This is a genomic window from Actinoplanes sp. ATCC 53533 (assembly GCF_003947245.1).
Genome location: NZ_QHHV01000048.1, coordinates 1 through 57,125, shown reverse-complemented (window position 1 = coordinate 57,125; position 57,125 = coordinate 1). Strand labels below are relative to the sequence as shown.

Annotated in this window: 48 protein-coding genes and 1 pseudogene (1 of these 49 running past the window's edge); 26 read left to right on the top strand and 23 right to left on the bottom strand. The window is 71.4% G+C overall.

Annotated features, from left to right (window positions below):
* Window positions 1-1,290 carry the 5' portion of an aldehyde dehydrogenase family protein gene (locus DMB66_RS17530; RefSeq protein WP_125805159.1) on the bottom strand. Its footprint begins 138 nt before the window's first position, so only the first 1,290 of its 1,428 coding nucleotides appear in the window; it begins with the start codon at window positions 1,288-1,290; its stop codon lies beyond the left edge, outside the window.
* A 51-nt stretch (window positions 1,291-1,341) separates the two neighbouring features.
* A complete protein-coding gene (deoC, locus tag DMB66_RS17525; RefSeq protein ID WP_125805158.1) occupies window positions 1,342-2,292 on the bottom strand; it encodes a deoxyribose-phosphate aldolase in 951 nt (316 codons plus the stop codon).
* A gap of 62 nt (window positions 2,293-2,354) precedes the next feature.
* On the opposite strand from deoC, the gene upp reads away from it, so the two are divergent.
* The 5 genes from upp to DMB66_RS17500 all read left to right on the top strand — a co-directional run bounded on the left by upp (window position 2,355) and on the right by DMB66_RS17500 (window position 7,493).
* Window positions 2,355-2,987, top strand: coding sequence for a uracil phosphoribosyltransferase (gene upp, locus DMB66_RS17520; protein WP_125805157.1), 633 nt, complete (start codon window positions 2,355-2,357; stop codon window positions 2,985-2,987).
* Window positions 2,988-3,220: 233 nt separating this feature from the next.
* Window positions 3,221-4,327 (top strand): DegT/DnrJ/EryC1/StrS aminotransferase family protein, encoded by a 1,107-nt coding sequence (locus tag DMB66_RS17515; protein WP_125805156.1) that lies wholly within the window; start codon window positions 3,221-3,223, stop codon window positions 4,325-4,327.
* Entirely contained in the window at window positions 4,324-5,334 is a 1,011-nt protein-coding gene (locus tag DMB66_RS17510) for a Gfo/Idh/MocA family protein (protein WP_125805155.1), read from the top strand. Before DMB66_RS17515 ends, DMB66_RS17510 begins: the two co-directional genes overlap by 4 nt.
* Window positions 5,335-5,538: 204 nt before the next feature.
* The gene (locus DMB66_RS17505; RefSeq protein WP_233624634.1) at window positions 5,539-6,912 is read left to right on the top strand and encodes a glycosyltransferase; all 1,374 of its coding nucleotides are present in this window, start codon (window positions 5,539-5,541) and stop codon (window positions 6,910-6,912) included.
* Window positions 6,909-7,493, top strand: a complete 585-nt coding sequence (locus DMB66_RS17500) for a hypothetical protein (RefSeq protein WP_125805154.1) — start codon at window positions 6,909-6,911, stop codon at window positions 7,491-7,493. Before DMB66_RS17505 ends, DMB66_RS17500 begins: the two co-directional genes overlap by 4 nt.
* A gap of 46 nt (window positions 7,494-7,539) precedes the next feature.
* Here the strand turns inward: DMB66_RS17500 and wecB are convergent, their stop codons facing one another.
* The 6 genes from wecB to DMB66_RS17475 all read right to left on the bottom strand — a co-directional run bounded on the left by wecB (window position 7,540) and on the right by DMB66_RS17475 (window position 13,592).
* Complete coding sequence (gene wecB, locus DMB66_RS17495) at window positions 7,540-8,631, bottom strand: non-hydrolyzing UDP-N-acetylglucosamine 2-epimerase (protein WP_125805153.1); 1,092 nt, start codon at window positions 8,629-8,631, stop codon at window positions 7,540-7,542.
* 43 nt (window positions 8,632-8,674) lie between these two features.
* On the bottom strand, window positions 8,675-9,463 hold the full coding sequence (locus tag DMB66_RS17490; RefSeq protein WP_125805152.1) for a hypothetical protein: 789 nt from the start codon (window positions 9,461-9,463) through the stop codon (window positions 8,675-8,677).
* 51 nt (window positions 9,464-9,514) lie between these two features.
* Window positions 9,515-10,159, bottom strand: a complete 645-nt coding sequence (locus tag DMB66_RS17485) for a bifunctional 2-polyprenyl-6-hydroxyphenol methylase/3-demethylubiquinol 3-O-methyltransferase UbiG (protein ID WP_125805151.1) — start codon at window positions 10,157-10,159, stop codon at window positions 9,515-9,517.
* A 111-nt stretch (window positions 10,160-10,270) separates the two neighbouring features.
* Entirely contained in the window at window positions 10,271-10,783 is a 513-nt protein-coding gene (locus DMB66_RS62595) for a hypothetical protein (RefSeq protein ID WP_199752443.1), read from the bottom strand.
* Window positions 10,780-11,976, bottom strand: a complete 1,197-nt coding sequence (locus DMB66_RS17480; RefSeq protein WP_233624631.1) for a glycosyltransferase — start codon at window positions 11,974-11,976, stop codon at window positions 10,780-10,782. The genes DMB66_RS62595 and DMB66_RS17480 overlap by 4 nt, the downstream gene beginning before the upstream one ends.
* Window positions 11,973-13,592, bottom strand: coding sequence for a glycosyltransferase family 4 protein (locus tag DMB66_RS17475; RefSeq protein WP_233624629.1), 1,620 nt, complete (start codon window positions 13,590-13,592; stop codon window positions 11,973-11,975). Before DMB66_RS17475 ends, DMB66_RS17480 begins: the two co-directional genes overlap by 4 nt.
* A 228-nt stretch (window positions 13,593-13,820) precedes the next feature.
* Between DMB66_RS17475 and DMB66_RS17470 the strand changes: the two genes are divergently transcribed.
* From DMB66_RS17470 to DMB66_RS17460, 3 genes are all read left to right on the top strand, one after another.
* Window positions 13,821-15,686: a glycosyltransferase family 4 protein gene (locus tag DMB66_RS17470; protein WP_125805150.1), complete on the top strand. Its 1,866-nt coding sequence runs from the start codon at window positions 13,821-13,823 to the stop codon at window positions 15,684-15,686.
* A 185-nt stretch (window positions 15,687-15,871) separates the two neighbouring features.
* The gene (locus DMB66_RS17465; RefSeq protein ID WP_125805149.1) at window positions 15,872-17,446 is read left to right on the top strand and encodes a glycosyltransferase; all 1,575 of its coding nucleotides are present in this window, start codon (window positions 15,872-15,874) and stop codon (window positions 17,444-17,446) included.
* 27 nt (window positions 17,447-17,473) lie between these two features.
* Window positions 17,474-18,757: a nucleotide sugar dehydrogenase gene (locus tag DMB66_RS17460; protein ID WP_125805148.1), complete on the top strand. Its 1,284-nt coding sequence runs from the start codon at window positions 17,474-17,476 to the stop codon at window positions 18,755-18,757.
* A gap of 52 nt (window positions 18,758-18,809) precedes the next feature.
* On the opposite strand, the gene DMB66_RS17455 is transcribed toward DMB66_RS17460, so the two are convergent.
* A complete protein-coding gene (locus tag DMB66_RS17455; RefSeq protein WP_125805147.1) occupies window positions 18,810-19,355 on the bottom strand; it encodes an acyltransferase in 546 nt (181 codons plus the stop codon).
* A 119-nt stretch (window positions 19,356-19,474) separates the two neighbouring features.
* Between DMB66_RS17455 and DMB66_RS17450 the strand changes: the two genes are divergently transcribed.
* Genes DMB66_RS17450 through DMB66_RS17440 form a run of 3 tightly spaced genes read left to right on the top strand, consistent with a single transcriptional unit; the run spans window position 19,475 to window position 25,686 of the window.
* Window positions 19,475-21,592, top strand: coding sequence for a bifunctional glycosyltransferase family 2 protein/CDP-glycerol:glycerophosphate glycerophosphotransferase (locus DMB66_RS17450; RefSeq protein ID WP_125805166.1), 2,118 nt, complete (start codon window positions 19,475-19,477; stop codon window positions 21,590-21,592).
* Entirely contained in the window at window positions 21,585-24,980 is a 3,396-nt protein-coding gene (locus tag DMB66_RS17445; protein ID WP_125805146.1) for a CDP-glycerol glycerophosphotransferase family protein, read from the top strand. Before DMB66_RS17450 ends, DMB66_RS17445 begins: the two co-directional genes overlap by 8 nt.
* Before the next feature lie 22 nt (window positions 24,981-25,002).
* Window positions 25,003-25,686 carry a GPP34 family phosphoprotein gene (locus DMB66_RS17440; RefSeq protein ID WP_125805145.1) on the top strand — a complete coding sequence of 228 codons (684 nt, stop codon included), beginning with the start codon at window positions 25,003-25,005 and terminating at the stop codon, window positions 25,684-25,686.
* A gap of 52 nt (window positions 25,687-25,738) precedes the next feature.
* On the opposite strand, the gene DMB66_RS17435 is transcribed toward DMB66_RS17440, so the two are convergent.
* Both DMB66_RS17435 and DMB66_RS17430 read right to left on the bottom strand, forming a co-directional pair.
* Complete coding sequence (locus DMB66_RS17435; protein WP_125805144.1) at window positions 25,739-27,388, bottom strand: phospho-sugar mutase; 1,650 nt, start codon at window positions 27,386-27,388, stop codon at window positions 25,739-25,741.
* Between the two features lie 27 nt (window positions 27,389-27,415).
* Window positions 27,416-29,386 (bottom strand): serine/threonine-protein kinase, encoded by a 1,971-nt coding sequence (locus DMB66_RS17430; protein ID WP_125805143.1) that lies wholly within the window; start codon window positions 29,384-29,386, stop codon window positions 27,416-27,418.
* A 250-nt stretch (window positions 29,387-29,636) separates the two neighbouring features.
* Between DMB66_RS17430 and DMB66_RS17425 the strand changes: the two genes are divergently transcribed.
* Together DMB66_RS17425 and DMB66_RS17420 are read left to right on the top strand one after the other, a co-directional pair.
* Window positions 29,637-31,208: a methylmalonyl-CoA mutase gene (locus DMB66_RS17425; protein WP_125805142.1), complete on the top strand. Its 1,572-nt coding sequence runs from the start codon at window positions 29,637-29,639 to the stop codon at window positions 31,206-31,208.
* A gap of 219 nt (window positions 31,209-31,427) precedes the next feature.
* Window positions 31,428-32,708, top strand: a complete 1,281-nt coding sequence (locus DMB66_RS17420) for an amidohydrolase (RefSeq protein WP_370318619.1) — start codon at window positions 31,428-31,430, stop codon at window positions 32,706-32,708.
* A 394-nt stretch (window positions 32,709-33,102) separates the two neighbouring features.
* On the opposite strand, the pseudogene DMB66_RS17415 reads toward DMB66_RS17420, so the two are convergent.
* Window positions 33,103-34,104, bottom strand: a pseudogene (locus tag DMB66_RS17415) (DUF4349 domain-containing protein); the annotation flags it as partial.
* A 109-nt stretch (window positions 34,105-34,213) separates the two neighbouring features.
* Between DMB66_RS17415 and DMB66_RS17410 the strand changes: the two are divergent.
* The 4 genes from DMB66_RS17410 to DMB66_RS17395 all read left to right on the top strand — a co-directional run bounded on the left by DMB66_RS17410 (window position 34,214) and on the right by DMB66_RS17395 (window position 37,604).
* Entirely contained in the window at window positions 34,214-34,849 is a 636-nt protein-coding gene (locus DMB66_RS17410) for an MBL fold metallo-hydrolase (protein ID WP_125805141.1), read from the top strand.
* Window position 34,850: 1 nt separating this feature from the next.
* Window positions 34,851-35,810, top strand: coding sequence for a hypothetical protein (locus DMB66_RS17405; RefSeq protein ID WP_233624627.1), 960 nt, complete (start codon window positions 34,851-34,853; stop codon window positions 35,808-35,810).
* A gap of 42 nt (window positions 35,811-35,852) precedes the next feature.
* On the top strand, window positions 35,853-36,587 hold the full coding sequence (locus DMB66_RS17400) for a hypothetical protein (RefSeq protein ID WP_125805139.1): 735 nt from the start codon (window positions 35,853-35,855) through the stop codon (window positions 36,585-36,587).
* Window positions 36,588-36,650: 63 nt separating this feature from the next.
* Complete coding sequence (locus DMB66_RS17395) at window positions 36,651-37,604, top strand: GNAT family N-acetyltransferase (RefSeq protein WP_125805138.1); 954 nt, start codon at window positions 36,651-36,653, stop codon at window positions 37,602-37,604.
* 3 nt (window positions 37,605-37,607) lie between these two features.
* Here the strand turns inward: DMB66_RS17395 and DMB66_RS17390 are convergent, their stop codons facing one another.
* Window positions 37,608-38,069, bottom strand: coding sequence for a gamma-glutamylcyclotransferase (locus tag DMB66_RS17390; RefSeq protein WP_125805137.1), 462 nt, complete (start codon window positions 38,067-38,069; stop codon window positions 37,608-37,610).
* Between the two features lie 107 nt (window positions 38,070-38,176).
* Here DMB66_RS17390 and DMB66_RS17385 point away from each other — a divergent pair, with 107 nt between their 5' ends.
* On the top strand, window positions 38,177-39,622 hold the full coding sequence (locus DMB66_RS17385; RefSeq protein WP_125805136.1) for an NAD(P)H-quinone dehydrogenase: 1,446 nt from the start codon (window positions 38,177-38,179) through the stop codon (window positions 39,620-39,622).
* Here DMB66_RS17385 and DMB66_RS17380 read toward each other — a convergent pair.
* Complete coding sequence (locus DMB66_RS17380; RefSeq protein ID WP_125805135.1) at window positions 39,616-40,266, bottom strand: hypothetical protein; 651 nt, start codon at window positions 40,264-40,266, stop codon at window positions 39,616-39,618. The two genes, DMB66_RS17385 and DMB66_RS17380, sit on opposite strands and share 7 nt — an antisense overlap.
* 32 nt (window positions 40,267-40,298) lie before the next feature.
* A complete protein-coding gene (locus DMB66_RS17375) occupies window positions 40,299-41,060 on the bottom strand; it encodes a DedA family protein (RefSeq protein WP_125805134.1) in 762 nt (253 codons plus the stop codon).
* Window positions 41,061-41,489: 429 nt separating this feature from the next.
* Between DMB66_RS17375 and DMB66_RS17370 the strand changes: the two genes are divergently transcribed.
* From DMB66_RS17370 to DMB66_RS17360, 3 genes are read left to right on the top strand one after another with little or no spacing between them, the layout of a single operon-like run.
* Window positions 41,490-43,073 carry a circularly permuted type 2 ATP-grasp protein gene (locus DMB66_RS17370; protein ID WP_125805133.1) on the top strand — a complete coding sequence of 528 codons (1,584 nt, stop codon included), beginning with the start codon at window positions 41,490-41,492 and terminating at the stop codon, window positions 43,071-43,073.
* Window positions 43,067-44,008: an alpha-E domain-containing protein gene (locus DMB66_RS17365; protein ID WP_125805132.1), complete on the top strand. Its 942-nt coding sequence runs from the start codon at window positions 43,067-43,069 to the stop codon at window positions 44,006-44,008. The genes DMB66_RS17370 and DMB66_RS17365 overlap by 7 nt, the downstream gene beginning before the upstream one ends.
* Window positions 44,005-44,877, top strand: coding sequence for a transglutaminase family protein (locus tag DMB66_RS17360; RefSeq protein WP_125805131.1), 873 nt, complete (start codon window positions 44,005-44,007; stop codon window positions 44,875-44,877). The genes DMB66_RS17365 and DMB66_RS17360 overlap by 4 nt, the downstream gene beginning before the upstream one ends.
* Window positions 44,878-44,990: 113 nt before the next feature.
* Here the strand turns inward: DMB66_RS17360 and DMB66_RS17355 are convergent, their stop codons facing one another.
* Complete coding sequence (locus DMB66_RS17355; RefSeq protein ID WP_125805130.1) at window positions 44,991-45,434, bottom strand: DoxX family membrane protein; 444 nt, start codon at window positions 45,432-45,434, stop codon at window positions 44,991-44,993.
* A 77-nt stretch (window positions 45,435-45,511) separates the two neighbouring features.
* On the opposite strand from DMB66_RS17355, the gene DMB66_RS17350 reads away from it, so the two are divergent.
* Window positions 45,512-46,102: a TetR/AcrR family transcriptional regulator gene (locus tag DMB66_RS17350; protein WP_125805129.1), complete on the top strand. Its 591-nt coding sequence runs from the start codon at window positions 45,512-45,514 to the stop codon at window positions 46,100-46,102.
* A gap of 148 nt (window positions 46,103-46,250) precedes the next feature.
* On the opposite strand, the gene DMB66_RS17345 is transcribed toward DMB66_RS17350, so the two are convergent.
* Entirely contained in the window at window positions 46,251-47,996 is a 1,746-nt protein-coding gene (locus DMB66_RS17345; protein WP_125805128.1) for a biotin carboxylase N-terminal domain-containing protein, read from the bottom strand.
* 66 nt (window positions 47,997-48,062) lie between these two features.
* Between DMB66_RS17345 and DMB66_RS17340 the strand changes: the two genes are divergently transcribed.
* From DMB66_RS17340 to DMB66_RS17330, 3 genes are all read left to right on the top strand, one after another.
* Window positions 48,063-48,737: a PadR family transcriptional regulator gene (locus DMB66_RS17340; RefSeq protein WP_233624625.1), complete on the top strand. Its 675-nt coding sequence runs from the start codon at window positions 48,063-48,065 to the stop codon at window positions 48,735-48,737.
* 85 nt (window positions 48,738-48,822) lie between these two features.
* On the top strand, window positions 48,823-49,773 hold the full coding sequence (locus DMB66_RS17335; protein ID WP_125805127.1) for an ATP-binding cassette domain-containing protein: 951 nt from the start codon (window positions 48,823-48,825) through the stop codon (window positions 49,771-49,773).
* Between the two features lie 3 nt (window positions 49,774-49,776).
* The gene (locus DMB66_RS17330) at window positions 49,777-50,532 is read left to right on the top strand and encodes an ABC transporter permease (protein ID WP_125805126.1); all 756 of its coding nucleotides are present in this window, start codon (window positions 49,777-49,779) and stop codon (window positions 50,530-50,532) included.
* A 29-nt stretch (window positions 50,533-50,561) separates the two neighbouring features.
* Here the strand turns inward: DMB66_RS17330 and DMB66_RS17325 are convergent, their stop codons facing one another.
* From DMB66_RS17325 to DMB66_RS17300, 6 genes are all read right to left on the bottom strand, one after another.
* Window positions 50,562-51,257, bottom strand: a complete 696-nt coding sequence (locus tag DMB66_RS17325) for an O-methyltransferase (protein WP_125805125.1) — start codon at window positions 51,255-51,257, stop codon at window positions 50,562-50,564.
* On the bottom strand, window positions 51,254-51,874 hold the full coding sequence (locus DMB66_RS17320; RefSeq protein ID WP_125805124.1) for a nucleoside triphosphate pyrophosphatase: 621 nt from the start codon (window positions 51,872-51,874) through the stop codon (window positions 51,254-51,256). Before DMB66_RS17320 ends, DMB66_RS17325 begins: the two co-directional genes overlap by 4 nt.
* An 11-nt stretch (window positions 51,875-51,885) precedes the next feature.
* Window positions 51,886-53,037, bottom strand: a complete 1,152-nt coding sequence (gene mycP / locus DMB66_RS17315) for a type VII secretion-associated serine protease mycosin (RefSeq protein ID WP_125805123.1) — start codon at window positions 53,035-53,037, stop codon at window positions 51,886-51,888.
* On the bottom strand, window positions 53,034-54,470 hold the full coding sequence (locus tag DMB66_RS17310; RefSeq protein WP_125805122.1) for a hypothetical protein: 1,437 nt from the start codon (window positions 54,468-54,470) through the stop codon (window positions 53,034-53,036). The genes mycP and DMB66_RS17310 overlap by 4 nt, the downstream gene beginning before the upstream one ends.
* On the bottom strand, window positions 54,470-54,886 hold the full coding sequence (locus tag DMB66_RS17305; protein ID WP_125805121.1) for a hypothetical protein: 417 nt from the start codon (window positions 54,884-54,886) through the stop codon (window positions 54,470-54,472). Before DMB66_RS17305 ends, DMB66_RS17310 begins: the two co-directional genes overlap by 1 nt.
* A gap of 119 nt (window positions 54,887-55,005) precedes the next feature.
* On the bottom strand, window positions 55,006-55,203 hold the full coding sequence (locus DMB66_RS17300; protein ID WP_125805120.1) for an acyl-CoA carboxylase epsilon subunit: 198 nt from the start codon (window positions 55,201-55,203) through the stop codon (window positions 55,006-55,008).
* A gap of 101 nt (window positions 55,204-55,304) precedes the next feature.
* On the opposite strand from DMB66_RS17300, the gene DMB66_RS63770 reads away from it, so the two are divergent.
* On the top strand, window positions 55,305-57,125 hold a 1,821-nt coding region (locus tag DMB66_RS63770; RefSeq protein ID WP_233624623.1), incomplete at its 3' end, for a serine/threonine-protein kinase.

Here is a 57,125-nt window from a genome sequence, read left to right as displayed (position 1 = left end):
CATGGCCAGGATCAGCGAGCCCTTCTCGGTCCAGATGCCGGCCGAGAGACCGTACGGCGTGTTGTTGGCCTTCTCGATCGCCTCGTCGGGCGTGCGGAAGGTCAGCACCGACAGCACCGGGCCGAAGATCTCCTCGCGGGCGATCCGGTGTGCCTGGGTGACGCCGGTGAAGATGGTCGGCGCGAACCAGTAGCCCTGCGACGGCAGCTCGCACGCCGGCGACCAGCGCTCGGCACCTTCCTCGGCGCCGATCTCGGACAGCTCGCGGATGCGGGCCAGCTGCGCCGCCGAGTTGATCGCCCCGACGTCGGTGTTCTTGTCCAGCGGGTCGCCCACCCGCAGCGTCGCCATCCGCCGCTTCAGCGCCGCGAGCACGGTGTCGTACGCCGACTCCTGCACCAGCAGCCGCGAGCCGGCACAGCAGACGTGCCCCTGGTTGAAGAAGATGCCGTTGACGATGCCCTCGACGGCCTGGTCGATGGGCGCGTCGTCGAAGACGATGTTCGCCGCCTTGCCGCCCAGCTCCAGCGTCAGCCGCTTGCGGCTGCCGGCGACGGACCGGGCGATCTGCCGGCCGACCTCGGTGGAGCCGGTGAAGGCCACCTTGTTGACGTCCGGATGCTCGACCAGGGCCCGGCCGGTCTCCCCGGCGCCGGTGATGATGTTGACGACGCCCGGCGGCAGCTCGGCCTGCTGGCAGATGTCGGCGAAGAAGAGCGCGGACAGCGGCGTGGTCTCGGCCGGCTTGAGCACGACCGTGTTGCCCGCGGCCAGCGCCGGCGCGATCTTCCAGGCCAGCATCAGCAGCGGGAAGTTCCACGGGATCACCTGCGCGGCGACGCCCAGCGGCCGCGGATCCGGGCCGAAGCCCGCGTATTTGAGCTTGTCGGCCCAGCCCGCGTAGTAGAAGAAGTGCGCGGCGACCAGGGGCACGTCGACGTCGCGGGATTCCTTGATCGGCTTGCCGTTGTCCAGGGACTCCAGCACGGCCAGCTCGCGGGCGCGCTCCTGGACGATCCGGGCGATCCGGAAGAGATACTTGGCGCGCTCGGCGCCCGGCAGCGCCGACCAGGGCCCGAAGGCCCGGCGGGCGGCCGCGACGGCGCGGTCGACGTCTTCGACGCCGGCCGAGGCGACCTCCGCGAGCACTTCCTCCGAGGCTGGGTTAACGGTCTTGAAGACGCTGCCGGAGGACGAGGCGGGCCCGAAGGCGCCGTCGATGAACAGGCCGTAGGAGGGTGCGATGTCGACGATCGAGCGGGACTCGGGCGCCGGAGCGTATGCGAACATTCTGCCGGTTTCTCCTAGCGGTGCGGCGGTGCCGCCCTCGGTAAGCACTGCTCAGTCCAGCGTGAAGTAGTCCGGGCCGGCGTAGTGCCCGGTCGTGAGCTTGGTCCGCTGCATCAGCAGGTCGTTGAGCAGCGAGGAGGCGCCGAACCGGAACCAGTCCGGGTCGAGCCAGTCCGTGCCGACCGTCTCGTTGATCAGCACCAGATATTTGATCGCGTCCTTGGTGGTGCGGATGCCGCCGGCGGGCTTGACGCCGACCTGGCGCCCGGTCTGCGCCCGGAAGTCCCGGACCGCCTCCAGCATCACCAGCGTCACCGGCAGCGTCGCGGCGACGGGCACCTTGCCGGTGGAGGTCTTGATGAAGTCGGCGCCGGCGTGCATCGCCAGCCAGGAGGCACGGCGCACGTTGTCGTACGTCCCCAGCTCGCCGGTCTCCAGGATCACCTTGAGGTGCGCCGACCCGCAGGCCTGCTTGACCGCGACGATCTCGTCGTACACGAAGTCGTAGCGCCCGGACAGGAACGCGCCCCGGCTGATCACCATGTCGATCTCGTCGGCGCCGCCGGCGACGGCGTCGCGGGTGTCGGCGAGCTTGACCTCCAGCGGGGCCTGCCCGGACGGGAAGGCGGTGGCCACGCTGGCCAGGTGGACGCCGGAGCCGGCCAGCACCTCGGCCGCGACCGGGACCATCGCCGGATACACACAGATGGCGGCCACGCTCGGGCAGGACGGGTCGGCGGGGTCGGGCCGCAGGGCCTTGGCCGACAGCGCCCGGACCTTGCCCGGGGTGTCCGCGCCCTCGAGCGTGGTCAGGTCGACCATCCGGATGGCCAGGTCGATCGCCGCCGCCTTCGCGGTGGTCTTCACCGAGCGGGTGCCGAGCGCAGCCGCCCTCGCCTCGACGCCGACCTTGTCCACCCCGGGCAATCCGTGCAGGAAAGATCGGAGGTTGAAGGCGGAACCGGACACGTCGGGCAGCTTCGACGTCGCTGTCGCAGTCATGAGAGCGATTCTACGCAGCCCGCCGACAATTGATCTTGGAGAACCCCGGTAGGTTGATCGGTGTGGACGTACTCGTCGTTGATCACCCGCTGGCCCAGTCCCGACTCACCGTCATGCGTGACGCGCAGAGCGACTCCGGGGCCTTCCGTGCCGCCCTGCACGAACTGACCACCATGGTCGTGTACGAAGCCGCCCGCACCTTCGCCGTCGAGCAGTTCCCGATCAGCACCCCGGTGGCGCCGACCCTGGGCACCCGGCTGGCCAACCCGCCGCTGATCGTGCCGGTGCTGCGGGCCGGCCTGGGCATGGCCGACGCCGCCCTGGCCCTGCTGCCCGAGTCGTCGATGGGCTTCGTCGGCCTGGCCCGCGACGAGGCCACCTACGAGCCGCGGGCTTACATGGAGTCGCTGCCCGGCGACCTGTCCGGCCTGCCCGTCCTGGTCCTGGACCCGATGCTGGCCACCGGCGGCTCCCTGGTGCACTGCTGCCGGCTGCTGGTCGAGCGGGGCTGCACCGACGTCATCGTGTGCTGCGTGCTGGCCGCGCCCGAGGGTGTCGAGCGGCTGCGCACCTCGGGGCTCCCGCTGCGCCTGATCACGGCAAGTATCGACGAGGGACTGAACGAGAAGATGTACATCGTTCCGGGCTTGGGCGACGCCGGTGACCGGCAGTTCGGCGGCATGCCTCGGTTCTGAGCGGTGCTTACACAGAGTGATCGGCCTGGGCCGCAGTTATCCCTGTTGAAGCATCTCGTCTACCTCGCGTTCACGTCTGCGTCTGCGCAGGGTAATTAGCTCGGGCGAAGCATGATGTACTGTGGCCACCGCCGCGGACTCATGGCGGCAGACGGCCTTGTCACGCTAGCTTCACAGTCAGTGACTAGAGGCTCCCGCATCTGTAGCTATGCGTACCCCAGGAGGACCCTTCCATGTCGGCAAACCAGGCCGCCATCCCACCCGCTCGCCCGGTGATCGGCGAGGCCGAGATCGATGCTGCCGTGCGCGTCCTGCGCAGCGGCATGGTCGTGCAGGGCCCCGAGGTCGCGGCATTCGAGCGCGAGTTCGGCGAACTGGTCGCCGGCCGGCACTGCGTCGCCGTCAACTCCGGTACGTCGGCATTGCAGCTCTCGCTGATGGCGCTCGGTTACGGCCCCGGTGATGAGGTCATCGTCCCGTCCTTCTCGTTCGCCGCGAGCGCCAACGCCGTCCGGCTGGTCGGCGCCACCCCGGTGTTCGTGGACATCGAGCCCGGCAGCTTCTGCGTCGACCCGGACGCGATCGCCGCGGCGATCACGCCGCGCACCGTCGCGATCATGCCGGTCCACCTGTACGGCCACCCGGCCGCGATGGATCGGATCATGCCCATCGCCGAGGCACACGGCCTGGCCGTGGTCGAGGACGCCGCCCAGGCACACGCCGCGGCCCTGAACGGCACGCCGGTCGGCGCTTTCGGCGCGGTCGGCTGTTTCAGCTTCTACCCGACCAAGAACATGCACTCGCTTGAGGGCGGCATGATCACCACGGCCGACGCCGAGCTCGCGCGCAAGCTGCGGCTGCTGCGTAACCAGGGCATGGAGGCGCGCTACCAGAACGAGATCGTCGGCGCGAACATGCGGATGACCGACGTCGCCGCCGCCATCGGCCGGGTGCAGCTGACCCAGCTCGCCGGCTGGACCGACAAGCGTCGCGCCAACGCCGCCTACCTGGACGAGCGGCTGACCGGTGTGGTCACCCCGCCGGTCGCCGCGGGCGCGAAGCACGTCTACCACCAGTACACGATCCGGTTCACCGGAGACCGGGACGCGTTCCAGGCCGGGCTCAAGGACCTCGGCATCGGCAACGCCGTCTACTACCCGACCCCGATCCACAAGTTGAGGCCGTACCTGGGCGAGGACGGGCAGCCGGGTCCCTGGAAGCTGCCGGAGACCGACCGGGCCGCCGAGGAGGTTGTGTCGCTGCCGATCTTCCCGGGGCTGACCACCGACGAGCTCGACCGGATCGCCGAAGCGGTCAACACCGTGGCGGTGCGGGCATGAGCGCCGGCAACGGACTGCGGGCCGGCCTGATCGGCCTTGGCGCGATGGGCCGCAACCACGCCCGCGTGCTCAACCTGCTGGACGGCGTCGAGCTGGTCGGCGTGCTGGACCCGGCGCCCGGCGCGGTCGCGCCGGCGGGCGTGCCGGTGGTCACCGACATCGAGCAGTTCATCGCCCTGAGGCTGGACTACGCGGTGGTGGCCTGCCCGACCGGTCTGCACGAGGAGATCGGCCTGCGACTGGCCGAGGCCGGCGTCTGCGCCCTGATCGAGAAGCCGCTGGCACCGTCGCTGGAGGCGTCGAAGCGGCTGGTCGAGGCCTTCGAGAGCCGCGGCCTGGTCGGCGCGGTCGGCCACATCGAGCGCTACAACCCGGCGCTGCAGAGCCTGCGGTCGCGCCTGGAGGCCGGCGAGCTCGGCGACATGTACCAGGTCGTCACCCGCCGTCAGGGCCCGTTCCCGGGCCGGATCGCCGACGTCGGCGTGGTCATGGACCTCGCCACCCACGACATTGACTTGACCGCCTGGGTGACCGGTCGCAGTTACCAGGACGTCGCCGCGCGCACCGTCTCGCGCAGCGGCCGCCCGCACGAGGACATGGTCTCCGTGGTCGCCTCGATGCAGGACGGTCTGATGGCCAACCACCTGGTCAACTGGCTGAGCCCGATGAAGGAACGGTCCACCGTCATCACCGGCGCGAAGGGCTGCTTCATCGCCGACACGCTGACCGCCGACCTGACCTTCTTCGCCAACGGCGCGATCGGCACCGAGTGGGAGGCGCTGCGCGCGTTCCGCGGTGTGTCCGAAGGCGACATGGTCCGGTTCGCGATCCCGAAGCGCGAGCCGCTGCTCGTCGAGCACGAGCGGTTCCGCGACGCGGTCGAGGGCAAGGAGAGCGACATCGTCACCCTGCGCCAGGGCATGCGTACGGTTGAAGTGGCCGCCGCCGTCCTGGAGTCGGCGAAGTCCGGCAACACGGTGCACGTGCCGGGCCCGCAGGCCGGCTGACCCGCTGGATCTCACGTCGTCCGGGGTGCGGTTTCGCATCCCGGACGAAACAGTCGGCGGCGGGTGATTCCGGGACGGCCGCCGGCTCCGCCCGGGTCGGCTGCCCGACAGGTTCGGGCGTGGCGCTGCCCTGTACGGTCGCTGTGGCGACCGACGACCAGCCCGTTATCGAGGGGAAGCAGTGGACCACCAGGAGCGCAACGTATGACCGCCAGCCCACGGAAGCCGCGCCTGCTGTACCTGGCCTTCTACTTTCCTCCTTCCCGGGCCAGCGGGGTCTACCGGGCGCGGGCGACGGCGAATCACTTCGCCCGCGACGGCTGGGACGTCACCGTTTTCGCCGCGCCGCTGGGTTTCCTGTACGACGTGATCGGCTCGACGGACGAGAAGCTGCTCGAAACCGTCGACCCGCGGATCACCGTGGTCCGGCCCGAGCTCGACACCTTCCGGTGGGAGCACGAGCTGCAGAACATGAGCTGGTTCCGCGGCATGATGCCGACGACGGCCAAGCGGTTCTTCGACTGGCGCGAGGCCAAGCAGTTCCCCGAGCAGTACGTCTCCTGGGCGCGATCGTCGGTTGCCAAGGCACTCAAGCTGCACCGGAGCGAGAAGTTCGACGCGGTGGTGGCCACCGGCAACCCGTTCGCCGCCTTCGCCGCCGCCTGGGCGATCGGCAAGCTGGCCCGCATCCCCTACGTGATCGACTACCGCGACTCCTGGACTCTCGACCTGTTCAAGGACGAGCCCGCGTTTCCGCCGGAGCATCCGACCTGGAAGTGGGAACGCCGGGTCCTCGGCAAGGCCGCGTCGGTCGTGTTCGTGAACAACGCGCTGCGCGACTGGCACGCCGAGCGGTATCCCGAGGCGGCGGACCGGATGATTGTCGTTCCGAACGGGTGGGACCCGGACCTGCTCGACGTGCCGACGGATCCCGTGGAACCGGTCACGCCGCAGCGCCCGCTCAACTTCAGCTACCTCGGCACGCTCACCACCCACCAGCCGATGGAGGAGATGGCGGAGGCCTTCCGGATCGCCCGGGAGCATCCGCTGCTCGCCGGCGCGGAGCTCAATCTCTTCGGGCACCTCGGCTTCTTCAAGCTCAGCCATATGCCGCTGCTGCCGCGGCTCGGCCTGAACGCGGCCGGGCAGGTCGATCCCGACAATGATGCCGGCCTGCGGCTGCGGGGCCCGGTGCCGAAGACCGAGGTCTCGTCGGTCTATGCCGACAGCGACGTCCTGGTGTTCCTGGCGGCCGGTGGCCGCTATGTCACTTCCGGCAAGATTTTCGAGTACATGGCGACCGGCCGCCCGATCGTCTCCGTGCACGCCCCGGACATCGCGGCCCGCGAGGTCCTCGAGGGTTACCCGTTGTGGTTCCACGCCGACAGCCTCGATCCGGAGAAGCTGGCGCAGACCTTCATCGACGCCGGTGAAGCGGCCCGCCGGGCGGATCCGCAGCTGCGCGAGGCCGCTCGCCGGCACGCCGCCACCTTCGAACGCGATACTCTGCTGGCACCGCTGGAAAACCGTCTGCGCTCTCTCGTCCGCTCGTCGACCGTCCAGGAGTTGCCGTCGTGAGCACCCCAGCCGAACCGGTGACCAAGCCGCGCGTCGTTGTCATCGCCATGAGCTACAAGCCGGCCTGGCGGGTGCGGTCCTACGTGCGAGACCTGGCGGAGGCCGGCGTGCAGGTCGACCTGCTCGTCCCCGAGAGCAAGAGCACGCAGGACGTCGAGCTCGACCCCCGGATCCGGGTGCACCGCGTCTTCGACGTCGAGGCGAGCGAGATCCGGATCCGGCGGATCGAGCACCGCCTGCTCTTCAACGTCCCGGCCAAGGCGTTCGGCAAGGCCAGGGCGTTGACCGTCGGCCGGCCGGCGTTGAAGAAGGTGGACGCGGGCCTGGCGCTGACCCGGCGCGCCCAGTCGCGGATCTCCAAGGGAATCCACCGGAAGATGTTCTGGCCGGCGTTCAAGGCGATCCGCCCGGTGATTCTCTCGCGCCGGGCCGAAGGAACCGCCATGGAGCTCGACCTGGCCGGAGCGGACCGCATTGTGGCAGCCGACCAGGCCGCCATGCCGCTGGCCTGGCGGCTGTCGCGCCGCTACCCGGGAGTGCGCACGACGATCGCTCTCGACCGAAAGCCGTACGTCAGCTAGACCTGGTCACACCCGGCGGGGCCCCCGAGAGGGGGCCCCTGTTCCGTCAGCGGGCGGCGAAGCGCTCGGCCAGGACCTCGACGACCCGCTTCGCGGCCGCGCCATCGCCGTACGGGGTGCCGCGCTCGAACTGCGGTGCGCCCCGGGTGGCCAGCTTCGCCCACTCGTCGCCGAGCTCGCCCGGGTCGGTCACCAGGTGGTTCCAGCCGTCCACCAGCGTTTCGACCCACTCCGTCTCGGTCCGCAGCGTCGTGCACGGGCGGCCCAGCAGGAAGGCCTCCTTCTGCAGGCCACCCGAGTCGGTGACCACGCCGGCCGAGCCGAGCACCCCGGCCACCATCGAGGCGTACGGGAGCGGCTGCCCGACGTGCACGGCGCCACGCTGCAGCTTCAGCCCCTGGGCCTCGGCCCGGGCCACGAGGCGCGGGTGTGCCAGCAGCGCCACCGGGGTGGGCAGGTCGGCGAGGGCGTCCACGAGCTGGGCCAGCCGCTTCGGGTCGTCGGTGTTCTCCGCGCGGTGCAGCGTGGCGAGCAGGTACGGCTGTTCCGGGTCGATGCCGTCGGGCAACGCCGGAGCGGCGTGACGCCCGGCCAGCACGTCGTCGCGGACCCGCAGGCAGACGTCGACCATGACGTCGCCGACCAGCTCGGTGCGGTCGCCCAGGCCCTCGGCCCGCAGGTGCCGGACGGCTTCCTCGGTCGGTGCCAGCAGCAGGTCGGCCGCGTGGTCGGTGAGCACCCGGTTGTGCTCCTCCGGCATCCGGCGGTTGAACGAGCGCAGGCCGGCTTCGAGGTGCGCCACCGGGATGTGCATCTTGACCGCGGCCACGGCGCCGGCCAGCGTCGAGTTCGTGTCGCCGTAGACCAGGACCCAGTCCGGCTTCTCCAGCTCCAGCACCGGGTCCATCGCGCTCAGCACGGCGCCGGTCTGCACGCCGTGGCTGCCCGAGCCCACACCCAGGTGGACGTCCGGGTCCGGGATGCCGAGGCCGGTGAAGAAGACGTCCGAGAGGTTGACGTCGTAGTGCTGTCCGGTATGGACGATCACGTGCTGGTGATCGGTGCCGGCGAAAGCGTGTGCGATGGGGGCCAGCTTTACCAGCTGTGGCCGGGCACCGACAATGCTCATTACCTTCATCGCAGTTTTCTCCGTGAGCTCAGGGGTCAGGGGACCGGTGCGGTCAGGACTGCTGATCGGCGGGCCCGCCGGTGGCACCACGCTTGCGCCAGATGCGGACCAGGCCGACCGGCACGCTGACGATGGCCTTGCCGGGGCGGCGGGCGCCCTGCACGACCGTGGCGCCGACCCGGAAGGTCGTGGAGGCCTGCAGCTTGGCGACGTCGTTGCGCGCCTTCGTCAGCCGGCTCTCCGCCTGGGTGACCTTCGCGTCCCGGGCGGCGACTTCCTTCTCCAGCTCCCGGATGCGCTTGTCCTGCTCGAGCACCCGGTCGGCGGTCTCGGCCAGCTTGCGGCGCAGGGGGCGCTCGAGCAGCTCGCTGAAGACCTTCTCGCCGGTCAGCCGGAGCAGCGCGCGGAGGTCGGGCGAGGCACCGTCGATCACGATCGGCTCATCCGACAGATGAGTGCGCAGGGGAGCGATCCGGTCGACCCGTGCGGCCACGACGGCGCAGTGCGCCCGGTCTCCCACCGCGTGGTCGAGCGGAATCACCTGGAGCACCTGGCATCCCGCGGTGATCAGTTCGTCCAGCACCCGCTGGTACGGCAGGTCCGGCACCGGCCAGCCGAGCAGCAGCAGCGCCCGGCCGCCGACGGGCAGCTCCTGCAGCGCCGGTGCGACCGCCGCCGCGTCGAGGTGGGCCGCGGGGTTGGGCCCGACGAAGGCGACCACTACGGTGCCGGCGTCCATCTTCTCGCCCGGCGCGTAGGGCCGGTAGGTGGCCTCCTCCGGAGCGCGCAGCTGCTCCTGGAGTGTCTTTCCGCTCCCGCTCACTTCGACGATGGTCGTCACGTCTTCGAAGAGTGGTAGCAGTTCTCGTATGAGCATTATGTCCGCCGATCCTCAGCCGATGCGGGTAAAGGTGTAGAACCCGATGGGGCTCCGCCGGAAGCGGTACGGCTCCCAGCCGTCGAAACGCATACCGCAGGCGTCCAGCAACGGGAGGTACGTGTCGCGGCCCCGGCAGATCTGGTAGCTGCCGAAGACATGGTCGTTGTCCTGTCCCCAGTCGCCGATGATGAGCTTGCCGCCGAGCCGGACCAGCGAGGCCAGATTGCGGGTCGCCCGCTCCCACTCAGCGTCATCCATGATGTGGAAGAGCACGTCGACGGTGAGGACGGCGTCGTAGAGCCACGGCGTCCGCCACTCGGCCAGGCCGCTCTGGCGGTAGCGGGGGCCACCGCCGAGCTCCTGACAGAGCGTGATCGCTGCCTCGCTGCGGTCGATGCCGTCGACCTGGTGGCCGAACTTGGCGAGTTCCCGGCTGAAGTAGCCCTTACCGCAGCCCGCATCGAGCAGGTAGAGCGGCGCGACCGGGTTGTTCTGCAGGCCGATGCGGTCCATCAGCATGCTCAGCCGCCGGAGGTAGAACATGGAGTTGGTGGCCTCGTCGTACGAGACGTGGCCACCAGACTTCAGGTCGGTCTCGCGTATATGGCGGTCGTTCCAGAACTTCGAGACTTCCGCGTCGGTTAGCCGCAGCGTCATAGCATGATCCACTTTCGCAGTGGGAGGGGTGGTGATCCTGGGCAGACTAGTACCTAGTGTGGCCCGCGGTCAGCATCTCGGAACGATCAACGCCGAATCTCCCGGTCGAGCTCAGGAGATGTGGTCGGCGCTCCAGACCAGGCCGATGCGGGTGTCCGCGCGGAGGTTGTCCAGCACCTCCACCGCTTCCGGCATGGACCTGGAGTCCGTGACCACGATCCACTCGTACGGGCGTGGGCTGCGCGTGATGTGCTGGGCGATCAGCTGGCTGCGGACGTCCCGGCGCAGTCGTTTGTGGATCGGCAGGAACACGCGCCGGTGGAATCGGTCGGCGACCTTCTTCTCATAGGTGCGGACCGCCGACTTTCCCCGGCGGCCGAGCGCCTTCTTCAGGACGAATCGGGGGCCGCGGTAGACCACCAGGCGCTCGATCCGCCAGGGCAGCTGGGCCCGGTGCAGCACCGATGAGTCGATCACCGTCACGCCGGAAGCGATCTCGGCAGTCCACGGATGGGCCGTCGCGACCACCACGGTGGCCGTGCCACCGTTCGCGACCACCTTGGCGGATTCCTCCACCACCGCACGCCTGCGGCCCGCACCCAGCGCCAGGAACAGAACATTCACTCGAACCACACCCGGTGATGCATCTTGGCCACGGCGGGATATCCGTAGCGTTCGTCGAGCACCCGCTGGGCCTTGCCCAGATCGAGCCCCTGCGGGAACCGGTCGCGCAGCCGCCTGTAGCCCTCGACCAGGGACGCGTCGTCCTCCTGGACGGCGACCAACTCGCCGGCCGCCTCCTCGATCCCGGCGAGCGTCTCCTCCGGGCCGCCGCACCGGGTGACCAGCACCGGCATGCCGGCGGCCACCGCCTCGACCACCGTCACGCCGAAGCTCTCCCATCGGCTGGCATGCACCAGCAGGTCATGCTCACGCATCAGCTGCAAGGCGACCTCGGGGCCGACCGAGCCGGCGAAGGTGACCACGTCCTGGACGCCGAGCGCCTCGGCCCGCTCGCGCAACTCACCGCCCAGCTCACCGTCGCCGACGATGGTGAGGGTCAGCGCCGGGTCCTCGGCGTGGCACTTCGCGAACGCCTCCAGCAGCCAGTTGACTCCCTTGCGGGGAATCAGGCCACCGAGGAACAGCCAGCGGCGCAGCGCGGTCACCGGCTCCGGCCGGGGCTGGGTGAAGGAGATCGGGTTGGCCACCAGGCTGACCTTCTCGGCGTGCCGGGGCAGCGCCTTCAGCAGCACGTCCCGGGTGCCGTCGCCGACCACGAACAGGCCCTCACAGCGATCCAGCACCTTGTCGTACATCTCGCGGGCTTCCGGCTCGTCGAGGAGCTGCTCCAGGAAGCTGGCGTGCTCGGTGACGAACAGCTTGGTCTCCGGCCGCAGGTGTTCGAGCACCGCCCAGCCGCTCGGTAGCGCCTCGTGCACATGGACCACGGCCGCGTCGATGGGCGCGCCGGCGAAGGTGGCGTGCAGGGTGTCCGCGTGCCGTTTCGCGACGAATGCGAAGTCGCCGCCGACGGGCATCGGCACCGGCAGAAAGTTGAGCGTCGCGCCGCCGACTGTCGACGAGGCCCGCTTCATGCGGGGCAGCAGCGCCAGATGCGCCCGGTTGATCGCCGCGTCCTCGGCGTCGGAAACCCGCGCCGACCAGCGGTCGCAGTGCATGATCGTCATCGAGTCGCAGCCGGGCGCGGTCGCCTCCACCATGGTCTGCACGAAAGCGCCACGGAACGGAAACATCTGGGTCGGATACCAGGGTGTGACGACGGTGACGTGCCGGTCGCCCGGGGGCACAGTCATCGGGCGACCTGAGGCAGCGACTCGGCGGGGGCCACCGTGGCCGCCGCGGCCGGCTCGGTGACCGCTGCGGTGGCCGGCACGAGCCCGGAGTAGACGCTGTCCAGCACGGCGGCCTGGGCCTCCCAGGTCCAGCTCAGCAGCAGGCCGTCCTTGTCGTACGCGGCGCGGTATTTGTCCGGATCGGCCAGCACCTCACGGACCACGCGGACGAAGTCGTCGAGATCCTGCGCCTTGAAGACCTCACCCTGACCGGTGGAGCGCACCATCTCGGCCATGGTCCGGATGTCGCTGGTGATCAGCGGCAGCCGGGCGTGCGAATACTCGAAGAACTTGTTGCTCAACGCGATCTCATGGTTGGGCAGGTGGTGCAGGGGGCTGACCGCCGCGTCCGCGGGGCGCAGGTAGTCGGACACCTGCCAGTGCGGGACGTACGGCAGCGCGTGCACCCGGTCGGCCACGCCCAGCGACTCCGCCCGCTCCATGGTCCTGTCGACCACCGGGTTCTTGCCGTTCGGGTGCATCGAGACCATCGCCAGGTGCACCTCGGGCAGGTGCGGCAGCGCGTCGATGATGATGTCGACGCCCCGCACCGGGGTGATGCCGCCGACGTAGGCGAGCAGGGGCACGTCCGCCCCGATGCCGCAGTCGGTCCGCAGATCAGCCACGGCCGCCGCGCTCTCGTCCGGGGCGGGCGCCTGCACCGGCGCGTTCATCACCACGTTCGGCCTGGTGGCCAGCCCGTGCTCCTGCTGCAGCAGGTCGGCGAGCGACGGCGAGACGGCCAGCACGGCGTCCGCGTACGGTGCGAACTCGGCCTCGTGGGCGGTGAGCGCGGGCAGCCAGCGGTGGTGGTATTTCGCGACCAGACCCGGGGCGTACTCGTGGGCGTCCCAGACCAGCTTGGTCTTGCGGCCCTTGGCCCGGGCCCGGATCGTGGCTCGCGCGCCGACCCCGAGCATCCGGAAGTCGTTGGCGTGGATGATGTCCGGCGCGAGCTTGTCGATCACCTTGCCGAATGCGATCTCCCACTGCCACAGAGACGGGTCGAGCCGGCGCCAGGCCCGGTTGCCCATGGTCGTTTTCCAGAACCAGATCGGCGCCTGGTTGAGCAGGTTGGGGTCGTTCTTGCGGACCTGGCGCAGCCGCCGCGTCTCACCAGCCCGGAACCGTGTCCACACACTGAGTGCCTTGTGGGTGACCCGCACCGGGAGCAGCGCGGCCTTGCCCACGGCGTGCGCGGCCGCCGAGCCGCCGGCCCGGCGCTTGGCGTTGAGGTGGGCGAAGCTGGCGACGAGGTCGGCGTGCCGGGCCTTGATGAGCTCCAGGCGGTATGCCGATTCCCGGCCCGGGGGGTAGGCCAGCGGCCGGCGCAGGCTGCGGCGCCAGGTGAACGGCGCGACGTTCAGCGAGCTGTTCATCGGCACCAGGCGCACCTCGGCGTCGCCGATCATCCAGGTCTCGAGCGGCGAATCGCGGCGCTCGCCGAGCAGGATGACCTCCCAGCCGGCCGCGGCCATCGACCGCGCCTCCTTTTGCACCCGGGAATCGCCCTGCACGTCATTGTCGACGAGCATGACAACGCGGCCCCGCGTGGCCCGGGCCTGATTGGCGGGCATAGGTAATCCTCCTGCTGAAACGCTATCCGGCGCGTGACTGGGGGAAGGGTACCGTGCCGGGTCGATACGACGGCTGAGGGCTCCGGCAGGTGCCCGGTAACGGTACGGGGCTGGGAAAGTGGCCGATCGGCGAAATGCGGGAAACGCCTCCTTGTCGATGAGGTTCCAGCGGCGGCGATAGGCCAGGGGTGTCATAGACTCCCGCCGTCTTCGAGGCAGGAGTCTTGCGTGAGTCCGCCCCCCACTTCAGTCGTCTATCTGGCGCTCGGCGGCCGACGGACGCGTGCGGCGCGCCGGCACGTGACGGAGCTGGCCGACGCGGGCGCCCGCGTCCTGCTCGTGGTCGCGGATCTGGCGGAGTGGAGGACAGAACCGGACACTCCGGGCGTGACCCTGCACCGGCTGGGATCGACGGAGCTGCCCCAGATCCTGCGCGCCGCGCGCAAGTTCCTGCTCACCCGCGACGGCCCGCTGGCCGGCGCGAGCCTGCTGGTGGCCGGCGACCCGGAGGCCATGCCGATCGCCGACGCGGCCCGCCGGCGGTTCCCGTCCCTGTCGGTCGGCTGCGCCCCGGCGCCCGGCCCGGCCCGCCGCCCGGCGCCGGCCGACCTGGCCGTCGTCACGCCGTGGTACCCGTCGCCGAACGATCCGTTCGCCGGTGCGTTCGTCCGGGCCACCACCGACGCGGCCGGCGGGGACGTCGGCCGGGTGGCGACCCTGCACACGGAGGGCTGGCCCTACTCGCCCAAGGGAGTGAGCGGGAAGCTGGTCGGGGTGGCGGTCGAGCGGGAGCTGGCCCACGGCGGCGGTGTCGTCGTCGCGGACACCCCGGAGGGCGAGCTCACCCGGGTGGTCAGTCCGCAGCCCAGCAACGGCGACTACTTTCTCTGGAGCCGCGAGCAGATCGCCCGCTTGCGGGCCGCGCTGCCCACCGGCCGCATCGAGGCGCCGCTCGTGCACGCGCACACCGGCCACTACGCCGGGGCGGTGGCCGCCGAGCTGGCCCGCGACGACGCCCGGATCGTGGTCACCGAGCACGCCACCTTCCTGGACCTGGTCTTCGCGCTGCCGGCATCGCGGCGGCAGTACGGCGACATGCTCCACCGGGTCAACCGGATGCTCTGCGTCGGCCGGGCCCTGTACGACCAGGTCGCCGCGCAGTTTCCGGAGCACCTGGAGAAGCTGCGCGTCCTGCCGAACCCGATCGACTTCGACCGGTTCGCGGTCCGCCCCGAGCCGCCCCGCGAGCCCCTGCGCTTGCTGTACGTGGGTCGGATGGTGCCGCACAAGGGCGTGCTGACCCTGCTGGAGGCGTTCGCGCGGATCGCCGGGGCGGAGCCGCGGGCCACGCTGACGCTGGTCGGCTCCGGCGCGCTGGAGCTGCAGCTGCGGGCCCGGATCGCCGAGCTGGGCCTGGTGGACCGCGTGACGCAGCGGGCGCCGGTGGCCCCCGAGCAGGTCGCCGGCCTGATGCACGAGCATGACGTGCTCATCCATGCCAGCGGCGTGGAGACGTTCGGCATGACGATCGTCGAGGCGGTCGCCACGGGCACGCCGGTGCTGGTGGCCCGCAGCCAGGGCCCGGCCGAGACGCTGCACGGCCTCGACGGCGTCGCGGGCGTGCTGTTCGACGTCACGGAAGACCCCGAGGTGATCGTGGCCGGGTACCGCCGGCTCCGGGCGGGCTGGTCCGGTCTGGGCCTGGCACAGGCCCGGGAGCGGCTGCGTGCCCGCTACGGCCGCGAGGCCGTCGGGGCGCAGCTGCGCGAGGTGTACCGCGAGGTCGCGCAGGAGCCGCCGGCGACCCGGCCGGAGGCGGGCCCGCCGGAGCCGCCCGAGGCGGACAACCGAAGCTTGATCCGCCGGCTCAAGCATGGCCTGGTGACCACGCTGCCGCGCCGAGGGCTCGACTACCTCCGGGCCCGCAGCCGGAAGCTGTCCTCGCCGACGCCGGAGGCGTGGGTGATCACCGCCCAGCGGGCGCACGTGGTGCTCGCCGGCTGGTTCGACAGGAAGGTCGACGACCCGAAGACATCGATCGGCGCCGACCTGACCCCGCCGGCCGAGAGCGTCCGGGCGGGCGTCTCCGACTGACCCGGAGAGTGCCGGCTCCGGGCCGCCGAGCGCCTATGGTTGGTCCAGGACGTTAACCACCGGGAAATGCCTGCGAAAATCTTGACCCGGCCGGTTTCGAGTCACCCCCGCGCTTACCGGTGTCGTAGACTCCCGTCCACCCTGAACCCGGTGGGAGTACACCGGCCGAGAAAGAGGTGCCTGCGGTGAGCGGACCCGACGTCAGTGTCGTGGTCGCCGTGTACAACACGATGCCCTACCTGACCGAGTGCCTGCGTTCGCTCGTCGGCCAGAGCATCGGTACAGATCGGATGGAGATCGTCGCCGTCGACGACGGCTCCACCGATGGCAGCGGCGCCGAGCTGGACCGCTGGGCGAAGAAGCACCCCCGCACCGTCAAGGTCCTGCACCAGGAGAATTCGGGTGGCCCGGCCGGTCCGAGCAACCGGGCGCTCGACGTCGCCACCGGGCGCTATGTGTTCTTCGTCGGCGCCGACGACTATCTGGGCACCGAGGCCTTGGAACGCCTGGTCGCCACGGCCGACGAGCTGGCGGCCGACATCGTGCTGGGCCGGCTGGTCGGCGCCGGGGGCCGCGGGGTCAACCAGGCCGTCTACACCCCGGGCAACCGCGACGACATCACCCTGGTGAATTCGGCGCTGCCCTGGGCACTGTCCAACACGAAGCTGTTCCGCCGGTCCCTGCTGGAAGAGCACCAGATCAGGTATCCGGAGGAGCTGCGCTCCGGCAGCGACCAGCCGTTCACCATCCGCGCGGTGGTGGCGGCCCGGCGCATCGCGGTGCGCGCCGACTACGAGTTCTACTACGCGGTCCGCCGCGAGGACTCCAGCAACATCACCTACCGCACCTCCCTGTACTCCTTTGTGCAGGACACCGCGCTCATCATGGACACCGCCGCGGACCTCATCACCGATCCGGCGGCGCGGGAGCGGGTGCTGCACCGGCACTTCACCTGGGAGCTGGGCAAGCTGCTGGGCACCCGGTTCCTCGAGGCGGACCGGGACGAGCAGCGCCGGGTGCAGGAGGGCGTGCGCAAGCTCGCCGAGACATACCTGACCGACTCCATCCGGGCGAGCCTCGAGGTGCAGCGCCGGGTGCCGCTCAGCGTCGCCCAGTACGGCACCCTCGACGATCTTCGCGCCGTCGCCCGGCACTACGCCGACCAGGGGCTGACGCCGGTGATCACCGAGGGCGAGCGGCACTTCATCGGGTTCCCGGGCTTCCGGGACCCGGCCCGCGGCTTCCCGGACGACTGGTTCGACGGCACCGAGCAGGTCCGCGAGCGCGTCCACCAGTCCGGCCCGGCGACCGTCCGCTGGGGCCACGCCCCGGACGGCCGGCAGGCCCTGCTGGTGGGCTGGCACAGCACGCTGCCGAATCTCAACCGCGAGGGCGAGCCGCCGCCGCGGGTGTTCGCCGGTGACCGGCCGGCCGCCCGCACCGATTCCGGCGACGAAGGCCAGGCCGGCACCGCCATCCTGGGCTATCTGGTGCTCGACGAGATGGTCGCCGGGCAGCGCAAACAACGCCAGCGCCGGACGGTGAAATTCACCTGGACCGACCTCGGCGAAACTCACAGCGTTCCGGTGACCGCGTTCGACCTCTCCGCCGCGCCGCGTATCCTCCATCGGCGTGGCCTACGTTTCCATCTCGTGGGCGTCGAAGTCGACGAGAAGACCAATCTTCGCGTCGTGAGTACCATCGTCACCCCACGCCGGATCGCCGGCCGCCTCGTGCGCCGGCTTCGCCGCAAGCGCTGACCCGCGCCAAGGAGGAAGTACCCCAGTATGAAGATCTGTGTCGTCGCCCTGGGCAAGATCGGGCTGCCGCTTGCTGTTCAGTTCGCGTCCAAGGGCCACACCGTGATCGGCGCGGACGTGTCGGAGCCCACCGTCCGCACGATCAACGACGGCCTGGTCCCGTTCCCGGGCGAGGCGGATCTTGACGTCAAGCTCAAGCAGGCGGTCAACGCCGGCCTGCTGACGGCCACCACCGACACCGCGGCCGCGGTCGCCGAGTCGGACGCCGTCGTGGTGGTCGTTCCGCTGTTCGTGGACGCCGAGAGCGTGCCGGACTTCGGCTGGATGGAGTCGGCCACCCGCGACATCGCCCGCGGGCTGCGCCCCGGCACCCTGGTCAGCTACGAGACCACGTTGCCGGTCGGCACCACCCGCACGCGCTGGGCGCCGCTGCTGGAGGAGGGCTCCGGACTGGTCGCCGGGCGCGACTTCCACCTGGTCTTCAGCCCCGAGCGGGTGCTCACCGGCCGGGTCTTCGCCGACCTGCGCAAATACCCGAAGCTGGTCGGCGGCATCGACGCCGGATCGGCGCAGCGCGGCATCGAGTTCTACGAGGCCGTGCTCGACTTCGACGACCGGCCCGACCTCGACCGCCCGAACGGCGTCTGGGACCTGGGCTCCGCCGAGGCCGCCGAGCTGGCGAAGCTGGCCGAGACGACCTACCGGGACGTCAACATCGGGCTGGCCAACCAGTTCGCCCGGTACGCCGACACCATCGACGTCGACGTGAACCTGGTCATCGACGCGTGCAACACCCAGCCGTACAGCCACATCCACCGGCCGGGTATCGCGGTCGGCGGGCACTGCATCCCGGTCTACCCGCGGCTCTACCTGTGGAACGACCCGGCGGCGACCGTGGTCCGCTCGGCTCGCGAGGCCAACGCGGCGATGCCGTCGTACGCGATGGACCTGCTCGCCGCCGCGGTCGGTGACCTGGACGGGGTCGGCGTGCTGGTGCTCGGTGCCGCCTACCGGGGCGGGGTCAAGGAGACGGCGTTCTCCGGTGTCTTCCCGGCCGTGGAGGAGCTGCGCCGCCGGGGCGCCAAGCCGTACGTGTCCGACCCGATGTATTCCGCCGCCGAGCTGACCGCCCTGGGCCTGCCGCCGTGGAACGGCGAGGAGCTGGGCGCGGCCGTCGTGCAGTCCGACCACGCGGAATACCGCAGCCTCACCGCCGCTGACCTGCCCGGCGTCAAGGTGCTCGTCGACGGTCGCCGCACCACCGACCCGCAGCGGCTCGAAGGCATCCGCCGGATCGTCATCGGCGGCTGACGGACACGTAGTTCCCGGGGCGGCGACAAACCGCCCCGGGACATCCGTCCGGCTAGCTCCGCTCGATGTCGCGGCTGACGATCTCGCCGCGCTCGTCCACCCAGCCCTTGGGCCGGGCCGGATTCCCCGCCACCAGCTGATACGGCTGCACGTCCCTGGTCACGACCGAGCCGGCCGCGATCATCGCGTACTCGCCGACCTCGATGCCGCAGACCAGCGTCGCGTTCGCGCCGATCGAGGCGCCGCGGCGGACCAGGGTCGGGGTGATCTTCCAGTCCGCGTTCTGGGCCCGGGGCCGCAGGTCGTTGGTGAAGACCGCGCACGGCCCGACGAAGACCTCGTCCTCGATCGTGACGCCCTGGTAGACCGAGACGTTGTTCTGAATCTTGACGCGGCTGCCCACCACGGCGTTGGCGTCGAGATAGACGTTGCGCCCGATTACGCAGTCGTCGCCGACCACGGCGGACGAGCGGACGTGCGCGAGGTGCCAGACCTTGGTGCCGGCGCCGAGGGCGGCACCCTCCTCTACGTCCGCGGAGGGGTGCACGAACGGCGGCCGGGCGCTGCCGGCGTCGGTGTCATTGTGGGTGTGTTCCATCAGTGCAGTGTGGGCCCTGACCCGCGATCAGCCGAAATCGGGGAAACAATTCCGCGACATCGCCGGTGCTACCCTGGGCCTCCCCGCTGAGGCATCGCATGGACGGTCTGCGCACATATATGAACTTCACCAGCGTCGTTGTCCCCGCGTGGAGCGTTCAGGGATATCTCGCCGAATGCCTGACGTCCGTGCTCGACCAGCAGTCGGTGGACGCCGAGGTGATCGGCGTCGATGACGCCTCGCCGGACCACTCCGGTGCGGTGCTCGACGAACGGGCCGCGGCCGATCCCCGGTTGACCGTGGTGCACCTCGCGACCAACGGCGGACCGGGGCCGGCCCGCAACGCCGGTCTCGACCGGGCCACCGGCGAGTACGTCTGGTTCGTCGACGGCGACGACCGGATCGTGCCCGGAGCGCTCGCCGCCGTCGAGGCCCGGCTGCGCGAGGAGAAGCCGGACGTGCTCGTCGTCGGCGCCGCGCGCGAGCGGTGGAACAGGTCGGTGTCGGGCTGGCACACGCCGGCGTCCGGGTCCGCCGGCGCCGAGGCGCTGACCCTCCAGGCGCCCCCGCTGGGTGCCCTCGTGGTGCGCCGGCAGTTCCTGGCCGAGTCGGGCATCCGCTTCCAGCCCGGCTGGTACGAGGACGTCGCCTTCGCGTACGCGGTGCTCGCCGAGGCCGGCAGCGTCGCGACGTTCGAGCCGGCCTGCTACATCCGCCGGCTGGACCGGGACCGCTCGATCCACACCACCCGCTCGGCCCGCCACGCCGAAGCGGTGGCGCAGTACGACCATGCGCTGAGCCGCCCCGTGGTCGCCGGTGCCCCGCCCGAGCTGCGCCGGCGCGCGCTGGACCGGGCCGTCGCCGAGCTGCTGAGGATCATGGAGGACGGTGCCCGGGTGCCCCGCGGCGCCCGCCGGGCCATGTTCACCGCGGTGTCCGGGCTGGTCCGCAAGCACGAGGCCGGCGCCGCGCCGCGCCCCGGTGGCGCCGCCGGGCTGCGGCTCAAGCTGATCGCCGCCGGTTCGTTCGGCGCCTACCAGGCCCTGCGCGGCGCCCGCGGCGCGGTCGGCTCGGCGCGCGGCAGGCTTGGCCGGGCCAAGGCGCGCGTTCGCAAGCGCGGCCTGCGCTGGTATTACCGGTGGCAACTGCGCCGCCCGATCGACGAGAGCCTGGCTGTCTACGCCGCGTACTGGTATCGCGGCTATGCCTGCAACCCGGCGGCGATCTACGCCAAGGCCAGGGAGCTGGCCCCCGGTGTCCGGGGCGTCTGGGTGGTCAAGCCCGGCCACCGGCCGCTGCCCGAGGGCGTCAAGTACGTCGTCTCCGGCAGCCGGGCCTACTTCCGCACCATCGCGCGCGCCAAATATCTGATCAACAACGCCACCTTCCCGCCCGGCGTGGTGAAGCGGCCGGGCGCGATCCACGTGCAGACCCACCACGGCACACCGCTGAAGACGATGGGCCTCGACCAACCCAAGTTCCCGGCTTCCACGGTCGGCTACAACGCCGACCGGATGCGCCGCAACATCGCCAAGTGGGACTTCAGCGTCACCGCCAACCGGCACACCACCCTGCTCTGGGACCGGCAGTTCCCGATCAGGGGCGAGACGCTGGAGACCGGTTATCCGCGCAACGACCGGCTCGCCCTGGCGACCGGTCCGGACGTCGCGGCGGCCCGGGCGGAGCTGGGCATCGCGCCCGGCGAGCGGGTGGTGCTATACACCCCGACCCACCGCGAGTGGCACGCCACCTTCACCCCGGTGCTCGACGTGGACGCGCTCGCCGAGGCGCTGGGCCCGGACACCCGGGTGCTCCTGCGTGGCCACTACTTCTACGGCCTGGCAGGATTCCCGCCCCGGCATTCACGGGTCACCGACGTGTCGTCGTTCCCGGCGGTGGAGACGCTCTACCTGGCGGCCGACGCATTGATCACCGACTTCTCCTCGGTGATGTTCGACTATGCCGTGCTGGACCGGCCGCTGATCATTTTCGCGCCGGACTGGGAGATCTACCGGGCCGTGCGCGGTGTCACCTTTGACCTGGCCGCCGAGCATCCGGGCACTTTCACCCGCACGTTCGACGAATTGGTCGCGGCGTTCCGGAGCGGCCAGGTGGACAGCCCCGAGGCCACCGAGGCGCGGGCCCGCTTCCGGGCGCGGTTCTGCTCCCTGGAGGACGGCCACGCGGCCGAACGGGTGGTCCGGCGAGTGTTCCTCCAGGAGCGACGCGATGCCTGAAATCGTCCCGGGACTGGTCAGCGTCATCGTGCCGATCTACAACGTGGAACCGTTCCTGCGGGACTGCCTGGACTCGCTGCGCGCGCAGACCTACCCCGACCTGCAGGTGCTGATGGTCGACGACGGCAGCACCGACGGCTGCGCGGCCATCGCCGAGGAGTTCGTGGCGGCCGATCCCCGGTTCCAGCTCATCCGGCAGGCCAACGCCGGGCTCAGCGCCGCCCGCAACGTCGCCGTGCCGATGGCCAGGGGTGAATATCTCGCCTTCGTCGACAGCGATGACGTGCTGGCCGCGCACGCGTACGAGCTGCTCGTGCAGGCCATGGCCGGGGGCGCGGATTTCGCCAGCGGCGGCGTGCGCCGTTACTCCTCGCGCGGCACCTACCGAGGCGCGCCGCACAACGAGGCGATCGCCGCCACCGACCTGAACGCGCACGTCTCGCGCGACCCCAAGCTGCTGCGCGACCGCACGATCTGGAACAAGCTGTACCGCCGCGCCTTCTACGACGCGCACGGCTTCGAGTTCCCGGTCGGCCGCCTCTTCGAGGACGTGCCGGTCACTGTGCCGGCGCACGCCCTGGCCACCAGCGTCGCGATCGTCGCCGAGCCGATCTACTTCTGGCGGGTCCGCGAGGGCGCGGTCCGCTCGATCACCCAGTCCGGAAACGACCTGCGCAACCTGGTCGACCGCTTCTATTCGGTCGACCTGACCCGCAAGCTGCTCGCCGAGGCCGGCCAGGACGAGCTGCGCCGGGTGTACGAGGAGCAGGCGATCTGGGACAAGCTCGGCAAATACCTCAAGTTTCTGCCGGCCGCCTCGCCGGAGTTCCGCGAGAAGTTCCTGGAGCTGGCGACGGCCTATCTCGCCGAGCTTGACCCGGGTGCCGTCGACCGCCAGCCCGCCAACGTGCGCCGGCACTGGCAGCTGATCCGTGATCGCCGCGTGGACGACCTGCTCGAACTCATCGACCACGGCTTCCGCCAGCCCAAGGCGCCCCCGACGCTGGAATCGGCCGTCCGCAGCCTGGCCTGGCGCGCCGGCCGGCTGGAGCTGACCGGCTACGCCTACGTGCCCGGTGGAGCCCCACGCCGCTTCGGCTCGCTGCGGCTGCTCTGGCTGTCCAGCGACGGCGGCCGGCGCAAGATCCCGCTGCGCGCGCGGGCCCACCGGGACCCCACCGCGCCCCCGGCCGAGCAGGCGGCGGGCTTCGCCGTCTCGGTGAACCCGGCGGTCGTGCGGCACGGCAAGGTCTGGCGCAGCGGCAGCTGGACGGTGGCGGTCGCGGCGGCCCGAGGCATCACGGTGCGGCGCGCCGGACTGCGGGTGCCCGAGGAGTGGACCGATCCGCTGCCCCGCCGGCAGCTGGAGGCCGGCGTCTGGATCGCGCCGATCGTGACCAAGGGCCGGCTGCGGCTGCGGGTCAGCAAGTCGGACGGCTGGCTCACCGCGAGTCACCGCGACGGCGACGAACTGGTGCTCGCCGGCATGCTGCGCAACAAGCCGAAGGGACCGGTCCGGATCGAGCTGAGCCGGGTCCGCGGCATCGTCACGCACCGGGTGCCGGCCGAGGTGACCCCGGTCGCCGACGGTTTCGCCTTCACCGCCCGCATCCCGCTGGCCGGCATCGCGCTCGACAGCACCGACGACAACCACGCCGCCGGGCTGTACGCGCAGAGGTTCAAAATCGACATCGTGGTCAAGGCCAAGCCGGTCCAGCTCGTCGCCGACGACGCGTACGAGCCGATCCGGATCCTGCAGGGCACCGACGAGATCTACACCGCCGTCACCGCCGCTGGGCAGGTCACGCTCCGCACCCGCCCGGCCGGCCCGGTGGTGACGTCCGCCGCCTGGCGCCCCGACGGCGCACTGGTGCTCGACGGCGACTGCCCGACCGATGTCGAGGGCGAGTTGCTGCTCCGGCTGCAAGGCCGCCGCAAAGACCTCAGCCTGCCCCTGCGGGCGGTGCGGGGGCGCTGGCAGGTGGTGATCGACCCGTCCGCCGTGCCCGGCCTCGCCGGCTCGCTGCCGCTGGTGGCCGGCACCTGGGACCTGGCGTTCCGGTCCGCCGGGGCATACCACCGGACGACGACCGCGCTCGCCTTCTCGGTGGCGGTCAGCGCGAGCCTGCCGAGCTCGGCGACGGCCGGCGACGGGGTGCGCAGCGTGCTGCGGTGGGACGGCAACGAGCGGACCGTCCTGGTCGTCGCGGCGCCCACCCTGGACCCGGCCGGGCAGGAGCGCCTGCGGGCCGCGTACGCGCCGGTCACCGGCCGTCCCGCCGTGCGGGAGGTGGTGCTCTTCGACGCCGCGCCGGGCCGCCGCTTCGCCGACGATCCGGCCGCGCTCCTGGCCGAGCTGGCCGGCCGCCCGAACGCCCCGGCCGCCCGCTGGACGGTCGAGCGTGGCCAGCCGGTGCCGCCCGGCGCCGAGCCGGTCGGCTACGGCAGCGAGGCCTGGTATGCGGCCCTGACCACCAGCCGCTGGATCGTCACCAACGACGACCTGCCGCGCTGGTTCAGGCCGCAGGAGGGCCAGGTCGTGCTCCGGCTGGCCGGCGGCTGGCCGATCGCCCGGTCCGGCGCCACGGCTGTCGCGCACCCGCTCGGCCGGGAGCTGATCGACCAGATCGACTCCGACGCGGCGAGCTGGACCGCGGTCGCGTCACCCGGCGCCTCGGCCACCCCGGTGCTGCGCCGCGAGCTGCGTTTCGCCGGTCCGGTGCTGGAGTACGGCCGACCGGCCAACGACCTGCTGACCACCCTGGACGCCGAGGCGGCCCGGGCCGAGGTGCTCAGGCGCCTGGAGCTGCCGGCCGGCACCCGCCTGGTCCTGTACGCACCCACCCTGCGCCCGATGGACCTGCGCAAGCGGGGCTGGAGCGATCCGGGCAAGCTGCTCGACCTCCCCGGCGTCGTGGCGTCCCTGCCGCCCGGGTACGAGCTGCTGGTCCGCCGGCACCCGGCGCTCGGCGACGACGTGCTGGGCCTGAGCCTGGTCTCCGGCGTCCTGGACGTCTCCGGGTATCCGCGGGTGGCCGAGCTGCTGCTCGCCGCCGACGTGCTGATCACCGACTACTCGACGCTGCTCGCCGACTTCGCGGTCACCGGCCGGCCGGCCCTGCTCTACGTCCCCGACCTGGCCGAGTTCGAGGCGTCCCCGGGCCTCAACGTCGACCTGGCCACGGTCGCGCCGGGGCCGCTGCTGCGCACCTCCGCGGAGGTGATGGCGGCGGTGCGGGCCATCGGACCGGTCGCCGCGGAGCACGAGCAGGCCGCCAAGGACTTCGCGGAGCGCCACCCGGTCGCGGGGGCGGGACAGGCGGCCGCGCGGCTGGTCGACTGGCTGCTCGCCGCCGGCGAAAGAGGAGTGGCAGTGGAGGCGACGTGACTGAGGCCACTATCGTTTTGCCATGACCTCCATCGCGCTCGCTGAGGAACTCCTTCTCCTCGCGTACGACGACCAGACCGGCAAGGCGACCGGTTCCCGCATCGGACTCGACCTCGGCATGTCCGCGGCCGTGCTGGTAGATCTCGCGCTGGCCGGCCGGATCGCCTACGTGAGCGGCTACCTGGTCGTCAACAATCCGACGCCGACCGGTGAACCGATCGCGGACCTGGTGCTCGCCAAGGCCGCCGCGGACCAGCCGCACACCCCGGCCCAGTGGGTGCAGCGGCTGCGACATAACCTCCGTAACCGGGTCCTGCAGGACCTGATCGCCCGTGGCGTCGTGCGCGATGTGGACGAGACCCAGCTGGGTCACATCCACGTGCATCGCTATCCGACGGCGGACCCCGCGTTCGAGGCGGAGATCCGCAAGCGGCTGGCCGAGGCGCTGATCACCGACGCGCCGCCGGACGAGCGGACCGCGGCGCTGGCCACGCTGCTCATCGCGACCCGGATGGAGCCCGCGCTGCGGTTGCCGCCGGAGGAGGCCGCCCGGGCACACCACCGGCTGGAGCAGATCGCCAGCGGCGCGGGCTTCGCCGCCGGCGGCATGAACCTCGAGGACTCGATCGTGCGCCCGAGCGTCGCCCTGGTGGTGGCCACCCTGGGCCGCGCGATCTCCGCCGCCCTCGGCGCCCCAAAGACCTGAGCAGCGAACCCGAACCGCCGGCCGGGGCCGCGCGCGGCCCCGACCGCCCGGCTCAGGTCAGACCGAGCGCGGCGGAGATCTCCGGGCGCAGTCCGTCGTCCATCGCGGCCACCGCGCGTGCCCGCGCGGCGGCCAGGTCACCGTCGGTCACCGGCTCGACCACCTCCAGGTACGCCTTGAGCTTCGGCTCGGTGCCGGACGGCCGGATGACCACCCGGGCCCGCGCCGTCCGCAGGGTCAGCACGTCCGCGCCCGGCAGCCGGTCCTCCACCTCGGTGACCGGGTCGCCGAGCAGGCTGCCGGGCGGGTCCCGCCGGATCCGGGCCATCGTGGTGGTGATCAGGCTCAGGTCCTCCACCCGCATCGAGACCTGCCCGGTGCGGTGCACGCCGAACTCCGCGTCGAGCTCGTCGAGCCGGTCGGCCAGCGAACGGCCCTCGGCCTTGAGCGTGGCGGCCAGGTCGGCGATCGTCACGGCGGCCGTGATGCCGTCCTTGTCGCGGACCAGGTCCGGTGCCACGCAGTAGCCCAGCGCCTCCTCGTAGCCGTACGCGAGCTTCTCGGCGCCACGCACGATCCACTTGAAGCCGGTCAGGGTCTCCGCGTACGGCACTCCCCGGGCCGCGCACAGGGCCCGCAGCAGCGTGGACGAGACGATCGTGGTGGCGTACGTGCCCGCCACGCCGCGCCGGATCAGGTGGTCGGCGAGCAGCGCCCCCAGCTCGTCCCCGCTCAGCGGCCGCCAGCTGCCCGGTGCGGCGCCGGGGATCGCGATCGCGCACCGGTCGGCGTCCGGGTCGTTGGCGATGGCCAGGTCGGCACCGACCCGGGCGGCCAGCGCGAGCAGCAGATCCATCGCGCCCGGCTCCTCGGGGTTGGGGAAGGCGACTGTGGGAAACGCCGGGTCCGGCTCGGCCTGCTCGGCCACCACGGCCGGTGCGGCGAAACCGGCCGCGGTGAACGCCGCGACCAGCACCTGGCCGCCGACCCCGTGCAGCGGTGTGTACGCCACCTTCAGGTCGCGGGCGCCGGCGCCGACGACCGTGGCGGCGCTGTCCACGTACCCCTGGACGATCGTGTCGTCGAGGACCGTGCCGGGCTCGCCCAGCGCGACCGCCGCGGCCGAACCGACCGCCCGGATGGCGGCCTCGATGCCCGCGTCGGCGGGCGGGACGATCTGCGCCCCGGCGCCGGCCGGGCCGCCGAGTTGGGCGCCCAGGTAGACCTTGTAGCCGTTGTCCTGGGGCGGGTTGTGACTGGCGGTCACCATGACACCCGCCACGGCCTCCAGCTGCCGCACGGCGTACGCCAGCACCGGCGTCGGCAGCGGCCGGGGCAGCAGCAGGGCCTCGCGCCCGGCGGCCGTGGCCACGCGCGCGGTCTGCTCGGCGAAGTCGCGGGAGCCGTACCGGGCGTCGTACCCGATGACCAGCGGTCCCTGCCCGCCCTGCGCGCCCAGCCAGCCGATCAGGCCGGCCGCGGCGCGGGTGACCACCGCGAGGTTCATCCCGTTCGGCCCGGCCCGCAGCCGGCCGCGCAGGCCCGCCGTCCCGAAGGTCAGCGGACCGGCGAACCGGTCGGCGAGCTCGTCGGCGCTGGCCGGGAGCCGGGCGAGCAGCTCCCGGACCTCGTCGCGCGCGGCCGGGTCGGGATCATCGGCCAGCCAGGTCTCGGCCAGCCTGCGGAGATCGTCAGTTGCCATGCTCAGTGGATAGCACGGCCGCCGAGGTCAGCTCGACTTGAGGGTGAAAGTCTTGGCCATCTCGTCGAAATACTGCTTGCTGTCGGCGAACTTCGACTCGGTGGTGGTGAGGTAGAAGGAATACATCTTGCCGTCGGTGGTGGTCTGCCGCCAGATGCCGTGCCGCATGGTGTCGCCCTCGCCGCAGGTGTATTCGAACTGGGCGGCGGGCAGCCCGGACATCTCGACGTCGGTGGTGCCGAGGTGCTTGAACGGCTTCGGGCAGGCCTTCGACTTCTTCAGCGTGGCGGGCGCGGTGGTCTCGGCGAACTTGCGGGGCGCGATCGTCCCCTTCTCGACCAGCACCCGGACCTTTGTCGACTTGTCGTCCGGGTTGACGTAGTCGACCCAGCTGCCGCCGGTGCCGCGCTCCCAGTCCTTGGGCACCTTGACCGTGACGGCCTTGTCACCCCGGTAGTCCTGGGTCTGGAACGAGGCCGCCACCACCTTGTCGCCGGCGGGCGGCTGGTCCGGCGGCGCGACCGGGTCGCCGCCGCCGGTCAGCGAGAAGACCAGGACCAGCACGACGAGCACGGCCAGCGCGCCACCACCGGCGGCGAGCTGGGTGTTGCGGGGCCAGCCCTTGACCGTGGTGACGGCCTTGTCGGTGGTCTCGCGGACGGTGGCGACCGTCTTGTCGATCATCGCGCGGCGCTTGGCAGCCGGGCTGGACACGACCGTGCCGGGCAGCGGGTCACGGGCCGCGCGGGCGCCGTCCCACTGCCGGCGCGGCGGCAGCACGCTGGTCTCGTCGCTCTCGGAGGCGCGGGACGGCGGGATGACGCTGGTCCGGTCGTTGTCCAGGCTCGGCGGGGGCGGGTAGGCGCCGGTGGGCGCGCTGGCCGCCTTGGCCTCCTGGGCGCGGCGCCGGCCGCCGCTGCTGACGCTGGTGCTGTTGTTGCCCTGGTCAAGCTTGGCCAGGTGGCCAGTGAGCGATTCACCGGGCGCGAGCATGGCCCGGCCGCCGATCTGGCCGGACGGCTTGGGCTGGGCGGGCACGATCGGCTGGGTCTCGGCCGCCGGCGGGCGCTGCGCCGGGACCACCGAGTACGGGTCCGTCATCATGTGCGGCGGGGCCTTGCTGGCCAGCGGGCCGGCGAGCTGCTGGCGCAGCATCGTCCGGGCGGTCTGCACGTCGAAGCGGCGGGCCGGGTCCTTCTCCAGCAGCCCCATCAGCACCGGGGTCAGCGAGCCCGAGCGGACGGGCGGGGTCGGCGGGTCCTCGACGACGGCGTGCATCGTCTCGATCGGGTCGCCCTTGTCGAACGGCGGCCGGCCCTCGATCGCGGTGTAGAGCGTGACGCCGAGCGAGAACAGGTCGCTGGGCGGGCCGAAGTCGCTGCCCATGGCGCGCTCGGGCGAGATGAAGTGCGGCGAGCCGAGCACCATGCCGGGCGTGGTGAGCTGCACGTCGGTGGGCATCCGCGCGACACCGAAGTCGGTGAGCACGCAGCGGCCGTCGGTGCAGATCAGCACGTTGGCCGGCTTTACGTCGCGGTGCAGCACGCCGTGCGCGTGCGCCACCTCGAGCGCGCCGAGCAGGGCGATGCCGATCTTCGCCACCACGCGCGGGTTGACCGGGCCGTCCTCGATCACCATGTCGGCGAGGCTGCGCGCCTCCAGCAGCTCCATGACGATCCACGGCCGGCCGTTCTCGTGCACGACGTCGTAGACCTGCACGACGGCCGGGTGTTGCAGGGCCGCCGCGGCGCGGGCCTCGCGCATCGTGCGTTCGTACATCGAGTCGCGGTCGGTGGGCGCCAGGCCAGGCGGGAGGATGACCTCCTTGATGGCCACGTCGCGGCGCAGCAGCGTGTCCGCCGCGCGCCAGACTGTGCCCATGCCACCGTGGCCGACCGCGGCGCGCAGTGTGTACCGCCCGCCGATGAGCGTGCCCGGGGCTGCGCGTCCGCTGGTCGGAGCAGAGTTGCCACCGCTCCACGTCGGAATCTGAGTCACGTGAGATGCCACCGAAGGGGGTGTAGGGGGCTGTCGGCCAACTCCGCTATCTTGCCGGTTCCCACCCCTTTTCGGAAAGTCGCTGGACGGGTGTTCTACGGAACTCGACCGTGGGTAGCCACACTGTCGCGTACGGTGGAACTTTTCGGACGCTGAGTGCAAAATCCCTCACCCCATCCAACCGCCCCGCCGCCGCCCTTGAACGGACTGAAGGCTCTCCCGGGTTTAACGCTGCCTTAGGATCGCCCTTGTGAACGCAGAATCCGGGTTCGAGATCAAACCGGTGTACGACCGCGGAGACGTGGCGCCGGATGTCGACGCCAAGCTCGGCGAGCCCGGTGCCTATCCGTACACGCGGGGCGTCTACCCGACGATGTACACCAAGCGCCCGTGGACCATGCGGCAGTATGCCGGCTTCGGCACCGCCGTCGAGTCGAACGCCCGCTACCACCAGCTGCTGGCCGCCGGGACGATGGGCCTGTCCGTCGCCTTCGACCTGCCCACCCAGATGGGTTACGACTCCGACGACCCGATCGCGCACGGCGAGGTCGGCAAGGTCGGCGTGGCCATCGACTCGATCGACGACATGCGGCAGCTCTTCGCCGACATCCCGCTCGACCGGGTCTCCACGTCGATGACGATCAACGCGCCCGGCTCGCTGCTGCTGTTGCTCTACCAACTCGTGGCCGAGGAGCAGGGGGTGCCCGGCGCCGCGCTGACCGGCACGATCCAGAACGACATCCTGAAGGAGTACATCGCCCGGGGGACGTACATCTTTCCGCCGAAGCCGTCGCTGCGGCTGGTCGCGGACACGTTCGCCTACTGCCGCACCGAGATCCCGAAGTGGAACACGATCTCCATCTCGGGCTACCACATGGCCGAGGCCGGCGCGACGCCCGCGCAGGAGATCGCGTTCACCCTGGCCAACGGCATCGACTACGTGCGCGCGGCGATCGCCGCCGGGCTCGCGGTCGACGACTTCGCGCCGCGGCTCTCGTTCTTCTTCGTCGCCCGCACCACGCTGCTGGAAGAGATCGCGAAGTTCCGCGCCGCCCGGCGGATGTGGGCCCGGATCATGCGCGAGGAGTTCGGGGCGAAGAATCCGAAGTCGCTGATGCTGCGCTTCCACACCCAGACCGCCGGCGTCCAGCTCACCGCCCAGCAGCCCGAGGTCAACCTGGTGCGGGTCGCGATCCAGGCGCTGGGCGCGGTGGCCGGCGGCACCCAGTCGCTGCACACCAACGCCTACGACGAGGCCATCGCGCTGCCCACCCAGAAGTCGGCCCGGCTCGCCCTGCGCACCCAGCAGGTCCTCGCCTACGAGAGCGGCCTGGTCGACACAGTGGACCCGTTCGCCGGCTCGTACGTGATCGAGGCCATGACCGACGAGGTGGAGGCCGCGGCGGCCGCGCTGATCGAGCGGGTCTTCAGCTACGGGTCCTCGGTGGACGCCATCGAGCAGGGCTTCCAGAAGCAGGAGATCGAGACCTCGGCATACCGGATCTCGCAGCAGATCGACAGCGGCGAGCGGGTCGTGGTCGGGGTCAACCGGTTCGGCGTCGACGAGGAGGAGAAGTACGAGCCGCTGCGGGTCGACCCGGCGATCGAGGCCGACCAGGCCGCCCGGCTGGCCAGGCTCCGGTCCGAACGGGACTCCGTCGCGGTCGAGGCGGCGCTGGCCGACCTGCGGAAGGCGGCCGAGGGCACGGAGAACGTGCTGCCGCCGATGCGCGAGGCCTTGCGGCTGCGTGCCACCGTGGGCGAGGTCTGCACCACGCTGCGCGCGGTGTGGGGCGTGTATCACCCGGTGGAACACTTCTGATCGGGGTAACCTCCCGTCCAGAAACGGAACCGCGTCACCTCCGGTAATCGTCATCCGTTGGAGGAGGAGGCGCCGCTCAGTGCTCTTATCAGGGCATTTAGTAACACAGCGCGAGTCGATCAATACGGTAATGACGTTGCACAGCGTCACGTACAACGGTCTAAGCTTTCGCGCGTTGCGGAAACCGGTTCATATGACGAGAGCGATAGAGAATCCGACGTGACGAGTGCATTGACCGTGCCTGACGGCCCACCGAAGGCTTCCTTCCCGGGGCCGCTGTCCTCCTTCGCAGGGCCGCTGCCCGGCGCCGAACCGCTGCCCGGGCAGCTGGACCGCTGGCTCGCGGCCCGGGGCCCCGAGCTGGTGACCATCCGCCGGCACATCCACGCGCACCCGGAGCTCTCGAACGCGGAGTTCGAGACGGCCGCCCTGATCGCGCGCGAGCTCGCCGTCGCGGGCCTCAGCCCCCGGCTGCTGCCCAAGGGCAACGGGCTGATCTGCGACATCGGCGAGGGCGACCGGGTGATCGCGTTCCGCGCGGATCTGGACGCGCTGCCGCTGCAGGACACCAAGGACGTGCCATACCGCTCGACGGTCAGCAAGGCCGCCCACGCCTGCGGCCACGACGTGCACACCACCGTCCTGCTCGGCCTCGGCCTCGCCCTGGCCCAGCTGAACGAGCAGGGCGAGTTGCCCGGCCGGGTGCGGCTGATCTTCCAGCCGGCCGAGGAATGCGTGCCCTCCGGCGCGCCCGAGGTGATCGCCTCCGGCGCGCTCAAGGACGTCGCGGCGATCTTCGCGCTGCACTGCTACCCGCAGCTGCCGGCCGGCCTGGTCGGGGTCCGCTCGGGCCCGTTCACCGCGGCCGCCGACACCGTCGAGGTGCGCCTGACCGGCCCGGGCGGGCACACCGCCCGGCCGCACCTGACCGCCGACCTGGTGCACGCGCTGGGCCGGGTCATCGTCGACGTGCCCGCCCTGCTGGACCGGCGCGTCGACCCCCGCGCGGGGGTGTCCATGGTCTGGGGCGCGGTGCGGGCGGGCCAGGCGTTCAACGCGATCCCCGGCGAGGGCTACGTCCTCGGCACCGTCCGCATCCTCAACCGCGAAGCCTGGCGCGAGGCCCCGGAGCTGATCACCAAGCTGATCCGCGACGTGGTCGCGCCGACCGGCGCCGAGGCCGAGGTGAAGTACAACCGCGGCGTGCCGCCGGTGATCAACGACCGGATGGCATCCGCGGTGATCGCGGGCGCGGCCGGCGCGGCGCTGGGCGCCGACCGGGTGGTCGAGGCCGAGATCAGCATGGGCGGCGAAGACTTCGCCTTCTACCTGGACGACGTCCCGGGCGCGATGATCCGCCTCGGCACCGGGACGCCGGGGGCGGACACCAAGTTCGACCTGCACACCGCCAACTTCGACGTCGACGAGAAATGCATCGGATACGGGGTGCGGGTGATGGTCCACACCGCGCTGGCGGCCTTGTCGACCGGGGCGTTCTAGGCGCGCCTTGATCAAGACTTGCCGACCGGTCAAGATCTAGATCAAATTCATGTCGTGCCTGGTTGCCTGGCCCTGACCGTCGCTCCCGCCGAGGTCGGGCGAGGGCGGCCAATCGCCTGGCGGCTCATGAACGGCCACCCTCACCCTGCCAGGTCCGTGCTTGCCGGGCTTATTCTCCGGACTTCTCCTCGCCCTGCGACGGGGCTTTCTCGCCCGACGGGTTCCCGGGCTTGGAAGCGGCGGGTCCGGGGGCCGGGGTTGCCGGGCCTGGGCTCGCCGGGGTTGTGGTTGCCCGGCCGGCGGTGGGGTCCGGGTTTTCGGTCGGCGGGGCCGAGGCCGAGGGCTGCTGCGGCTGGGATTGCGGCTGCGGCTGCGGTTGGGGCTGCGGTTGGGGCTGCGGCTGCGGCTGCGGTTGGGGCTGGGCGTAGGCCGGCGCGGGGGTTGCCATCGCGTATGCCGGGACGCCTGCCATCGGGGTCTGGGCCGGGTGCTGCGGGCGGTAGCGGCGGATGAGCCAGATGATGCCCCAGGCCGGCAGGCCGAGGGCGATCAGCCAGGGCAGGAGCCAGCCCAGCACCGTCAGCAGGACCGCCAGCGAGGCCAGCAGGCCCTTCCAGCCGTTCTCCAGGCCGGCCAGGAAGCCGGGCGGGCGGTCCTCCTTCGGGGTCACCGTGGCCTGGGGGTCCAGCAGGACGACCGTGATCGTCGACAGCGCGGTCAGGTCGGCCAGGCGGCGCTTCTTCGCCTGCAGGGAGGCCAGATCCGCCTCTCGGGTCGCCACCTCGCGCTCCAGCATCACCAGGTCGCTCAGCGACTTCGCCTGGGCGAGCAGCTTGCGGCCGCTGTCCACCCGGGCCTGCTGGGTGGCGAGCCGGGCGTCCAGGTCGATGGTCTCCTCGGTGACGTCGTCGGTGTTGATGCCGCGCTGCTCTTCCTTGCCCAGCCCGGCCAGTTGGTCTACCACGGGGTAGAACTTCGCGGCCGGGACGCGCAGTTCGAGGGTGGCTTCCTGCGAGCCCGCGCCGCTGTTGCGCTTGTCGCCGCCGACGAAGCCGCCTGCCGCGGTCGCGATGCCGGAGGCGCGGGCCGCTGCGATGTTCACGTCGTCGACCCGCACGGTGATCGCGCCGGTGTAGATGATCGAGCGCCGGTCCACGCTGAGGTCCGGTGCCTTGGCCGCCTGGTCCTGACCGCCCCCGGCGGTCGCCTGATCCTTGTCGGCGGCCTCCGGGGCGCCGTTGGCGGGGGCCTCGGCCGGCGCCAACGGCGCGCCCATGTCGGGTGCGCTGCCGGAAGTGGACGCCGCGTCGTCCGAGCCGCCCCCGCAGCCGGCCAATGCCAGCGTCGCGGCCAGTCCGGCGGCGCCGAGCGCTGCGGTGATCCGTCGTGTACGCATGGATGCTCCGTTCCCCGTTGAGGTCTGCCCCCTGGGACGTGCGGCGCGCGGGAGCCGGTTCCGGCAGACTGCGACATGAGCGGTCACGATTCGGCACCGGAGGGGTCCCGTGCGCGTCACGAAGTTCACGCATTCCTGTCTACGTATCGAGGGGGACGGCGCCGTGCTCGTCGTCGACCCGGGGGCGTTCAGCGAGAGAGCGGCCCTGGCCGGGGCCGACGCGGTGCTGATCACCCACGAGCATTTCGACCATCTTGACGTCGGCGGGCTCGCCGACACCCTGGCCCAGCGGCCGGGCCTGCGGGTCTACGCCCACCCCGACGTGCTGCCGAAGCTGACGGCGTTCGCCGACGTGGTCACCGCGGTGGAGGCCGGCACCGAGTTCGCCGCGGCGGGCTTCACCGTCCGGGCGTACGGCGGGCAGCACGCCGTCATCCACCCGGAGATCGCCCGGATCGCCAACCTGGGTTTTTTGATCTCCGACGGCGCCGGCTCGGTCTACACGCCCGGCGACTCGTTCACCGTTCCCGACGAGCACGTCGACACGCTCTTCGTGCCGCTCAGTGCGCCCTGGCTCAAGCTCAGTGAGGCCATCGAGTTCGTCCGCGCGGTCAAGCCCGGCCGGGCCTTCGCGCTGCACGACTTCCTGCTCACCGAGACCGGCGCGCGGGTCTCCGACGGCCACCTCGAGCGCCTCGGCGGCACCCGGTATGCCCGGGTCGCGCCGGGTACGACGCTGGACTGACGTGCCGGCCAGCACCGAGGATCTGATCCGGGCGCTCTACGAGGCGCCGCCGGACGGCTTTGTCGCGGGCCGGGCCGCCGCGATCGCCGAGGCGAAGCAGGCCGGGGACACCGAGACTGCCAGGCGGCTGGCCGCGCTGCGCAAGCCGACCGTGGCGGCCTGGCTGGTCAACCTGCTCGCGCTGCGCCGCCCGGAGCTGATCGACGAACTGGTGGAGCTCTCCACCGCGCTGCGCTCGGCCCAGCGCGGCCTGCAGGGCGAGCAGTTGCGGGAGCTGTCCACGCAACGCCGGCAGGTGGTGTCCGCGCTGGTCAACGCGGCGCAGCGGCTCGCGATCGAGGACGATCCGGGGCTGCGCTCGGCGAAGCTGCCGATGGCCGAGGTCGAGTCGACGCTGACCGCGGCCCTGGCCGAGCCCGACATCGCCGAGCAGGTGCGCAGCGGGCGGCTGGTCAAGGCCGCCACGTACGCCGGCTTCGGCGAGGTGCCCCGGCCCCGGCTGCGGCTGGTCACCGCGGAGCCGGAGGAGCAGGAAGCAGAGCGGGAGGACGAAGAGGAAGCAGCGCGGGGTTACCAGGAGGACGCGGGGGAAGCAGAGCGGGGGCGGCCGTCGGCGCTGGAGGAGCGCAAGCGCCGCGCGGCCGAGAAGGCGCGCCAGGAACGCGCGGAGCGGCGCCGCGACCTCAAGCGCCGGCTGACCACCGCCCGGTCCACCGAAGCCAAGACCCGGACCCGGCTGGAACGGGCCGAAGCGGCAGAACGTGACGCGGCACACGCCGTCGACGAGATCGAGGAGCAACTCGCCGAGTTGGAGCGGCAGCGGATCGTGGCCCAGGCCGAGGTGTCGCGCCGCAAGCTGGCCCGACGCTCCGCGGAGCGGGACGCGTCTGCCGCCCGGCGCGAGGTCGGCGACGTCGAGGCCGCCCTCGAGGACCTCGACGCCGAGGAACCGGAACAGTAAGCCCATTTTCCTGAACCGGTCAGGGGGAGCAGAATCGGGCGCGTGACCCCCGAACAGGCAGCCGCCAACGCCAAGCCGGGACTCGCCAACCTCGTCGGGGCGTTCGCTGAATCCCCGCAGACGCTGCGCCGCGCGCGGTTGATGGGGTTGTCCGGGTGGGCGTACCACGTGTCGGCCCGGGCCGGCGCGCTCGGCGACGTGCGCCCGGAGACGGTCGCCGCGGCGATCGGCTTCATCGCCCCGGACGCGGTGACCGACGGCTGGGAGGCGGCGGCCAAGACCACCCCGCCGGTGGAGGTGGCCACCTGGCACCTGCACGAGCTGTGCCGGTGGGGCGTGGACGAGCTCGGCGGTTTCCCGCGGCTGACCAGGCTGCTGGAGCTGTCCAAGCGGGTGGTGGAGGCGGTGGACGCCGCCGGGCTGCCGTTGTTCGCGGCGTGGCGGGCGATGCCTGTCCCGGACGCCACGGCGGGCGCGCAGGCCGCGGTGATGCTGCATCTGCTGCACGAGCACCGGCTGGGCGTGCGCGTCGTGGCGGTCCGGGCCAGCGGCCTCACCCCGTTGCAGGCGATCATCGCGGGCCCGGACGGCGAGACGGACGCGGTGGCGTTCGGCTGGCAGCCGCCGTACCCGGCGCCGGGGCCGATCGTGCGGCGCCTCATGTGGGCCGAGTCGGTCGCGGACTCGCTGGCCGGGCAGGCGTACGCGCAACTCAGCCGGGTCGAGCGGATCGAGCTCGTCGGCCTGCTGGAGTCCCTGTCCCACCGGCTCAAATAGCGAACCTGCCGGGAGTCGGTAAATCCTTGGCCCGGCCGCCGGGCGGTGTGCTCAGATTTCCAGATGACGGAATTGCCCGAGGGCTGGCGCATCCGCCGGCCGGTGCTGGACGACGTGCCCGAGATCCTCCGGCTGGCCCACGCGAGCGACATCGCGGCGGTCGGCGAGCCCGACTTCACGACCGAGGAGGTGCGCGAGGCGCTGACCGCCCCGCACACCGACCCGGCCCGGGACTGCTGGCTGGCGCTGGACGCGGCCGGCGAGATTGTCGGCTGGGCCTATCCGAGCAACGCGTCGGCGGGCGACCGCGACTTCCTCGAGGTGTACGTGTGGCCGGAGCGCGGGGTGCCCGCCCTGCGCCCGCTGCTGGCGCTGCTACTGGCCCGGGCCACCGAGCGCGGCCGGGAGTTCGGCCACGACCCGTACACCGTCCGGGCGGGCGCGATCCCCACCGAACAGCCGTGGATCTCGGCGCTCACCGACGCCGGTTTCGCCTTCCTCAAGCAGCACGCGCGGATGACGATGCCGTTGACGGCCGCCCAGGTCACCGTCCCGGAGCCGGCGCCCGGCGTGACCGTTCGGCCGGTGCGACCCGATGACGAGGACGAACTGCGCCGGTTCCACGCCACCATCGCGGAGGCGTTCCGCGACAGCGACCATCCCGCCACGGACTACGAGACGTGGCGGAAGCGACTGGCTGACGAGTCGAGCATCTCGTGGGACGAGTGGTTCGTCGGCGAGGTCGACGGTCAGTGGGCCGGCGTGTTGCAGAGTTCGGACTCCAGCGCCGCGGACAACGACGGGTGGGTGCGGTCGCTGGGGGTGCTGCGGCCGTACCGTCGCCGGGGTGTGGGTGCGGCCCTGCTGCACCGGGCCTTCGCGGCCTATGCCGCGAAGGGCCGCACCACCGCCGGCCTGGGGGTCGACCTGGCGAATCCGACGCAGGCCGCGCGGCTCTACCGCGCGGTCGGGATGCGCCCGCTCTACGAGGCCAACATCTATCAGCGGACGGTCTGAGGGTCAGATCTCGGGCGAGGCCGTCCGGGTCGGCCGCTGGCGCAGGTCGGCCACGTAGTCGTCCGGCGCGCCGGCCTTCTCGGCCGCGTTGGCGATCTCGGACAGATACCAGGCCGTCGGCATGCCGCCCTCATAGCCGTCGAAGACGTAGACCCACGCGCTGAACTCGCCCTCGAGCGTGGAGACACGGACGGTGAGCTTCTGGTACGCACCCGCCGTCACCCCTTCCAGCTCGTCGAGCTGGGCGGCGTCCCACGGGTGCACGTCGTAGAGCGAGACGAAGACCCGGTCGCCGGGGGACTCGACGATCGTGGTGACCGCGCCCTCCCAGCCCATGTCGCCCTCGCCGGCGAAGGTCAGGCGCCAGCCCTCCACCCACCCGACGCCGACCATGGGCGAGTGCGGGCAGTAGGCCCGCATCCGGGCTGGATCCAGGTTTGAGCCGTACGCGGCGTAGTGACCCACGGCGATGACGATAGCCCGGACGGCTGGTGGTGGAGAATACGAGGTGTGCGTGTCGGCACATCTGCGGCATGAAACGGACAAAAGAGCGCAATGGAGGTCGGAGTATCGTGAGCCGGATCGTGATCATCGGCGGTGGGCCGGGCGGGTACGAGGCGGCACTGGTCGCCGCACAACTCGACGCGGACGTCACCCTCGTCGAGGCCGACGGGGCCGGCGGCGCGTGTGTGCTCTCCGACTGCGTGCCGTCGAAGACCTTCATCGCCAGCTCAGAGGTGGTGACCGGATATCGGCACAACGAGCGCTTCGGCATCCGCTCGGCCGGCCTGGAGGGCGTGACCATCGACGCCAAGGCGGTCAACGACCGGGTGAAGCGGCTCGCGCTGGCCCAGTCCGGCGACATCCAGGCCAAGCTGATCAAGGCCGGGGTGGACGTCGTCACCGGCCGTGCCCGGCTCGGCGAGGACACGCTCGGTCACACTCACCAGGTGTTGATCACCCCGTCCAACCACCCCGCCGCCACCCTTGACCGGCCTGAAGGCAGCCCCGTCGGCGGGAGTGAATACGCGGTGGACGCCGGCACCGTGCTGATCGCGACGGGCGCCACCCCGCGGGTGCTGTCCTCGGCGGTGCCGGACGGCGAGCGCATCCTCGACTGGCGGCAGGTCTACGACCTCGACGAGCTGCCCACCCACCTGGTGGTCATCGGCTCGGGCGTCACCGGTGCCGAGTTCGCCAGCGCCTACCTCGCCATGGGCGTACGGGTCACCCTGGTCTCCAGCCGCGAGCGGGTGATGCCGCACGAGGACGCCGACGCCGCCATGGCCATCGAGCGGGTCTTCCGTGAGCGCGGGATGACCATCCTCAACCAGTCCCGCGCGGACTCGGTCGTCAACACCGGCGACGGGGTGCTGGTCACCCTCGCGGACGGCCGCACGGTCGAGGGCTCACACGCGCTGATGGCGGTCGGCGCCGTGCCGAACACCGCCGAGCTGGGCCTGCGCGAGTACGGCGTGGACGTGGCCGACGGCGGCTACGTGACCGTGGACCGGGTGTCCCGCACCAACGTCCCGGGCATCTACGCCGCCGGCGACTGCACCGGCGTGCTGCCGCTGGCCAGCGTCGCCGCCATGCAGGGCCGGATCGCGGTCTGGCACGCCATGGGCGAGGCCGTCGCGCCGCTGCGCCTGCGGACGGTCTCCGCCAACGTCTTCACCGACCCGGAGCTGGCCACGGTCGGCCTCTCGCAGAACGACGTCGACGCCGGCAAGGTGCCCGCCCGCCAGGTCATGCTGCCGCTGACCGGCAACGCGCGGGCGAAGATGGCCGGCCTGAAGGACGGTTTCGTCAAGCTCTTCTGCCGCCCGGCGACCGGTCAGATCGTCGGTGGCGTGGTGGTGGCGCCGAAGGCCAGCGAGCTGATCCTGCCGATCACGATGGCGATCGAGAACAACCTGACGGTGGACCAGCTCGCGCACACGATCACGATCTACCCGTCGCTGTCCGGCTCCATCGCCGAGGCCGCCCGGCAGTTGATGCTGCACGAGCGTCAGTAGTTGCGCGCGAGGAGCTCCAGGGCCCAGCCGATCTGCTCCAGGAGCTCCAGATCGTCCGTGGTGTTCCCGGCCGCCGTCAGCAGCGCGGCCGGGACGCCACTCCGGAGCCAGGCCGCGACGTCCGGAGGCGGATCGCGGTAGGCGGCCTCGACGACGAACATCGTCAGGTGCCAGGGCTTGGCGCCGGGGAAGGCCGCCAGCAAGGGCTCGCCGGGTCGCCCGAGCGCGGTGACCATCTCGTAGACCGTCTCCGCGTCCAGCGGCGACGGGTGCCGCGCCAGCGTGTCCAACCACCATGCGGTCAGGAACCGGTCGACGGCCGCCCGCTCCTCGGGCGTGCCGGACGCCAGGCAGCGGGCCAGCTTGCTCGGCAGGTAGACCGTCAACGGGAGGTCGTTGAGCTCCCCGGCGACGGTCAGCTCCAGCAGCCGGGGGATGAAATGCCGGAAGTACGGCTCCTCGCCCCAGGTCGAGAGCCCCTTGAAGACCAGCTTGCCGATGGCCTCGGCCGGGATCTCCCGCAACGGGTACGAGTGCAGCTCCGCGATCTGCTCCGCCGACACGCAGTGGTCGCAGTACGCCACGTCCGGGTCGAGCGGCACGGGGGCATAGGCCCGGTATACCTGCTCGATCTCGTCCCGCATCGCGCCAGGCTATGCCGACGGTGCCAGCCGCGTCAGCGCCGGATGCGGCTCGGCTGGTCCTGCTGCGTCGGCAAGTCACCCGGCTTCAGGGCGGCCGGGGCCTCGTCGGCCGGGACCACGTCGTCCGGCTCGGGCTTCTCGGCGTCGTCCGACTCCTTGCGGCCGCCGAACAGGGCCAGGATCCAGCCCGCGGTGCCGAAGATGACCGCGGCGCAGGCGGCGATTGCGAACAGCCGCCAGGCGGACTGGGTGATCGCGGTGCCGCCGACGTGGCCGACCAGGCCGCCGTACGTGGCCCAGCCCAGCGCCGCGGCGCCGTCGTAACCCACGAAGAGCTTGGTCGGATAGCCGCTGCGGCCGGCGTGGTAGCCCGCCGCCATCCGGCCGCCGGGGACGAAGCGGCAGAGCAGCAGCACCAGCGGGCCGGGCTTGCGCAGGCCCCGGGTGAACCGCACGGCAGCGCGCCGGGTCTTTGACTCCGGCTTGTCCACGTGCTGGTTTCTCGGCGCGAAGCGTTGCCGGACGGCACTCAGGCGCCCGCTGAGCCAGTGCCCGCCGACGTGCCCGGCGGTGCGGCCCAGCACGAAGGCGATGGAGTCGCCGGTGAACATGCCCAGCACGCCGACCGCGATGACCAGGGGCAGGCTCAGGTTGCCGTAGACGGTGAGCGCACCGCAGGTGATCATGATGGCCTGGATCGGCACGACCGGCACCATCGCGTCGACGGCGAGGAACCCGAAAAGCGCAAGGTAAACCCATGCCGGCGTTGCCATCACGGTCAACAATTCGGTCATCGGTCGGCCACCTCGCGCCTCCAGGGCTCACGGCATTGTCCGTGGGCGCCCCTGAGAATGAGCTGAGTAAAGAATGCTCCCTGATCAGGCCCGGCAAAGGGTGATGCCCGACACGCTACGTGTCGCATGTTGCCGGTGGGGTCCGCTCTCACGAGGCATTTCTGCCAATCTCTGACGATGTAACCCTGGATCGGCGCTTCTGATGCGGGCCGGGCGCGCGTAGCCTGGGTGCAGTCCCCGATACGCCGGGTCCCCCGTTCTCGGTGTCTCGGGCGAGCGGCGCCCGCCCGGCTCACCCCGGGTGCGATGCGCCAGGGCCGTCGGTAGGTCCCGTACCGGCGGCCCGCCCCATGTCCTCGTGATGTGTCCCCGTGACATCGCCGCGATCACTGTTACCCGCGCGCAACGAGTCGCCCGTAGGGTCAGGCCATGGCGGATCTTTTCGAGGAGTACCGCCTCGGCCCCGGCTGGGACGAGATGTTCAGCGAGCTAGGCATGCCTCGGGAGACCTACGAGGCCCTGCACGCCACGCTGCAGCCGCTGTCGAGCGCTGAGCTGGGCGTTCGTGCCGAGGTGCTGGCCCGGGCGTTCCTGGACCAGGGCATCACGTTCGCGCTCAAGGGCGTCGAACGGCCCTTTCCCCTCGACATCGTGCCGCGGATCATCGCGGCCGCCGAGTGGCGCTCGGTCGAACTCGGTGTGGCGCAACGGATCCGTGCCCTGGAGGCCTTCCTCGCCGACGTGTACGGCGCCGGCCAGGTGCTCGCGGACGGTGTGGTGCCGCGGCGGATCATCGCCACCAGCGCGCACTTCCTGCGCGCCGCGGCCGGGATCAATCCGCCCAACGGCGTCCGGATCCACGTCGCCGGGGTCGACCTGATCCGCGACGAGCAGGGCACCTTCCGGGTGCTGGAGGACAACGTCCGGATCCCGTCCGGGGTCAGCTACGTGATGGAGAACCGCCGGGCGATGGCCCAGGTGCTGCCCGAGGTCTTCGCCGCCACCAAGATCCTGCCGGTGGAGTCGTATCCGGGCATGCTGCTGCGGGCGCTGCGCGCCGCGGCCCCGGTCGGCGTCACCGATCCGACCGTCGTGGTGCTCAGCCCGGGCGTCTACAACTCCGCCTACTTCGAGCACGCGCTGATCGCCCGGGAGATGGGCGTCGAGCTGGTCGAGGGCCGCGACCTGGTCTGCGTCGGCAACGACGTGGCGATGCGGACCACGGCCGGCGAGCAGCGCGTGGACGTCATCTACCGGCGCATCGACGACGACTTCCTGGACCCGGTGCACTTCCGTGCCGACTCGGTGATCGGCGTGGCCGGGCTGCTCAACGCGGCCCGGGCGGGGCGGGTCACCATCGCCAACGCGGTCGGCAACGGCGTCGCCGACGACAAGCTCCTCTACACGTACGTGCCGGACCTGATCCGGTACTACCTGAACGAGGAGCCGCTGCTGCCCAACGTCGACACCTACCGGCTGGACGAGCCGGGGGTCCTGGAGGAGGTCCTGCCGCGGCTGGGCGAGCTGGTCCTCAAGCCGGTCGACGGCGCCGGCGGCGCGGGCATCGTCATCGGCTCGCAGGCCTCGGCGGCCGAGCTGGCCGAGGTCACCGGGAAGATCGTCGCCGATCCGCGGGGCTGGATCGCCCAGCGCGAGGTGAAGCTCTCGATGGTGCCCACCCTGATCGGCAACCGGCTGCGCGGCCGGCACGTCGACCTGCGGCCGTTCGCGGTCAACGACGGCGAGAAGATCTGGGTGTTGCCCGGCGGGCTCACCCGGGTCGCGCTGCCCGAGGGCGCCCTGGTCGTGAACTCCAGCCAGGGCGGTGGTTCCAAGGACACGTGGGTGCTCGCCGACGCCGACGACACGTCGCCGTTCGAGGTGCCGCATCTGGTCGCCGAGCCGGCGCCGCTGCCCTCGGCGTCCAGCCCGGATCCGGGCCCGGGCGCCGGCGGCGGCGAGGCCCAGCAGCAACAGCAGCAACAACAACAGCAGGGAGGGCCGCGATGCTGAGCCGGATCGCCGAGTCGCTCTACTGGATCGGCCGCTACGTCGAACGGGCCGAGGACACCGCCCGCATCCTGGACGTGCACCTGCAGCGCATCCTCGCCGACCCGTGGACCAGCGAGGACCAGGCGTGCCGGTCGCTGCTGTCGGTGATGGGCATGCCGCTGGAGGACGAGCCGTTCACCGCGGCCCGGGTGGTCGGCCTGCTCGGCCTGGACGAGCGCAGCCCCAGCTCGGTGGTCGGCGCGCTGGCCGCGGCCCGGGAGAACGCCCGCGGCGCGCGCGAGACGGTCTCCTCGGAGATGTGGGAGTGTCTCAACTCGACCTGGCACGGCCTGCCGAACGCGCGCCGCCGGGTGGAGCAGCAGGGTGTGCACTCGTTCTTCCGCTGGGTGCGCGAGCGCTGCGCGGTGATGGCCGGGCTGACCGACGCCACCATGAGCCGGGACGAGGGCTGGCTGTTCCTGGTGCTGGGCCGCAGCGTGGAACGGGTGGACATGACCGCGCGGCTGCTGCGGACGCACGAGCGGGCCGGCGGGAGCATTCCGTCCTGGCTGACGTTGCTGCGGTCCAGCGGGGCCTGGGAGACGTTCCTGCGGACGTACCGTGGCTCCCTGGACGACCGCCACGCGGCGGAGTTCCTGCTGCTCGACCGGCTCTTCCCGCGGTCGGTCTTCGCGGCGCTCTCCACCGCCGAGAGCTGCCTGACGGATCTGGAGCCGGATCCCGGCCGGGCCGGGGTGGCCACGGACGCGCAGCGGATCGTCGGCCGGGCCCGCACCAACCTGGAGTTCCGCGGCGCGGACGAGCTGATCGACGATCTCGGGCCGGTGCTGGCCAGCCTGGAGAAGACCTGCTCGCAGGTCAACGAGGCGGTCTCGCGGCGCTACTTCCGCCAAACCACAGCCGTCAACTGGGTCCGGGGAGCCGTGGTGGCATGAGCGTTCCGTTGGTGGACAGCTGGCGGCTGAAGATTCAGCACCGCAGCGGGTTCGACTATGCCGGGCCGGTGTCGTCGTCCTACAACGAGGCCCGGATGTGGCCGCGCAACGAGACCCACCAGGCCGTGCTGGACGCCCGGGTCGAGGTGTGGCCGCCGGCCCGCACGTATCGCTACGAGGACTACTGGGGCACGGTGGTCACGGCGTTCGACGTGCACGCCAAGCACGAGGCGCTGACGGTGACGGCCACCTCCACGGTGGAGACGCTGCCGCCCGGCGACCTGATCGAGCAGGGCGAGGGCGCGGCCTGGGACGAGCTGGCGGTGCCGGAGAACGTCGACCGCTGGTACGAGCTGCTGCTGGCCACCAAGCGCACGGGCCTGAACGAGGAGCTGACCGGGATCGCGGCCGACATCCGCGGCGCCCACGCGACACCGCACGCCGCGGCGCTGGCCGTCTGCGAGTTCGTGCGCGGCGAGGTCACCTATCAGCCCGGCGCCACGGGCGTGCAGAGCGACGCGCTGCACGCCTGGGAGCAGCGCAAGGGCGTCTGCCAGGACATCAGCCACCTGACCGTCGGCCTGCTGCGCGAGATGGGGATGCCGGCCCGGTACGTCTCCGGCTACCTGCACCCGAAGCCGTCGGCGGCGATCGGGGACAGCGTGGTCGGCCAGAGCCACGCCTGGGTGGAGTGGTGGGTGGGCCGCTGGACGGCCTTCGACCCGACCAACGGCGTCCCGGTGGGGGAGCGGCACGTCGTGGTCGGCCGGGGTCGGGAGTACGGCGACGTGCCACCGCTCAAGGGCGTGTACGCGGGCCCGGCGAGCACCGGCCAGGGCGTCGAGGTGACGATCACCCGCCTCCGCTGACCCCCGCCCCCGCCGGTGCGGGCCCGGCTCAGGCCAGCGCGACCGACTTCTGCCGCCGGGTCCTGTCCCGTCAGTGCCGCCGCCGCGTAGCGGCCTGGAGGGGCGGTCCTGGTTCAGGCCAGCGCGACCGTCAGAGCCGCCGCCACGTAGAGGACCTGGAGGGCGGTGCGCAGGGGCAGCGGCGTTGCCGGCTTGCCGGCCAGGTCGACGTGGTGCCGCGCGGCGTAGACGTTGGCCGGGAACATGGCGAGCATCAGCAGCGCGAGGCACGCCGCGGCGAGCCGGTAGGTCGCCGGCAGCATGAGCCCGGCCGCGCCGGCCAGCTCCAGCGCGCCGGTGACCGTGACCAGCAGCTCCGGCCGGGGCAGGCGCGGCGGGACCATGGCGACCAGGCCCGCGCGCCGGCCGAGGCCGAAGTGGGCGAGGCCGGTCAGCACGAACATCAGGGCCAGGCCGACCCGCAGCGCGGGCAGCCAGCCGTCGAGAACGTCGACGCCGAGCAGGCCGAGCAGCCGGGCCAGGACCGTGCCGGCAAGGAGAGTGACCAGGGGTGCCATCTCGTGTCCTCCAAACTTGTCACTGCAAAGATGCGCCTCTCGTGGCCATCTTGTCAATGGAAAGTTATGCTGGCGGCATGGCGAAGGCGAGCTACCACCACGGGGACCTGCGTCGCGCGCTGCTGGACGCGGCCGCGGCGGCGATCGCCGAGGACGGCCCGGCGGCGCTGAGCCTGCGGGATCTCGCGCGGCGGGCCGGGGTCTCCCATGCCGCGCCGACGCACCACTTCGGCGACAAGAAAGGCCTGCTCACCGCGCTGGCGGCGGAGGGCTTCGACCGCTTGGCGGCCGACCTGCTGGCGACCCGCGCGGCGACGGGCAGCTTCCTGGAGCTCGGGGTCGCCTACGTCCGCTTCGCGACCGCGCACCGGGCGCACTTCGAGGTGATGTGGCGCCCGGATCTCTACCACGCGGACGACCCGGCGCTGGTCGCAGCTCGGGACCGGTCGGGCGACGCCCTCTACGCGGGAGTCGCGGACCTGCCGGACGGCGCCGGTGCCGCCGATGTGCGCGAGGCCGGGCTCGCGGCCTGGTCGCTCGCGCACGGCTTCGCGACGCTGTGGCTCAGCGACGCGCTCCCGGACATGCCAGAGATGCCGGACGAGATGGCCCGGGCCGTGCTGCGCCAGCTCACCACGAAGCCGAGCCGCCCAAAGCCGCGGGGCTAGGGCGGTGGTTGGCGGATCAGAAGCCGCCAACCGCCCGCCCAAAGCCGCGGGGCTAGGGCGGTGGTTGGCGAATCAGAAGCCGCCAACCGCCCGCCCAAAGCCGCGGGGCTAGGGCGGTGGTTGGCGGATCAGCAGCCGCCAGCCGCCCCTAGGAGATCTCGCAGATCGTGGAGCCGGCCGTCACGGTGGCGCCGACCTCGACCGACAGGCCGGAGACCGTGCCCGCGCGGTGCGCCTGCAGTGGCTGCTCCATCTTCATCGCCTCGATGACCACGATCACGTCGCCTTCCGAGACGGTGTCACCGTCCAGGACCTCCACCTTGACGATGGTGCCCTGCATCGGGGCGGTCAGCGCGGCCGCGCCCGCTGTCCCCGCCGCCTGTGCGCCCGACCCCGAGCGGCGAGCATGGGGGCGGGCTGGGCTGACTGTGCGCGTACCGGAAAGGAAGTTTGCCGGCAGTCGCACCTCGAGGCGCTTGCCGCCGACCTCGACCACGACGGTCTCGCGGTCTTGCCCGGCGGCCGCCGGGGCGGCCGTGGCGGTGAAGGCCGGCACGCCACCCTGCCATTCGGTCTCGATCCAGTTGGTGTGCACGGTGAACTCCACGAAGGCCTGGTCGCGCACGACGAGGCGGTGGAACGGCAGCACCGTGGCCATGCCCTCGATGACCGTCTCGTCGAGCACGCGGCGGGCGCGCCGCAGCGCCTCCGTGCGGTCGGCGCCGGTCACGATGATCTTTGCCAGCAGGGAGTCGAAGTTGCCGCCGATCACGCTGCCGGCCTCGACGCCCGCGTCCACCCGCACGCCCGGGCCGGACGGCCAGGCCAGGGCGGTCACCTGGCCGGGGGCGGGCAGGAAGTTGCGGCCCGGATCCTCGCCGTTGATCCGGAACTCGATCGAGTGGCCGCGCGGGGCCGGGTCGTCGGTCGTCGGCAGCACCTCGCCGTCGGCGATGCGGAACTGCTCACGCACCAGGTCGAGCCCGGTGGTCTCCTCGCTGACCGGGTGCTCGACCTGCAGCCGGGTGTTGACCTCCAGGAACGAGATGGTGCCGTCCTGGCCGACGAGGTATTCGACCGTGCCGGCGCCGTGGTAGCCGGCCTCGCGGCAGATCGCCTTGGCGCTGGAGTGGATGCGGGCCCGCTGGTCGTCGCTGAGGAACGGCGCCGGCGCCTCCTCGACCAGCTTCTGGTGGCGGCGCTGCAGGGAGCAGTCGCGGGTGCCGACGACGATCACGTTGCCGTGGGTGTCTGCCAGGACCTGCGCCTCGACGTGCCGGGGGCGGTCGAGATAGCGCTCGACGAAGCACTCGCCACGGCCGAAGGCCGCCACCGCCTCGCGGGTCGCCGAATCGAACAGCGCGGGGATCTCCTCGATGGTGCGGGCGACCTTGAGGCCGCGGCCGCCGCCGCCGAACGCCGCCTTGATGGCGACCGGCAGGCCGTGCTCGCGGGCGAACGCGACGATCTCGTCGGCGTGCTTGACCGGCTCGGCCGTGCCCGGCACGAGCGGGGCGCCGGCGCGCTGCGCGATGTGCCGCGCGGTGACCTTGTCGCCCAGGTCGCGGATCGCCGCCGGGGTGGGGCCGATCCAGGTCAGACCCGCATCCTGTACGGCCTGAGCGAAGCCGGCGTTTTCCGACAGGAAGCCGTAGCCGGGGTGGACCGCGTCGGCGCCACTGCGGGCGGCGACGTCGAGCAGCTTGTCGATGCGCAGATAGGTCTCCGCCGCGGTCTCGCCCTCCAGCGCGTAGGCCTCGTCGGCGAGCCGCGCGGGCAGCCCGTCGCGATCGGCGTCCGCATAGACGGCGACGCTGGCCAGGCCCGCGTCCTTGCAGGCCCGGATGACTCGGACGGCGATCTCGCCCCGATTGGCGATCAATACCTTGCGCACGGGAGTGAGCCTATCGTCCGGCACCGACAGGCCGCTCAGTCAAGTTTGGCTATTAACCTGTGAGATATGTCGGCGACCCGCATGATGATCCTCGGCCTGGTCCAGTGGATGCAGCCGGTGCACGGCTACGACGTGCGCCGCGAGCTGCTGAGCTGGAGTGCCGACAAATGGGCGAACGTCCAGCCCGGTTCGATCTACCACGGCCTGCGCAAGCTCTCCGACGAGCAGTTGCTGCGCGAGGTGGCGACCGAGCAGGTGGGCGCGCGCCCGGCCCGGACCACTTATGAGATCACCGAGAAGGGCGTCGCCGAGTTCCAGTCGCTGCTGCGCGGCAACTGGTGGTCGGTCGCCATGCCGCCCGATCCGTTCATGGCGGCGTTCTCCTTCCTGCCCGCGCTGCCCCGGGCGGAGGCGGCGGCGGCGCTGCGCAATCGCGCGGTCCAGCTCGCCGCCGGGATCAAGCAGCTGCAGGCGGCCCTCGGCGCGGACTGGGCCGAGCACAAGCCGCCCTATGTGAGCTGGATGTGGGAGCTGTCGATCGAGCGGTCCGCGGCGGAGATCCGCTGGTGCGAGCGCATCGCCGGGCTGATCGAGTCGGGGGCGTCCTATCTGCCGCCGGGCATGGCGGACCAGCCCGCGCCGGGCTGGGCGGAGGGGCTGTCGCCGGGCGCGGTGGATGAGCTGTCGCCGGGCGCGGTGGATGAGCTGTTGCCGCGGCCGGAGGGCAAGATCGCTAATTAATCAAGTTTGACTATTCGCGAGCCCCGGTCATACGCTGCCCTTCGACCGGTGGCAGGCGTCCGCCTGCCCACGACTGGGGGTCACCATGATCGAAACGCGGGGGCTGCGGAAGTCCTTCATGTCCCGCCAGGGCCGCGAGAAGAAGAAGGTCGACGCCGTCCGGGGCGTCGACCTGAAGGTGGACGAGGGCGAGATCTTCGGCTTCCTCGGCCCGAACGGCGCCGGCAAGACCACGACGCTGCGGATGCTCGCCACGCTCATCGAGCCGGACGGCGGCGAGGCCACCATCGCGGGCGCCGACCTGCGCAAGAATCCCGGCGAGGTCCGGCGCCGGATCGGATACGTGGCCCAGGGCGGCAGCACCTGGGACGACTCCACCGCCCGCGAGGAGCTGGTGCTGCAGGCCAGGCTCTACGGCATCTCGAAATCCGTCGCCACCCGGCGCGCCGCCCGGGTGCTGGAAGGCTTCCAGCTCAGCGAGTATGCCGACCGCAAGTGCAAGACCTACTCCGGTGGCCAGCGACGCCGGGTCGACATCGCCCTCGGCATCATCCACGAGCCGCGGGTGGTCTTCCTGGACGAGCCGACCTCCGGCCTCGACCCGCAGAGCCGGGCGCACATGTGGGACGAGATCCGCCGGCTCCGCGCCGAGGGCATGACCGTCTTCATCACCACGCACTACCTGGACGAGGCGGACGCGCTCTGTGACCGCCTCTCGATCATGGACAACGGCGAGATCGTCGCCTCGGGCACGCCGGCGGCCCTCAAGCGCGAGATCTCGGGCGACGTGGTCCTGGTCGGCGTGGCGTCACCGGCCCGCGCGGCCGAGGCGCTGGGCTCGGCCGACTTCATCAACAAGCTCGAGACCCACGAGGACAGCGTCCGGCTCTACGTCGACGAGGGCGCGAGCGCGATCCCGCTGATCCTGCGCGCGCTGGACGGTGCCGCCGTGCCGCTGGGCACGATCGAGCTGCACCGGCCCAGCCTCGACGACGTGTTCCTGACCAAGACCGGCCGATCGCTGCGGGAGAGCTGAGCCGTGAAACTGCTGCGCGACACATCATTGATCTTCAACCGTCAGATGCAGCTGCTGCTGCGCAACCCGATCTGGATCGTCGTCGGCATCTTCCAGCCGGTGATGTACCTGTTGCTCTTCGCACCGCTGTTGAAACCGGCGCTGGGCGTGCGGACCAACGCCGAGGCGTACGAGATCTTCGTGCCCGGCCTGCTGGTGCTGCTGGCCATCTTCGGCGGCCTGTTCCAGGGCTTCGGCCTGATCGCGGAGCTGCGCGCCGGGGTGATCGAGCGGTCCCGGGTCACCCCGGTCAGCCGGTTCGCCCTGCTGCTCGGCCGGTCCCTGCGCGACACCGTGTCCCTGCTGGCCCAGGCGGTGATCATCACTGTGCTGGCGCTCGCCTTCGACCTGCGGGTGTTCATCGGCAACCTGCTGCTGGCATACCTGATGCTGGCCCTGATCTCGCTGATGACCTCGGCGTTGTCCTACGGGGTGGCGCTGGCCGTGAAGAGCGAGGACGTGCTGGCGCCGGTGATGAACACGGTGGCTCAGCCCGTACTGCTGCTCTCCGGGATCTTGTTGCCGTTGACCTTCGCCCCGGGCTGGTTGCAGGCGATCGCCGACTGGAACCCGTTCTCCTGGGCGGTGAACGGGGTGCGGGCGCTGTTCCTCGGCGACCTGGGCGCCCCCGCCGTCTGGCAGGGCCTGCTGATCATGGCGGCGCTGGCGGCACTCGCGCTGCTCTGGGCGGCCCGGCTGTTCGCCCGCAGCGTCCGCTGACCCTGCTCCTCAGGTGTCCGCCGGCTCCCTCAGGTGTCCGCAGGCTCCTCAGGTGTCCGCCGGCTCCCCCAGGGGAGCCGGCGGGCGATGGTCAGGCCGTCGGCGATCGGCAGGATGACGAGCTCAACGCGCGGGTCGTTGCGGGCCACCTCGTTGAATCCGGTGATGAACCGGTCGGACTCGCTCCGCGGGTCGACGACCCGGCCGGACCACAGCGTGTTGTCGACCAGGATGACCCCGCCGGGCCGCACCCGGGGAACCAGCTCGTTCCAGTACGTCACGTAGCCGCCCTTGTCGGCATCGATGAAGACCAGATCGAGGTGCGGCTCGGTGGGCAGCTCCCGGATGCGCTCGGCGGCCGGCCCGATCCGCAAATCGATCCGATCGTCGACCCCGGCCCGCTCCCAGTAGCGGTGCGCCAACCGGGTGAACTGCTCAGAGATGTCGAAGCAGATCAACTTCCCGCCGTCGGCGAGACCTTGGGCGATCGAGAGCGCGGAGAGCCCGGTGAAGGTGCCGACCTCGACTGCCTGCCGTACGCCCAGCAGCGAAGTCAACAACCGCAGAAACGCGGCCTGCTCGGGCGCGACCTGCATGCTGGCATGCCCGTACAGCACGGTGCGCGTCTCCGCCACAAGATCGGCGGTAACCTCATCCACCGGCGTGCTGTGTCTGAGTAGGTAATCATGCAGCTCAGGGGTGAGCGGAAGCTCCTTGAAACTCATGCCGGTGCCCTCCACAGCTGGGGAACGGTGAAGCCGAAGGTCATGAGCAACCGCCGGAGCAGTGGCAGGGACAACCCGATGACATTGCCGGCATCTCCCTCGATCCGCTCAACGAACGCGCCACCTTTGCCGTCGATGGTGAAGGCTCCAGCAACATGCAACGGCTCCTCGGACGCGACGTAGGCCAAGATCTCATCATCGCTGAGATCGGCGAAGTGCACCACTGTGGCCCCCACCTCCTCGGCCTGCTTGCCGGTGACCAGGTCGGTGAGGTGATGCCCGGTGTAGAGCACCCCGGAGCGGCCCCGCATGGCCCGCCACCGCTGCACGGCCTCGGCCGGGTTGTGCGGCTTCCCGAGAATCTCCCCGCCGAAGGCGAGCACGGAGTCGCAGCCGAGCACGAGAACGCCGGGCTCGGCGGGCAGGGTGGCGGCGACGGCTCTCGCCTTCATCCGAGCCAGGGTGAGGCAGAGATCGGCGGCGTCCGCGGCCTCCACTACGGACTCGTCAACGCCACTGACCTGCACGTCGACGTCGATACCGGCGGCGCTGAGGAGGGCACGCCGGGCCGGACTGGCGGAGGCGAGCACGAGACGCGGGGAGATGTCGATCTGCACGGAAGGCAACGCTACAAGTCGCGCGGAGGCGGAGGACCGGCCGGTCCCCGCGTTTCGCGGCCGGCGCGGCGGCGGGTGAGAAGGAAGGCGGCCAGCCCGCCGAGAAGGACGAGCACGGCGACGCCACCGATGATCAGGGGGGTGCTGCTGCCGGCGGGCTCGGCTTCCGGGGACGCGGCAGAGGTCGTGGTGGTGGGTGCTGGGGCTGCGGTGGTCCCGGATGGGGCTGCGCTGGCAGATGGCTCGGGGGTGGTGCTGTCGCTCAACGCGGCAACGATGTCGATGATGCCGTGCCCGTAGTCGGGGTCGACCCCGGGCGCTCCCTTGTCGATAGCCGTGGACTCAAGCCGCTCGACGACCTCGGTAGCGCTCATGTTCGGGTATTTACTACGCAACAGAGCGGCCGCCCCGGAAACGATGGCCGCGGCCTGAGAGGTGCCTTCCTGGCGGACGTTGTAGCCGCCCTCGCGATTGGTGCTCGTGATGTCTTCCCCGGGTGCGGCGATGTCGAGTGCGCTTCCCGAGACGGAAATCTTGGCGTGGTTGCCGCTGCGGTCTACCGCACCCACAGCGACCACGCCGTCAAGAAAGGCCGGCGCTGAGACGGAAACGGCGTCAGGCTTGTTGCCGGCTGACGCGATCAATACCACATCGGCTTCTTCGGCTTCTTTGATGCCTGCAAGGTCGTCCGGGTCGATTCCGCCACCAATGGACATGTTGATTACCTTGGCGCCGTGCGAAATTGCATACCGTATAGCAGGGCCGAGGCTAATCACGGTCTTGCCTTTGCCGAGCACGCGGATAGGCAGAATCTTCGCATCGGGCGCAATACCCAAGGCGTGCTGCCGGCCGTTGCCGTGGGCGGCAATGAGGCCGGCCATGCTGGTGCCGTGTCCGGTCACATCGGTTCGTCCGTCGCCTCCGGGTTTGACGAGGTCGGTCCCACTCACGACGCCAGGGAGGTCTGGGTGCTTTGCGACACCGGAGTCGATAACAGCTACGGTGACGCCCTTTCCGGTGCTGATTCGGTGCGCCTCAGCTACCTTCAGGTATTTGAGGTGCCACTGGTCGTCCCGGGTGTCCGCGAGAGCCGGGGCCCCGAAAGCGGCGGTGCCGGCCCCAGCCAAGGCCGCCGTGACCAACGCGATCAGTTGTCGTCTCATCTCCGATAACCGATAGCCGGACCGGGATCGATCGGGCCTTGCTCGTCCGGCGGCAGGACGATTGGGTTGACGCCTTCCTCGGTCGACCACGGATTGTCCGGGTCCCAACGGTCCTGCTCGCCTTCCTGGCGTCGTCCGCGGCCGCGGCCCTGGCCGGGCGCCATAGGGCCGCTCTGCGGAGGCAAGCCGTGGGTAGGCGCTCCGCCTCGGCCCGATGGAGTGCCACCCTGCTGGCCGATGACGCCACCAACGGGATTTACTCGACCGGCGCCGGGCGCCCGATTCCCCGTGGCTCCGGTCGGCATCTGTCCAATCATTCCGCTGCCCGGGCTGGCGCCGATGACGCCCCCTGAGGGCATCGTCATGCGGCCGCTGTTGGCGGGAATGCCGGGCTTGACGAGGCCCGATTGCGGTGTCCTCGTGCCATTCGGCAGTGGTCCGCCGGGAGGCAGGAGCCCGCTGGCACTGGGGGTCCCGATGAGGCCTGGTACCGGACCCGGTCCCGGAGGCGTCGGGGTAGGTGTCGGAACCGGGGTCGGGGGGCCGGGAGTAGGCGGGGTGATGACCGGCGTATTGCCGATCCCGCCGAGGATCGGGCCGGTGCTCACGCCGCCGACGGTGGTAGGGCCGTTACCGACAGGGGTGTGCGTTGTCGGCGATACCGGGCTGACGTGGGACGAGGAACCGGGACTGACCGATGTTCCTGACGACCCGCTACCGCCTCCACCCGGAGGCGGAATGACCGGTGGGACGGCGAAGCCGCCGGCACCTCCATCAATCCGTTGACCGTCACCGTCGTCGCCATACTCCCCGCCACCAGGCTTATAGGGCTTTGGCTTCTGGAGGGCGGCTTGGCCGCTCAGCACCGTGCTGCTCAGGTCGTACATGATGGCGCGGGCCTGGTTGTTCAGCTCTTCTTGCCGCGCGGCCGAGACCGGTGGCACCGGCGCGATCGGAGCCGGCGACGGAGATGGCGACGGCGTTCCGGCCACCTGCGGCGTCGCGGCGGGCGCGGCGTCCTTTTGCGCTTGCCAGTCCAGGTTCAACTGCCGGTTGGTCTCGTACTGGTCGAGGATCGGCTTCAGTTTGCTCCGGGCCAGGCTCAGCGTCAGAGTCACCGTCGAGAACGCCGTGTAGTTCGCGGACGCCGCGTCGTGGGTCGCCTGGAGGTCTGCCATCAGCTTGTCCAGGCGGGCGATGTAGGCCGCTGCGGCCGGGCTCTTCGCCGGCGGCCATACGCTCGCCAGGTTGTCGCGGTATACCCGTACCTGGGCGAGGTGGGCGAGCGTCAGGTCCGCCGTCTTGCTCCAGCCCCCGACCACTTGGTAGTGAGGCTCGGTGTCCTGGTTTGCGATGGCTGCCCACATGGCCGGGACTTCCTTCGCCATCCAGTGGGTGCCGCCGTAGCCGCCGCCCCCGTCAGCGATCAGCATCAGCTCTTCACCCCTGTTCCGGTCTCACCTAGGAGCGGGTTGGCCGCCGCATCGAAGCCTTCGTTGACGTCGCGAACTTTCGCGCGGGCGAAGGCGTCGCTGGAGGCGTACTCCTCGCTGATCGACTGCGCGACCACGGCGAAGTGGTTGGTGCCGTCGCGGAAGTTGAACGTGTTGGAGAAGGTCTGCTGCTGGACCTCGTGGTGCAGCTCCAGGAAGCTCCGCAGCTCGGGGAAGTCGCCGCTGCCCTCCGGTAGCTGGGTCAGCATGGCCGGGATGACCTGCTGCAGATGCGGGTCATATCCCGTTTGGACCTCGTTCGCCAGCGTCGCTGCGAACTCTTCCATCGCCTGGATGTCCGTCTCGATCGAGCTGTCACTGCCGATCAGCGGCGGTGGTCCGTTGTCTACGGGCATCGCTCAAGCCCTCCCCCGAGAGTGCGAATTCTTCCGCGAGGGTAGTCTGTTACCGCGTGTCGTTGCAGTCCCTACCCTGGGCTATGGACAGTCGCAATCCTACCGAGACCCGTCGATGTCTAGCGGGGCTGGCCCGAGGCTCGCCAGGATGGCCGGACCGCGGCTGGGCGGGCACTTCTCGGCCAGGATGCCAGGGCCGGCCCGCGTGAACGTGAATCCTCAGGCACGAATCGGCTGGCCAGGGCGCAGAGCAGCGCCGCGAGTTCTTCCGGGGTCGGCGTGCCTCGCACGACGCTGACCAGCGGTTCCTCATCCATTGATCAAGCTTACGGCCTTGCGGGAGGTTCTCGGTGACACGTTTCCCACACTCGGCTGATCGATTCGCTGCGGCTCGACATGACCGGGTATTTTCTGCGTGATGTCTACTTCCCCCCCGCTCATTGTCGCTGACCGCTACCGGCTCATCGCGCCGCTCGGTCAGGGCGGGATGGGTCGTGTCTGGCGGGCGACCGACGTCGTCCTGCACCGCGAGGTCGCCATCAAGGAGCTCGTGCCGCCACCGGGGCTGACGCCCGAGGAGCGGCGGGAGATGCGTGAGCGCTCGCTGCGAGAAGCGCGCGCCATCGCCCGGCTCAACAACATCAACGTCGTGCGGGTCTTCGACGTCCTGCGTACCGATGCCGATCCGTGGATCGTCATGGAGTACGTCCCGTCGCGGTCGTTGCAGGACGTGCTCGCCGCGGACGGGCCTTTCCCCCCGGTCCGTGCCGCCGAGATCGGGCTCGGCGTGCTCAACGCCCTGCGCGCCGCGCACCGGGCCGGCGTCGTGCACCGGGACGTGAAGCCCGGCAACGTCCTGATCGGCGAGGACGGCCGGGTCGTGCTCACCGACTTCGGGCTCGCCACTGTGCCCGGTGACCCGAACGTGACCCGTACCGGTCTGGTGCTGGGTTCGCCCGCCTATATCGCACCGGAGCGCGCCCGGGACGGCACCGCCGGGCCGGGCGCCGACCTCTGGTCGCTCGGCGCGACGCTCTATGCGGCCGTCGAGGGCGCCTCGCCGTTCGCGCGACCGTCCGCGATCGCCACGCTGGCCGCCCTGGCCACCGAGAACCCGCCGCCGGCCCGCAACGCCGGTCCGCTCAAGCCGGTGCTCAACGGCCTGCTGCGTAAGGACCCCGCCCACCGGATCAACGCCGAAGAGGCGGAGCGGCTGCTGCTGCGGGCGACCGGCCGCCGGTCGAAGCTGAGCTTCCCGATGAGCCCGACGATGCGCCGGCCCGGCATCGGCCGCGAGCGCCCCTCGGTGGGCCTCACCCCGCCGGTCGTGCCCGGTGTGTCGGCCTCCGCGCCGGTCGTTCCGGGGCCGCGCCCGCCGGTCACCCCGGCCCGTCCGCCGGTCAATCCCGGCCGCCCGCAGGCCGAACAGCCCCGCCCGCCGGTCAACCCGGGCCGCCCGCAGACCAACCCGGTCATCCCGGCCCGCTCGCAGGGCACCCCGGTGCGCCCGCCGGTCAATCCGGGCCAGCCGCCGGCCGCGGGGGGTCGCGCACCGATCTTCGCGCCGGGCAAGGCCTCGGTCGGCCGCCCACCGGCGGAAAACCCGACGCGGGTCGATGGACAGAGACCGCCCGAGCTGGATGCCACAAAGATCGAAAACCCCAACCGCTTCGGTACGGGCACACCATCGTCCCCGCCGCCAGGGGTGGACACCTCGGCTTCGCGCCGTCCCGCCCTGGACGCGACGATGCGCGGGTCGGGCTCCGCTTTCGGGTCGATCACGGCTGATGAGGTGGCCGCCCACCGCAGGCGCACAGGCGCCCAGTCGGCCCCGGCGACCACCCCACCGACCACGGCGCCGGGGTCTCGGCAGCCGACCACCCAGCCTCCGAAGTCACCCCCTGCGGCGCCCCGAGCGACGGCCGCCGGCTCCGCCGTGGCCGAGCCCCACTCGCCAGCCCCGCCCACGCCGGAGCCCGGCTCGACGCCACCACTCACACCGGCCAGCGGCCGCTTCACCGCCACGGCCCCGACCAGGCCCGGAGCGCCCCGCCAGGGCGAGAAGCCGACCACCGCGGGACCAGCCGCGGCGTCAACAGGCACAGCGCCGCCAGCCACTGACCGCCCCGAMAGCGCCACGCCGGGCAGCGCCACGCCGGGCAGCGCCACGCCGGGCAGCGCCACGCCGGGCAGCGCCACGCCGGGCAGCGCCACGCCGGGCAGCGCCACGCCGGGCAGC

What these genes read in the sequence shown, in the direction of transcription:
- DMB66_RS17370 (WP_125805133.1), top strand. Translation starts at nt 41,490, where the DNA reads ATGGCGGATCTTTTCGAGGAGTACCGCCTCGGCCCCGGCTGGGACGAG.
- DMB66_RS17350 (WP_125805129.1), top strand. Translation starts at nt 45,512, where the DNA reads ATGGCGAAGGCGAGCTACCACCACGGGGACCTGCGTCGCGCGCTGCTG.
- DMB66_RS17450 (WP_125805166.1), top strand. Translation starts at nt 19,475, where the DNA reads ATGAACTTCACCAGCGTCGTTGTCCCCGCGTGGAGCGTTCAGGGATAT.
- DMB66_RS17340 (WP_233624625.1), top strand. Translation starts at nt 48,063, where the DNA reads ATGTCGGCGACCCGCATGATGATCCTCGGCCTGGTCCAGTGGATGCAG.
- DMB66_RS17360 (WP_125805131.1), top strand. Translation starts at nt 44,005, where the DNA reads ATGAGCGTTCCGTTGGTGGACAGCTGGCGGCTGAAGATTCAGCACCGC.
- DMB66_RS17440 (WP_125805145.1), top strand. Translation starts at nt 25,003, where the DNA reads ATGACCTCCATCGCGCTCGCTGAGGAACTCCTTCTCCTCGCGTACGAC.
- DMB66_RS17485 (WP_125805151.1), bottom strand. Translation starts at nt 10,159, where the DNA reads ATGACGCTGCGGCTAACCGACGCGGAAGTCTCGAAGTTCTGGAACGAC.
- mycP (WP_125805123.1), bottom strand. Translation starts at nt 53,037, where the DNA reads ATGAGACGACAACTGATCGCGTTGGTCACGGCGGCCTTGGCTGGGGCC.
- DMB66_RS17305 (WP_125805121.1), bottom strand. Translation starts at nt 54,886, where the DNA reads ATGCCCGTAGACAACGGACCACCGCCGCTGATCGGCAGTGACAGCTCG.
- DMB66_RS17395 (WP_125805138.1), top strand. Translation starts at nt 36,651, where the DNA reads ATGACGGAATTGCCCGAGGGCTGGCGCATCCGCCGGCCGGTGCTGGAC.
- DMB66_RS17375 (WP_125805134.1), bottom strand. Translation starts at nt 41,060, where the DNA reads ATGACCGAATTGTTGACCGTGATGGCAACGCCGGCATGGGTTTACCTT.
- DMB66_RS17445 (WP_125805146.1), top strand. Translation starts at nt 21,585, where the DNA reads ATGCCTGAAATCGTCCCGGGACTGGTCAGCGTCATCGTGCCGATCTAC.
- deoC (WP_125805158.1), bottom strand. Translation starts at nt 2,292, where the DNA reads ATGACTGCGACAGCGACGTCGAAGCTGCCCGACGTGTCCGGTTCCGCC.
- DMB66_RS17325 (WP_125805125.1), bottom strand. Translation starts at nt 51,257, where the DNA reads ATGAGTTTCAAGGAGCTTCCGCTCACCCCTGAGCTGCATGATTACCTA.
- DMB66_RS17380 (WP_125805135.1), bottom strand. Translation starts at nt 40,266, where the DNA reads ATGCGGGACGAGATCGAGCAGGTATACCGGGCCTATGCCCCCGTGCCG.
- DMB66_RS17365 (WP_125805132.1), top strand. Translation starts at nt 43,067, where the DNA reads ATGCTGAGCCGGATCGCCGAGTCGCTCTACTGGATCGGCCGCTACGTC.
- DMB66_RS17455 (WP_125805147.1), bottom strand. Translation starts at nt 19,355, where the DNA reads ATGGAACACACCCACAATGACACCGACGCCGGCAGCGCCCGGCCGCCG.
- DMB66_RS17460 (WP_125805148.1), top strand. Translation starts at nt 17,474, where the DNA reads ATGAAGATCTGTGTCGTCGCCCTGGGCAAGATCGGGCTGCCGCTTGCT.
- DMB66_RS17510 (WP_125805155.1), top strand. Translation starts at nt 4,324, where the DNA reads ATGAGCGCCGGCAACGGACTGCGGGCCGGCCTGATCGGCCTTGGCGCG.
- DMB66_RS17310 (WP_125805122.1), bottom strand. Translation starts at nt 54,470, where the DNA reads ATGCTGATCGCTGACGGGGGCGGCGGCTACGGCGGCACCCACTGGATG.
- DMB66_RS17515 (WP_125805156.1), top strand. Translation starts at nt 3,221, where the DNA reads ATGTCGGCAAACCAGGCCGCCATCCCACCCGCTCGCCCGGTGATCGGC.
- DMB66_RS17435 (WP_125805144.1), bottom strand. Translation starts at nt 27,388, where the DNA reads ATGGCAACTGACGATCTCCGCAGGCTGGCCGAGACCTGGCTGGCCGAT.
- DMB66_RS17475 (WP_233624629.1), bottom strand. Translation starts at nt 13,592, where the DNA reads ATGCCCGCCAATCAGGCCCGGGCCACGCGGGGCCGCGTTGTCATGCTC.
- wecB (WP_125805153.1), bottom strand. Translation starts at nt 8,631, where the DNA reads ATGAAGGTAATGAGCATTGTCGGTGCCCGGCCACAGCTGGTAAAGCTG.
- DMB66_RS17300 (WP_125805120.1), bottom strand. Translation starts at nt 55,203, where the DNA reads ATGGATGAGGAACCGCTGGTCAGCGTCGTGCGAGGCACGCCGACCCCG.
- DMB66_RS17355 (WP_125805130.1), bottom strand. Translation starts at nt 45,434, where the DNA reads ATGGCACCCCTGGTCACTCTCCTTGCCGGCACGGTCCTGGCCCGGCTG.
- DMB66_RS17335 (WP_125805127.1), top strand. Translation starts at nt 48,823, where the DNA reads ATGATCGAAACGCGGGGGCTGCGGAAGTCCTTCATGTCCCGCCAGGGC.
- DMB66_RS17480 (WP_233624631.1), bottom strand. Translation starts at nt 11,976, where the DNA reads ATGACTGTGCCCCCGGGCGACCGGCACGTCACCGTCGTCACACCCTGG.
- DMB66_RS17505 (WP_233624634.1), top strand. Translation starts at nt 5,539, where the DNA reads ATGACCGCCAGCCCACGGAAGCCGCGCCTGCTGTACCTGGCCTTCTAC.